General features: G+C 70.9%; 55 protein-coding genes (1 of these 55 only partly in view). 38 read left to right on the top strand and 17 right to left on the bottom strand.

Going from position 1 to position 55,749, the window contains the following annotated elements; all coding sequences use genetic code 11:
• Positions 1-1,014, bottom strand: partial view of an ethanolamine permease gene (gene eat / locus ACZ5U5_RS25000; RefSeq protein WP_469025530.1) — the 5' portion only. It extends 432 nt beyond the left edge of the window; the window shows 1,014 of its 1,446 coding nt (coding positions 1-1,014); the start codon lies at positions 1,012-1,014; its stop codon lies beyond the left edge, outside the window.
• Between the two features lie 141 nt (positions 1,015-1,155).
• Complete coding sequence (locus ACZ5U5_RS24995) at positions 1,156-1,926, bottom strand: FadR/GntR family transcriptional regulator (protein ID WP_469025527.1); 771 nt, start codon at positions 1,924-1,926, stop codon at positions 1,156-1,158.
• 77 nt (positions 1,927-2,003) lie between these two features.
• Here ACZ5U5_RS24995 and ACZ5U5_RS24990 point away from each other — a divergent pair, with 77 nt between their 5' ends.
• The 6 genes from ACZ5U5_RS24990 (at position 2,004) to ACZ5U5_RS24965 (ending at position 9,268) form a co-directional block, all read left to right on the top strand.
• Complete coding sequence (locus tag ACZ5U5_RS24990; RefSeq protein WP_469025525.1) at positions 2,004-3,374, top strand: glutamine synthetase family protein; 1,371 nt, start codon at positions 2,004-2,006, stop codon at positions 3,372-3,374.
• Positions 3,375-3,381: 7 nt separating this feature from the next.
• A complete protein-coding gene (locus ACZ5U5_RS24985; RefSeq protein WP_469025523.1) occupies positions 3,382-4,761 on the top strand; it encodes an aldehyde dehydrogenase family protein in 1,380 nt (459 codons plus the stop codon).
• 5 nt (positions 4,762-4,766) lie between these two features.
• A complete protein-coding gene (locus ACZ5U5_RS24980) occupies positions 4,767-5,549 on the top strand; it encodes a 3-oxoacyl-ACP reductase (protein ID WP_469025520.1) in 783 nt (260 codons plus the stop codon).
• Between the two features lie 78 nt (positions 5,550-5,627).
• The gene (locus ACZ5U5_RS24975; protein WP_469025517.1) at positions 5,628-6,920 is read left to right on the top strand and encodes a haloacid dehalogenase-like hydrolase; all 1,293 of its coding nucleotides are present in this window, start codon (positions 5,628-5,630) and stop codon (positions 6,918-6,920) included.
• A 34-nt stretch (positions 6,921-6,954) separates the two neighbouring features.
• Entirely contained in the window at positions 6,955-8,250 is a 1,296-nt protein-coding gene (locus ACZ5U5_RS24970) for an HAD family hydrolase (RefSeq protein WP_469025514.1), read from the top strand.
• A 55-nt stretch (positions 8,251-8,305) separates the two neighbouring features.
• Positions 8,306-9,268, top strand: coding sequence for a DUF2510 domain-containing protein (locus ACZ5U5_RS24965; protein WP_469025511.1), 963 nt, complete (start codon positions 8,306-8,308; stop codon positions 9,266-9,268).
• 8 nt (positions 9,269-9,276) lie between these two features.
• Here ACZ5U5_RS24965 and ACZ5U5_RS24960 read toward each other — a convergent pair whose 3' ends face one another.
• A complete protein-coding gene (locus ACZ5U5_RS24960) occupies positions 9,277-10,479 on the bottom strand; it encodes an amino acid deaminase/aldolase (protein WP_469025509.1) in 1,203 nt (400 codons plus the stop codon).
• Positions 10,480-10,617: 138 nt separating this feature from the next.
• Here ACZ5U5_RS24960 and ACZ5U5_RS24955 point away from each other — a divergent pair, with 138 nt between their 5' ends.
• From ACZ5U5_RS24955 to ACZ5U5_RS24945, 3 genes are all read left to right on the top strand, one after another.
• Positions 10,618-12,777 (top strand): hypothetical protein, encoded by a 2,160-nt coding sequence (locus tag ACZ5U5_RS24955; protein WP_469025507.1) that lies wholly within the window; start codon positions 10,618-10,620, stop codon positions 12,775-12,777.
• Positions 12,774-13,943, top strand: coding sequence for a type VII secretion-associated serine protease mycosin (gene mycP / locus ACZ5U5_RS24950; RefSeq protein ID WP_469025504.1), 1,170 nt, complete (start codon positions 12,774-12,776; stop codon positions 13,941-13,943). The genes ACZ5U5_RS24955 and mycP overlap by 4 nt, the downstream gene beginning before the upstream one ends.
• A 196-nt stretch (positions 13,944-14,139) precedes the next feature.
• Positions 14,140-14,871, top strand: a complete 732-nt coding sequence (locus ACZ5U5_RS24945) for an SseB family protein (protein WP_469025502.1) — start codon at positions 14,140-14,142, stop codon at positions 14,869-14,871.
• A gap of 30 nt (positions 14,872-14,901) precedes the next feature.
• On the opposite strand, the gene ACZ5U5_RS24940 is transcribed toward ACZ5U5_RS24945, so the two are convergent.
• Entirely contained in the window at positions 14,902-15,288 is a 387-nt protein-coding gene (locus ACZ5U5_RS24940) for a DUF1844 domain-containing protein (RefSeq protein WP_469025500.1), read from the bottom strand.
• 399 nt (positions 15,289-15,687) lie between these two features.
• Between ACZ5U5_RS24940 and infC the strand changes: the two genes are divergently transcribed.
• From infC to ACZ5U5_RS24890, 10 genes are all read left to right on the top strand, one after another.
• Entirely contained in the window at positions 15,688-16,374 is a 687-nt protein-coding gene (gene infC, locus ACZ5U5_RS24935; RefSeq protein ID WP_469026110.1) for a translation initiation factor IF-3, read from the top strand.
• A gap of 105 nt (positions 16,375-16,479) precedes the next feature.
• Complete coding sequence (gene rpmI / locus ACZ5U5_RS24930; RefSeq protein ID WP_135330421.1) at positions 16,480-16,674, top strand: 50S ribosomal protein L35; 195 nt, start codon at positions 16,480-16,482, stop codon at positions 16,672-16,674.
• Between the two features lie 94 nt (positions 16,675-16,768).
• Positions 16,769-17,152, top strand: a complete 384-nt coding sequence (rplT, locus tag ACZ5U5_RS24925; protein WP_003970214.1) for a 50S ribosomal protein L20 — start codon at positions 16,769-16,771, stop codon at positions 17,150-17,152.
• 179 nt (positions 17,153-17,331) lie between these two features.
• Entirely contained in the window at positions 17,332-18,177 is an 846-nt protein-coding gene (locus ACZ5U5_RS24920) for a TrmH family RNA methyltransferase (protein WP_469025497.1), read from the top strand.
• A gap of 55 nt (positions 18,178-18,232) precedes the next feature.
• Positions 18,233-19,375 (top strand): sensor histidine kinase, encoded by a 1,143-nt coding sequence (locus ACZ5U5_RS24915; protein WP_469025495.1) that lies wholly within the window; start codon positions 18,233-18,235, stop codon positions 19,373-19,375.
• 178 nt (positions 19,376-19,553) lie between these two features.
• A complete protein-coding gene (gene pheS / locus ACZ5U5_RS24910; RefSeq protein WP_365820938.1) occupies positions 19,554-20,684 on the top strand; it encodes a phenylalanine--tRNA ligase subunit alpha in 1,131 nt (376 codons plus the stop codon).
• Positions 20,684-23,194 carry a phenylalanine--tRNA ligase subunit beta gene (pheT, locus tag ACZ5U5_RS24905; protein ID WP_469025491.1) on the top strand — a complete coding sequence of 837 codons (2,511 nt, stop codon included), beginning with the start codon at positions 20,684-20,686 and terminating at the stop codon, positions 23,192-23,194. Before pheS ends, pheT begins: the two co-directional genes overlap by 1 nt.
• A gap of 299 nt (positions 23,195-23,493) precedes the next feature.
• Positions 23,494-24,540, top strand: coding sequence for a PP2C family protein-serine/threonine phosphatase (locus ACZ5U5_RS24900; RefSeq protein ID WP_469025489.1), 1,047 nt, complete (start codon positions 23,494-23,496; stop codon positions 24,538-24,540).
• A gap of 267 nt (positions 24,541-24,807) precedes the next feature.
• Positions 24,808-26,157 (top strand): transcriptional regulator, encoded by a 1,350-nt coding sequence (locus tag ACZ5U5_RS24895; RefSeq protein WP_469025487.1) that lies wholly within the window; start codon positions 24,808-24,810, stop codon positions 26,155-26,157.
• A 76-nt stretch (positions 26,158-26,233) separates the two neighbouring features.
• Positions 26,234-26,776: an NUDIX domain-containing protein gene (locus ACZ5U5_RS24890; protein ID WP_160503895.1), complete on the top strand. Its 543-nt coding sequence runs from the start codon at positions 26,234-26,236 to the stop codon at positions 26,774-26,776.
• On the opposite strand, the gene ACZ5U5_RS24885 is transcribed toward ACZ5U5_RS24890, so the two are convergent.
• Together ACZ5U5_RS24885 and ACZ5U5_RS24880 are read right to left on the bottom strand one after the other, a co-directional pair.
• Complete coding sequence (locus ACZ5U5_RS24885; protein ID WP_469025484.1) at positions 26,773-27,030, bottom strand: hypothetical protein; 258 nt, start codon at positions 27,028-27,030, stop codon at positions 26,773-26,775. The genes ACZ5U5_RS24890 and ACZ5U5_RS24885 overlap by 4 nt on opposite strands.
• 199 nt (positions 27,031-27,229) lie before the next feature.
• A complete protein-coding gene (locus ACZ5U5_RS24880; RefSeq protein WP_469025483.1) occupies positions 27,230-28,090 on the bottom strand; it encodes a 3-hydroxybutyryl-CoA dehydrogenase in 861 nt (286 codons plus the stop codon).
• A 179-nt stretch (positions 28,091-28,269) separates the two neighbouring features.
• Between ACZ5U5_RS24880 and ACZ5U5_RS24875 the strand changes: the two genes are divergently transcribed.
• Positions 28,270-29,502 (top strand): glycoside hydrolase family 10-like protein, encoded by a 1,233-nt coding sequence (locus ACZ5U5_RS24875; protein ID WP_469025480.1) that lies wholly within the window; start codon positions 28,270-28,272, stop codon positions 29,500-29,502.
• Positions 29,503-29,554: 52 nt separating this feature from the next.
• Here ACZ5U5_RS24875 and ACZ5U5_RS24870 read toward each other — a convergent pair whose 3' ends face one another.
• Positions 29,555-29,749, bottom strand: a complete 195-nt coding sequence (locus ACZ5U5_RS24870) for a DUF1918 domain-containing protein (RefSeq protein ID WP_363210929.1) — start codon at positions 29,747-29,749, stop codon at positions 29,555-29,557.
• Positions 29,750-29,851: 102 nt separating this feature from the next.
• Positions 29,852-30,796, bottom strand: a complete 945-nt coding sequence (locus ACZ5U5_RS24865; RefSeq protein ID WP_469025477.1) for a DMT family transporter — start codon at positions 30,794-30,796, stop codon at positions 29,852-29,854.
• Between ACZ5U5_RS24865 and ACZ5U5_RS24860 the strand changes: the two genes are divergently transcribed.
• Positions 30,795-32,240, top strand: coding sequence for an aminotransferase-like domain-containing protein (locus ACZ5U5_RS24860; protein ID WP_469025475.1), 1,446 nt, complete (start codon positions 30,795-30,797; stop codon positions 32,238-32,240). The two genes, ACZ5U5_RS24865 and ACZ5U5_RS24860, sit on opposite strands and share 2 nt — an antisense overlap.
• Positions 32,241-32,275: 35 nt before the next feature.
• On the top strand, positions 32,276-32,716 hold the full coding sequence (locus tag ACZ5U5_RS24855; protein WP_469025472.1) for a GNAT family N-acetyltransferase: 441 nt from the start codon (positions 32,276-32,278) through the stop codon (positions 32,714-32,716).
• Here ACZ5U5_RS24855 and ACZ5U5_RS24850 read toward each other — a convergent pair.
• The 3 genes from ACZ5U5_RS24850 to ACZ5U5_RS24840 all read right to left on the bottom strand — a co-directional run bounded on the left by ACZ5U5_RS24850 (position 32,667) and on the right by ACZ5U5_RS24840 (position 34,818).
• Positions 32,667-33,194 carry a DUF6314 family protein gene (locus ACZ5U5_RS24850; RefSeq protein WP_469025470.1) on the bottom strand — a complete coding sequence of 176 codons (528 nt, stop codon included), beginning with the start codon at positions 33,192-33,194 and terminating at the stop codon, positions 32,667-32,669. The two genes, ACZ5U5_RS24855 and ACZ5U5_RS24850, sit on opposite strands and share 50 nt — an antisense overlap.
• Before the next feature lie 47 nt (positions 33,195-33,241).
• The gene (locus tag ACZ5U5_RS24845) at positions 33,242-34,228 is read right to left on the bottom strand and encodes an aldo/keto reductase (protein ID WP_469025468.1); all 987 of its coding nucleotides are present in this window, start codon (positions 34,226-34,228) and stop codon (positions 33,242-33,244) included.
• A gap of 116 nt (positions 34,229-34,344) precedes the next feature.
• The gene (locus ACZ5U5_RS24840) at positions 34,345-34,818 is read right to left on the bottom strand and encodes a VOC family protein (RefSeq protein WP_469025465.1); all 474 of its coding nucleotides are present in this window, start codon (positions 34,816-34,818) and stop codon (positions 34,345-34,347) included.
• Between the two features lie 193 nt (positions 34,819-35,011).
• On the opposite strand from ACZ5U5_RS24840, the gene argC reads away from it, so the two are divergent.
• The 5 genes from argC to ACZ5U5_RS24815 are packed head-to-tail and all read left to right on the top strand — an operon-like array spanning position 35,012 to position 39,908.
• Positions 35,012-36,040, top strand: a complete 1,029-nt coding sequence (gene argC / locus ACZ5U5_RS24835) for an N-acetyl-gamma-glutamyl-phosphate reductase (protein ID WP_469025463.1) — start codon at positions 35,012-35,014, stop codon at positions 36,038-36,040.
• A complete protein-coding gene (argJ, locus tag ACZ5U5_RS24830; RefSeq protein ID WP_469025460.1) occupies positions 36,037-37,191 on the top strand; it encodes a bifunctional glutamate N-acetyltransferase/amino-acid acetyltransferase ArgJ in 1,155 nt (384 codons plus the stop codon). The genes argC and argJ overlap by 4 nt, the downstream gene beginning before the upstream one ends.
• On the top strand, positions 37,188-38,141 hold the full coding sequence (gene argB, locus ACZ5U5_RS24825) for an acetylglutamate kinase (protein ID WP_469025458.1): 954 nt from the start codon (positions 37,188-37,190) through the stop codon (positions 38,139-38,141). The genes argJ and argB overlap by 4 nt, the downstream gene beginning before the upstream one ends.
• Positions 38,138-39,346 carry an acetylornithine transaminase gene (locus tag ACZ5U5_RS24820; protein ID WP_469025455.1) on the top strand — a complete coding sequence of 403 codons (1,209 nt, stop codon included), beginning with the start codon at positions 38,138-38,140 and terminating at the stop codon, positions 39,344-39,346. The genes argB and ACZ5U5_RS24820 overlap by 4 nt, the downstream gene beginning before the upstream one ends.
• A 7-nt stretch (positions 39,347-39,353) precedes the next feature.
• Positions 39,354-39,908, top strand: coding sequence for an arginine repressor (locus ACZ5U5_RS24815; protein ID WP_363312737.1), 555 nt, complete (start codon positions 39,354-39,356; stop codon positions 39,906-39,908).
• A gap of 36 nt (positions 39,909-39,944) precedes the next feature.
• On the opposite strand, the gene ACZ5U5_RS24810 is transcribed toward ACZ5U5_RS24815, so the two are convergent.
• The 3 genes from ACZ5U5_RS24810 to ACZ5U5_RS24800 all read right to left on the bottom strand — a co-directional run bounded on the left by ACZ5U5_RS24810 (position 39,945) and on the right by ACZ5U5_RS24800 (position 42,349).
• Positions 39,945-40,910 carry a bile acid:sodium symporter family protein gene (locus ACZ5U5_RS24810; RefSeq protein ID WP_469025453.1) on the bottom strand — a complete coding sequence of 322 codons (966 nt, stop codon included), beginning with the start codon at positions 40,908-40,910 and terminating at the stop codon, positions 39,945-39,947.
• Positions 40,911-41,044: 134 nt separating this feature from the next.
• On the bottom strand, positions 41,045-41,758 hold the full coding sequence (locus ACZ5U5_RS24805) for a L,D-transpeptidase family protein (RefSeq protein ID WP_469025450.1): 714 nt from the start codon (positions 41,756-41,758) through the stop codon (positions 41,045-41,047).
• A gap of 3 nt (positions 41,759-41,761) precedes the next feature.
• A complete protein-coding gene (locus ACZ5U5_RS24800; protein ID WP_469025448.1) occupies positions 41,762-42,349 on the bottom strand; it encodes a pyridoxamine 5'-phosphate oxidase family protein in 588 nt (195 codons plus the stop codon).
• Between the two features lie 150 nt (positions 42,350-42,499).
• On the opposite strand from ACZ5U5_RS24800, the gene argH reads away from it, so the two are divergent.
• From argH to ACZ5U5_RS24780, 4 genes are all read left to right on the top strand, one after another.
• On the top strand, positions 42,500-43,930 hold the full coding sequence (argH, locus tag ACZ5U5_RS24795; protein ID WP_469025445.1) for an argininosuccinate lyase: 1,431 nt from the start codon (positions 42,500-42,502) through the stop codon (positions 43,928-43,930).
• Between the two features lie 125 nt (positions 43,931-44,055).
• Positions 44,056-45,030, top strand: a complete 975-nt coding sequence (locus ACZ5U5_RS24790; RefSeq protein WP_469025443.1) for an aldo/keto reductase — start codon at positions 44,056-44,058, stop codon at positions 45,028-45,030.
• Between the two features lie 83 nt (positions 45,031-45,113).
• A complete protein-coding gene (locus ACZ5U5_RS24785; RefSeq protein WP_469025441.1) occupies positions 45,114-45,665 on the top strand; it encodes a TetR/AcrR family transcriptional regulator in 552 nt (183 codons plus the stop codon).
• Positions 45,662-47,200: an MFS transporter gene (locus ACZ5U5_RS24780; RefSeq protein WP_469025438.1), complete on the top strand. Its 1,539-nt coding sequence runs from the start codon at positions 45,662-45,664 to the stop codon at positions 47,198-47,200. The genes ACZ5U5_RS24785 and ACZ5U5_RS24780 overlap by 4 nt, the downstream gene beginning before the upstream one ends.
• A gap of 327 nt (positions 47,201-47,527) precedes the next feature.
• On the opposite strand, the gene ACZ5U5_RS24775 is transcribed toward ACZ5U5_RS24780, so the two are convergent.
• On the bottom strand, positions 47,528-48,148 hold the full coding sequence (locus tag ACZ5U5_RS24775; RefSeq protein WP_469025436.1) for a lysophospholipid acyltransferase family protein: 621 nt from the start codon (positions 48,146-48,148) through the stop codon (positions 47,528-47,530).
• A gap of 455 nt (positions 48,149-48,603) precedes the next feature.
• Between ACZ5U5_RS24775 and ACZ5U5_RS24770 the strand changes: the two genes are divergently transcribed.
• The 3 genes from ACZ5U5_RS24770 (at position 48,604) to ACZ5U5_RS24760 (ending at position 50,916) form a co-directional block, all read left to right on the top strand.
• Positions 48,604-49,770 (top strand): glycerophosphodiester phosphodiesterase, encoded by a 1,167-nt coding sequence (locus tag ACZ5U5_RS24770; RefSeq protein ID WP_469025433.1) that lies wholly within the window; start codon positions 48,604-48,606, stop codon positions 49,768-49,770.
• 89 nt (positions 49,771-49,859) lie between these two features.
• Positions 49,860-50,375 (top strand): RNA polymerase sigma factor, encoded by a 516-nt coding sequence (locus tag ACZ5U5_RS24765; protein WP_469025432.1) that lies wholly within the window; start codon positions 49,860-49,862, stop codon positions 50,373-50,375.
• Positions 50,376-50,412: 37 nt separating this feature from the next.
• Positions 50,413-50,916 carry a GNAT family N-acetyltransferase gene (locus ACZ5U5_RS24760; protein ID WP_469025430.1) on the top strand — a complete coding sequence of 168 codons (504 nt, stop codon included), beginning with the start codon at positions 50,413-50,415 and terminating at the stop codon, positions 50,914-50,916.
• Here ACZ5U5_RS24760 and ACZ5U5_RS24755 read toward each other — a convergent pair.
• Both ACZ5U5_RS24755 and ACZ5U5_RS24750 read right to left on the bottom strand, forming a co-directional pair.
• Positions 50,913-51,335 carry a hypothetical protein gene (locus tag ACZ5U5_RS24755; RefSeq protein ID WP_469025427.1) on the bottom strand — a complete coding sequence of 141 codons (423 nt, stop codon included), beginning with the start codon at positions 51,333-51,335 and terminating at the stop codon, positions 50,913-50,915. The two genes, ACZ5U5_RS24760 and ACZ5U5_RS24755, sit on opposite strands and share 4 nt — an antisense overlap.
• Position 51,336: 1 nt before the next feature.
• Entirely contained in the window at positions 51,337-51,696 is a 360-nt protein-coding gene (locus tag ACZ5U5_RS24750; RefSeq protein ID WP_469025425.1) for a hypothetical protein, read from the bottom strand.
• 92 nt (positions 51,697-51,788) lie between these two features.
• On the opposite strand from ACZ5U5_RS24750, the gene ACZ5U5_RS24745 reads away from it, so the two are divergent.
• The 4 genes from ACZ5U5_RS24745 to ACZ5U5_RS24730 all read left to right on the top strand — a co-directional run bounded on the left by ACZ5U5_RS24745 (position 51,789) and on the right by ACZ5U5_RS24730 (position 55,529).
• Complete coding sequence (locus tag ACZ5U5_RS24745) at positions 51,789-52,436, top strand: HAD-IA family hydrolase (protein ID WP_469025423.1); 648 nt, start codon at positions 51,789-51,791, stop codon at positions 52,434-52,436.
• 406 nt (positions 52,437-52,842) lie between these two features.
• A complete protein-coding gene (locus tag ACZ5U5_RS24740) occupies positions 52,843-53,901 on the top strand; it encodes a methionine ABC transporter ATP-binding protein (RefSeq protein ID WP_469025420.1) in 1,059 nt (352 codons plus the stop codon).
• Positions 53,898-54,617, top strand: coding sequence for a methionine ABC transporter permease (locus ACZ5U5_RS24735; RefSeq protein ID WP_365820970.1), 720 nt, complete (start codon positions 53,898-53,900; stop codon positions 54,615-54,617). Before ACZ5U5_RS24740 ends, ACZ5U5_RS24735 begins: the two co-directional genes overlap by 4 nt.
• 75 nt (positions 54,618-54,692) lie before the next feature.
• Complete coding sequence (locus ACZ5U5_RS24730) at positions 54,693-55,529, top strand: MetQ/NlpA family ABC transporter substrate-binding protein (protein ID WP_469025417.1); 837 nt, start codon at positions 54,693-54,695, stop codon at positions 55,527-55,529.
• Positions 55,530-55,749 lie beyond the last annotated feature (220 nt).

The raw sequence follows: 55,749 nt of genomic DNA, 5'->3' as shown, positions 1-55,749 counted from the left end.
CCTCGGCAGGTAACCCGCCCGCGACAGGGCGAACAGCTGGCGCGAGCCCGCGTAGATCAGGGAGAAGAAGGAGGCCACCAGGCCCGCCAGGCCCGCGTAGTTCACGATCCGGCTCAGCGCCGTCGCCTCACCGCCCGGCTGCAACGCCTCCACCAGCGGATTGCCCGCCTCCTGGATCGCGTTCGCGCCGCGCGCCCCCGCCGACGCGAAGAACGTGAGGAGCGCGAGCACGATGAGGATGGCCATCGACCAGCGGATCGCGCGCGGCAGGGTGCGGGCCGGGTCCTTCGTCTCCTCTGCCGCCAGGGGGACGCCTTCCACCCCCAGGAAGAACCACATGCCGAACGGGAACGCCGCCCAGATGCCCAACAACCCCATCGGCAACCAGGAGTTGGAGCCGAACGCGTCCGCCTCCACGGGGATGTCGTTCAGCTTCGACGCGTCGAAGTCCATGAACGCGCCGACCGCGAAGACGAGCAGCGCCGCCACCGCGATGCCCGTGACGACGAAGCTGAACCGCAGCGCCTCGCCGACACCCCACAGGTGGATGCCGATGAAGATCACGAAGCAGGCCAGGTACACCGGCCAGCCGGAGGTGAGTCCGAAGAGGCCGAGCGACTCGACGTAGTCGCCGATGAAGATGGAGATCGCGGCGGGCGCCAGGATGTACTCGATGAGGATCGCCGTGCCGGTGAGGAAACCTCCCAACGGGCCGAGCGCCCGGCGCGCGAAGCCGTAGCCGCCGCCCGCCGTCGGCAGGACCGACGACAGTTCCGCCAGCGAGAACACCATGCACGCGTACATGACGCCCATCAGCGCCATGGCGATCCCGAGGCCGCCGAAGCCGCCCTCCGCCAGGCCGAAGTTCCAGCCCGAGTAGTCGCCGGAGACCACGTACGCGACACCGAGGCCGGTGAGCAGCAGCCAGCCCGCGCTGCCCCGGCGCAGCGTTCTGCGCTCCAGATAGTCGTCCGCCGGCTCGGCGGCACTCGACTTGGGGGACTCCATGGTCATGGCACGGCTCCTATGTGACTACGCGGCGGCGGCACTGCGGCGGGGTGACTCAATGGAACGGATGCATACCTTTGTCGTGCGACCCCCGAGAAAGCAAGACCCCTGCGTTACACCGCCGTAAATCCCCCTTCACCCCGCCCCTTATGTCAGGAAGCCCCGCAGCAAGGCGGCCGTACCGGCGCAGTGCTCGCGCATCATCTCCCGCGCCCCGTCCGCGTCCCCGTCGAGCACCGCCTCCACCAGCGCGGTGTGCTGGCGCTGCGAATGCTCCAGGTTCCGCACCAGGAGCGGGATGCAGTCCAGGAGGTCGTTGACGGTCGCGCGGACCGCGGCGTACTGCGCGGTGAGCGAAGGGGAGCCGCACAGCTCGGCGAGCGTCAGGTGCAGCAGCGTGTCCAGGCGGCGGTATTCGGAGAGGGGCGCATCGTGCGTCTGTGCGAGCGCCGCGCGCAGCCGCTCGCGCTGCTCCTCGCTCAGGCCGTGCGCCGCGCAGAGCCCGGCCGCACCGACCTCGAGGACCTCGCGGAACCGCAGCGCGTCCTCGACGTCGACATCCGCCACGCGCCGCCGAAGCTCGTCCTCTCCGGCAGCCTCGGGGCGCGGACGCACGAACGTGCCGCCGTACCTGCCCCGCCGCGACTCGACCAGGCCCTGGTCCTGGAGCACCTTGAGGACCTCGCGCAACGTGACCCGGCTGATGCCGAGCCGGTCGGCCAGCTCCCTCTCGGACGGCAGGCGTTCACCGCCGGGCACCAGGCCGAGGCGTACGACCTGGAGGATCTGTTCCAGGGCCTCCTCGAAGCCGTTGCCCGCCCGTACGGGGCGCAGTACCGGTGTGAGCCGGTCGTCGGCAGGCGCGGCGGAGCCGTCCGGGCCCGCCTCGGCGGCCGCGCCTGCATCCGTGTGCGACATCTGGCCGTACCCCCTTCCCAATCAATGGTTCTCGGCAATACCTTATGGCTCTCGGCTGACCCAAGGAGGCTTTTCCCGTGGCAGACCGCACACCCCCGCTCGGGATCGAGGAGCTGCGTGCTCTCGTCACGAGCGGCGAGATCGACACTGTCGTCCTGGCCTTCCCCGATATGCAAGGGCGGCTCCAGGGCAAGCGGTTCGCCGCCCGCTTCTTCCTCGACGACGTCCTGGAGCACGGCACGGAGGGCTGCAACTACCTCCTGGCCGTCGACGCGGAGATGAACACCGTCGAGGGCTACGCGATGTCCTCCTGGGACCGCGGCTACGGCGACTTCGCCATGCGTCCCGACCTGAGCACCCTGCGCCGCGTCCCCTGGAACGAAGGCACCGCGATGCTCATCGCGGACCTCGCCTGGAACGACTCCTCGCCCGTCGTGGCCGCGCCGCGCCAGATCCTGCGCCGCCAGCTCGACCGCCTCGCCGAGCTCGGCTACACCGCCAACGTCGGCACCGAGCTCGAGTTCATCGTCTTCAAGGACACCTACGAGCAGGCCTGGGACGCGGGCTACAAGGCCCTGACCCCGGCCAACCAGTACAACATCGACTACTCGGTGCTCGGCACGGGCCGCATCGAGCCGCTCCTGCGCCGCATCCGCAACGAGATGGCGGCCGCCGGGCTCGTCGTCGAGTCGGCCAAGGGCGAGTGCAACCCGGGCCAGCACGAGATCGTGTTCCGCTACGACGACGCCCTCGTCACCTGCGACCAGCACGCCATCTACAAGACCGGCGCCAAGGAGATCGCGTCCCAGGAAGGTGTCTCGCTCACCTTCATGGCCAAGTACAACGAGGCCGAGGGCAACTCCTGTCACATCCACCTCTCGCTCGCCGACGCGGACGGCGCCAACGCCATGGCCGGTTCCCCGGACGATCCCGGTGGCATGTCGCCCGTCATGCGGCACTTCCTGGCCGGGCAGCTCGCGGCGCTCCGGGAGTTCTCCCTGCTCTACGCGCCCAACATCAACTCCTACAAGCGGTTCCGGCCGGGCTCCTTCGCGCCGACCGCCGCCGCCTGGGGGTACGACAACCGCACCTGCGCCCTGCGCGTCGTCGGCCACGGCCGCTCGATGCGCTTCGAGAACCGCCTGCCGGGCGGCGACGTGAACCCGCACCTCGCGGTCGCCGGACTCGTGGCCGCCGGCCTGCACGGCATAGAGCAGAAACTGGAACTGCCCGAGGAGTGCACGGGCAACGCCTACACCGGTGACTACGCGCACGTTCCCACCACTCTGCGCGAGGCCGCCGAACTCTGGGAGAACAGCGCCATCGCCAAGGCCGCCTTCGGCGACGAGGTGGTCGCGCACTACAGCAACATGGCCCGGGTCGAGCTGGACGCCTTCGACTCCGCGGTGACCGACTGGGAGCTCCGCCGCTCCTTCGAACGCATGTGAGGCACCCTTGCTCAAGGTACTGAATCCGGCGACGGAGGAACTGGTCGCGACCGTCCCCGCCGCCACCGCGCAGGAGGTCGACGCAGCTGTCGTACGGGCCACCGCGGCCCAGGCGAAGTGGGCTGCCACAGCCCCCGGCGACCGCGCCCGCCTGCTCCGTCGCTTCGCGGTCGTCGTCGACGAACACCTGGAAGAACTGGCCCAGTTGGAGGTCCGCGAAGCCGGTCACGTCATCGGCAACGCCCGCTGGGAGGCCGGCAACGTACGCGATCTCCTGGACTTCGCGGCCGGAGGAGCCGAGCGGCTGAGCGGCCGTCAGATCCCGGTGTCCGGCGGCCTGAACGTCACGATCCTCGAACCCCTCGGCGTCGTCGGCGTCATCGCTCCCTGGAACTTCCCGATGCCGATCGCGGCCTGGGGCACCGCCCCGGCGCTCGCGGCCGGCAACGCGGTCATCCTGAAGCCCGCCGAGACGACTCCCCTCACCGCCCTGCGCCTCGCCGAACTCGCCCTGGAGGCAGGCCTCCCCGAGGGCCTCTTCCAGGTCCTGCCCGGCGTCGGCGGTGTCGCGGGCAACGCCCTGGTCGAACATCCCGGCGTCGCCAAGATCGTATTCACCGGATCCACGGGTGTCGGCAAGCAGATCATGACCAAGTGCGCCGACCGCGTGAAGCGCCTGACGCTCGAACTCGGCGGCAAGAGCCCGAACATCGTCTTCGCCGACGCGGACGTGGAGGCAGCCGCCCTCGCCACCCCCATGTCGTACCTCGACAACTCCGGCCAGGACTGCTGCGCCCGCACCCGCATCCTCGTCCAGCGCTCGGTCTACGACCGCTTCCTGGAGATCGTGCGGCCCGCGGTCGAGTCGATCGTCGTCGGTGACCCGTCCGACGAGAAGACCCAGATGGGCCCGCTGATCTCCAGGTCCCAGCTGGAGCGCGTGCGCTCGTACGTCCCCTCCGGCACCGGAATCCACGGCACGGCCCCCGAAGGCCCCGGCTTCTGGTTCCCGCCGACACTTCTCACCGATGTCGACCCCACCTCGCCGGTGGCGACGGAGGAGGTCTTCGGCCCGGTCGCCGTGGTTCTCCCCTTCGACGACGAGGCCGACGCGATCCGCCTCGCCAACGCCACCGAGTACGGCCTCTCCGGGTCCATCTGGACGCGGGACGTGGGCCGTGCGCTCCGGGTCTCGGGAGCCGTCCAGGCCGGGAACCTGTCCGTCAACTCGCACTCCAGCGTGCGCTATTGGACCCCGTTCGGGGGTTACAAGCAGTCCGGGCTCGGCCGTGAGCTCGGCCCGGACGCGCTCGCCGCCTTCACGGAAACCAAGAACGTCTTCATCAGTACGGAAAGCACGGCAAGCACAGAAAGCACGGAGGCCTGAGCCCTATGTCGGACCAGAACATCTGCCGCCGCCTGGTAGGCCGCACCGCCGTCATCACCGGCGCCGGCAGCGGCATCGGCCTCGCCACCGCGCGCCGTCTCGCGTCCGAGGGCGCGCACGTCGTCTGCGGCGACATCGACGAGACCGCGGGCAAGGCCGCCGCCGACGAGGTCGGCGGGACCTTCGTGAAGGTCGACGTGACCGACCCCGAGGAGGTCGAGGCGCTCTTCAAGACCGCGTACGACACCTATGGCTCGGTCGACATCGCCTTCAACAACGCGGGCATCTCGCCGCCCGACGACGACTCCATCCTGGATACGGGCCTCGAAGCCTGGAAGCGCGTCCAGGAGGTCAACCTCACCTCCGTCTTCCTGTGCTGCAAGGCCGCCATCCCCTACATGCGGCGCCAGGGCAAGGGCTCGATCATCAACACCGCCTCCTTCGTGGCGAAGATGGGCGCTGCGACGTCGCAGATCTCGTACACGGCCTCCAAGGGCGGCGTCCTCGCCATGTCCCGCGAGCTCGGCGTGCAGTTCGCCCGCGAAGGCATCCGCGTCAACGCGCTCTGCCCGGGACCCGTCAACACCCCGCTCCTCCAGGAGCTGTTCGCCAAAGACCCCGAGCGGGCCGCGCGCCGCCTCGTCCACATCCCCGTGGGCCGCTTCGCCGAGGCCGACGAGCTCGCCGCGGCCGTGGCGTTCCTCGCCAGTGACGACTCCTCCTTCGTGAACGCCACCGACTTCCTCGTGGACGGCGGCATCGCCGGGGCGTACGTCACGCCCATGTAGTTCATCCGCCAGCAACCACCCCGTCAGCCGGGCGTCGCACGACGCCCGGCTGACCTGCGTAAACACGGGAGTGTGTTCGTGAACTTCAAGCGCCGCGCCGCCGCGGCAGCAGCAGTGATCGCCGTCGCCGGAGCCGGTCTCGTCACCGTCCAGGCCACCGCGGAAGCCACCCAGCCGGTGCGGGCCAAGGCGAAGGACTGCCCCTCGCTCACCCTCTCGAAGGGTTGGTACGGCGAGAACAGAGCACGACTCCAGAAGATGATCGACACGTACGGGACCTGCGACGAGCACCGAGGGACAGGCGCCGCCAAGCCCGTCGCCACCTTCGACTGGGACAACACGGTCATCAAGAACGACGTCGGCGACGCCACCATGTTCTGGCTCCTGCGCAACAGCAAGATACGTACGCCGCAGCACGCCGACTGGCACACCACCAGCCGCTATCTCACCGACCCCGCGGCCAAGGCCCTCGCCAAAGCCTGCCCCGCCGGCGGCGCCACCCTCCCCACGCGCCGCGACACTGACTGCGCCGACGAGATCGCCTCCGTCTACAGCGAGGGCACCACCACCGGCGGCGACGCGGCCTTCGCCGGCTTCGACCACCGGCGCATGGAACCGCAGTACGCCTGGCTCGCCCAGCTCACCCGCGGCTGGTCCACCCAGCAGGTAAAGGGTTTCGCCGCCGCGGCCCGCAAGGAGAACCTCGCCGCGCCCGTCGGCACCGAACAGCGCGTCGGCACCGGCAAGTTCACCGGCTGGGTCCGCTACTACGACCAGCAGCGAGACCTGATCCGTACGCTCAAGAAGGCCGGATTCGACGTCTACGTGGTCTCCGCGTCACCCGAGCCGGTCGCCGAGGTATGGGCCAAGAGCGTCGGCGTCGACGCCCGGCACACCATCGGCATCCGCAACGTCGCCGCACACGGGAAGCTGACGGCCCATCTGAAAGGGTGCGGCACCGTCAAGGACGGCGGCGACTCGATGATCACGTATATCGACGGCAAACGCTGCTGGATCAACCAGGAGATCCACGGAGTCCGGGGAGCGGCCGCCGAGAAGGTCCAACCGGCAGCCAGGCGCCAGGTGTTCGCGGCCGGAGACTCCGACACCGACATCTCCTTCCTGCGCGACGCCACGGCCCTGCGCCTCGTCCTGAACCGCAACAAAACCGAGCTGATGTGCCGCGCCTACGACAACGGCGACGGCCGCTGGCTGGTGAACCCCATGTTCATCGAGCCCAAGGGCAGGCTCGCCGAGCCGTACCCGTGCGCGAGCACCGGCTACACCGAACGTAACGGCGAGGCAGGCCCCGTGCGCCGCGCCGACGGGTCCGTCATCCCCGACCAGAAGGACACGGTGCACGGGGCCTGACCTGGCCCTGAAGATTGATGTACGGTCCATGCGCATGCGCAACAGACATGCCTTGGCGTTGACGTTGGCCACGGCCGCCACTCTGGCCGCCGTGCCCGCGTCGCTCCCCGCGGCCGCCGCCACGCCCGCGAACTCCCCCACTGCGAAGGCCCATTGCCCGCAGCTGTCCGAGAAGCTGACCTGGTTCGGCGACAACCGCGACCGGCTCCAGCAGATGATCGACGAGCGCGGACGCTGCGGCTCCCACCGGGGTCACGACGAGAAGCGTCCCGTCGCCGCCTTCGACTGGGACAACACCGTCGTCAAGAACGACATCACCGACGCGACGATCGCCTGGTCCCTCCACCACGACAAGATCCTGCGCCCCGCCTCTTGGAAGTCCACCAGCAAGTGGATGACGGACGAGGCCGACAAGGCGCTCACCCGGGCCTGCGGCACGAAGGTGCCGGTCGGCAAGCCGCTGCCCACCTCCACGGACACCGACTGCGCCGACGAGATCTTCGAGGTCCGCGAGGACGGGAAGACGATGAGCGGCGCCGCGGCCTTCGCGGGGGAGTGGGACCACCGGCACACCGTCCCGCAGTACGCCTGGGTGCCCCAGCTCTTCGCGGGACACACCGTCCCCGAACTGAAGTCGTACGCCGCGAAGGCCCGCAAGCAGGTGCTCGCCGCCCCCGTGGGCGCCACCCAGACCGTCGGCACGCACGAGATCCCCGGCTACGCCCGCTACTACGACCAGCAGCGTGACCTCATCCGCACGCTCAAGCAGGCCGGGTTCGACGTCTACATCGTCTCGGCGGGCTCGGAACCGGTGACCGAGGTCTGGTCGAAGGGCGTGGGCATCGACCGGAAGCACACCATCGCCATCCGCTCCGTCCTCGACCGCAAGGGGCGGATCACCACCTGGAACCAGGGCTGCGGCGACGTACCGGTGAACAAGGGCGAGGCCATCCCCTACATCGACGGCAAGCGCTGCTGGATCAACCAGGAGATCTTCGGCGTCAAGGGCAAGTCGGCCTGGGACAAGCAGGATCCGTCCCACCGCATCGCGCTCGGCGGCGGTGACGCCGACACGGACGTGACGTTCGTCGGCGACGCCACCGGCGCCCATCTCGTCCTGAACCGCAACAAGAACGAGTTCATGTGCCGTGCGTACGACAACGCCGACGGCCGCTGGGTCGTGAACCCCATGTTCATCGAGCCGATGAAGCAGAAGCCCGGCCTCTACCCGTGCGCGACGGCCGCGTACAACGTGCCCGACGGAAGCAAGGGCCCGGTCCTGCGCGAGGACGGCTCGGTGGTGCCCGACCAGGCGGACGCGGTGTTCTGACCGTCGCGACCGTTCCGACTGTCCTGACCTTCACGGCACGTCCTAGAGTGCCGGGATGAGCATGTCGCCCCCTCCCGGCTGGTACACGGACCCATCGGCGCCGCCGGCACAGCACGTCGAGCGCTGGTGGGACGGGTCGGCGTGGACCGAGCACCGGCGTGTGCCCGAAACGCCCCACATGGGCCAGGCGCAGCCGGGGTTCGGCCCGGCGCAGCCGGTGCGGCCGGCCGGTTCCGGCGGAGGCGGCCGGGCCAAGGTGGTGGCGCTGACGACCGCCGGAATCGTCCTGGTGGCGTCGATCGTCACCGGCGTGGTGCTCCTGGGCGAGGACGACGGAGGCGACCCGCAGGTCGAAGGACCCGTGCCGGGCGCGTCGGAGCCGGTGGACCCGCCGTCGCCGACCTCGCCCTCGCCGACCACATCGGCGCCGGACCCCGATCCCTCCACCCTCGTCGACCAGCTCAACGGCATCACGATCCCTGTCCCCGACGGCTGGGAGAAGGCCGACAGCACGGTCGGCGGCGACCCGACCGTCCGCACCCCGGACGTCTACGACTGCCCGGGCGAGGGCAGCCTCTGCCGCCACGGCACGGTCTACTCGCGCACGTCGACGGCGACCGACGAACGCTCGCCCAAGGTCCTCGCGCTGGGGGACATCAAGGACGCGGCGGACCGGGCGTACGACGAGGACAAGGTCGGCATGCGGCCCTTCGGCGGCATCGCGAGCCACGAGAAGGTCAGGGAGGGGACCGTCGCGGTCGCGGGCCGCTCCGGATACCTCGTGCGCTGGCGGGTCCGCACCGAGAAGGGCCCCGGCGGGTACGTCCAGTCGCTGGCGTTCCCTTCCAGCCTCGGGTCCGAGGCGATGGTGATCATCCGCTTCGCGATCGACGCGCGGACCGACGGAGGCGCGCCGCCCCTCTCCGACATGGACGAGATCACGAAGGGGATCCGTCCGGTCGGCGACTCGGGGACGAGTGGCGGCGTGGGCAACAGCGTGGGCACGACGCCGCCCTGACGAGCCCCTCAGAGGAAGGTGTGGCCCTCGCCGCGATACGTCGGGACGGTGGCCGTCACGCGGTCGCCCTCGACCAGATGCAGGGCGTCGAACCGCTCGCACATCTCCCCGGCCTTGGCGTGCCGGAACCACACCTTGTCGCCGAGTCGCAGATCGTCGGCGGGCGCGCCGAGCAGCGGGGTCTGCACCTCGCCCGCGCCCTCCTGCGGGTCGTAGCGCAGCCCCTCCGGGAGGTACGGCACGGGGGAGCGGTCGGGGCCCGCGGCGCCCGACGCGGGGTAGCCGCCGCCGAGCACGGTCACGGTGCCGACGCCGGGGCGGCGCACGACGGGCTGGGCGAAGAGTGCGGCCGGACGCCCGCTGAACGACGTGTAGTTGTCGAAGAGCCGCGGCACGTAAAGCCCTGACCCCGCCGCGATCTCCGTCACCGCCCGCTCGGCCGCGGTGTGTTGCACGCTGCCCGTGCCGCCGCCGTTGACGAACTCCAGGTCCGGCGCGACCGAGCGCACCGCGCGGATGGTCTCGGCCCTGCGCGCCGCCAGCTCCTTGCGGGCGGCGGTCTGCATCACCCGGATCGCCCGCGAGCGCGCGGGACGGCCGGCGATCGAGTCACCGACCCCCGCCACATGTCCCTCGTACGCCATCACGCCCACGAGCCTGAAGCCCGGCCGGCGGACCACGGCGCGGGCCAGCGCGGCGACTTGGGCGGGGGAGTGCAGCGGCGAGCGCAGCGCACCGATCCGCACCCGTCCGCCGAGGATCTTGTAGGCGGTGTCCAACTCCAGGCAGACCCGCACCTCTTCGCGCCCGCCGTCCCTGGCCTCGTCGATGAGCCGCAGCTGCGCGGGGTCGTCGATCATCACGGTCACCGAGGAGGCGAGCTTCGGGTCGGCGGCGAGCTCGGCGAAGGCGGCACGGTCGGCCGAGGGGTAGGCAAGCAGGACGTCCTCGAACCCCGACCGCGCGAGCCACAGCGACTCGGCGAGCGTGTAGGACATGATCCCGGCGAAGCCGTCGCGGGCCAGGACGCGTTCGAGCAGCGACCGGCAGCGAACGGACTTGCTCGCGACCCGGATCGGCTTGCCGCCGGCCCGGCGCACGAGGTCGTCGGCATTGGCGTCGAATGCCTCCAGATCGACGATCGCGACGGGGGCGTCGAGGTGTGCGGTGGCCCGGTCGTAGCGGGCCCGGTCTGCTGCACGGGAGGTCATGGCCGAAGCCTGCCAGACGGGATTACCCGAGGGTAGGGGGATGATCCGGGCAGATCGCCCGGGGCCGCGGACTGGTTCCCGCACGACCGGAATCTGCCCTTAGAGTTACGCGCAGAAGAGCGAGGAAACGGGGGGTGCATGAGCACGGAAGCGCGACGGGCCCCAGTCCCGCCACGTCCCACGACTCCGCCCCCGCCGCCGGGCCCGCCCTCGTCGATGCCGCCGCCCGCCCCTTCGGCCCGCTTCCCCGACACAAGCCCGCCCCCGTCGGACCCCGAGCCGTCCGACGAAGACCAGGACTCCCTCCTCGGCGACCTGCTCGCGCCCTTCGACCGGGTACGGCTGCCACGGCCGTCGGCGTCATCGGATGACGCGCGGGGCGCGGGTGACGTGCGGGCCGTGAACGACGTGAGGGGCGTGGGTGACGCGTGGGCCGAGGGTGACGTGCGAGCCGTGGACGACGTGCGGGGCGTGGGTGACGCGTGGGCCGAGGGTGACGTGCTGGCTGCTGGCGACGTGCGGGGCGGGGGTGACGTGCGCGCCGTGGACGACGTGCGGGGCGGGGGTGACGTGCGGACCGTGGACGACGTGCGGGGCGCGGGTGACGCGTGGGCCGAGGGGGACATGCTGGCGGCCGGCGACGCGCGGGGCGTGGGTGACGTGCGGATTGCGGACGACGTGCTGGCTGCCGGCGACGCGCGGGGCGCGGATGACGTGCGGGCCGCCGGCGACGCGCGGGGCGTGGGTGACGTGCGGATTGCGGACGACATGGGTGATCCGGGCCACCTGGCAGCGCGTGACGCCGCGAGAGGTCGGCTTGCCTGCTCGACGGGATCGTTCCCGCGCCCCCCGGGGCCCGACAGTGCGGACGACGCCGCTGACGAGATACAGCGAGGCGCCTGCGAGGTGGAGACACAGGATTCTCCGCCCCCGCCGCCCGCGTCGGCGCGCTTCCCCGACGCACCGCCCCCGGCGGCGGCGACGCGGACAGCCGCGCACACCGCCGACCCTGCCCCGGCCCCCGCCAAGCCCCCGCCGCTCCCTGCCGACCCGCCGCACACCGCCGACCCTGCCCCCGCCAAGCCCCCGCCGCTCCCTGCCGACCCGCCGCGCATCGGCGCCCCGGACACGGAGGAGGAGCGGCACACCGCGGAGTACCGGCTCCGTCCGCCGATGCCTCCGGTGCCCCCGCCGCCGGATGCGGCGACTGCGGGCATACCCGGGCAACCGCCGCGGCCCGCAAGCGATCCCGTGGCCGACCCCGCGGACGTCACCGCCGCAGCACTCCCTTCAGAACCCCCGCCCGTCCGCGAGGCAAGGAGCCCCGTGGCCCCGCCCGCCCCCGCACACCCCCACGCACCCGAACCCATATCCCCACCCCCACCATCACCCCCACCCACTCCCTCCCCCCGAACGGCCGCCGCCCGCCGCGCGGTCGGTGCCGTTGACCTGACGCCCGGCCCCGGAGCGGGGCGGCCCTTCGTGTCGTTCGCCCGGCCCGCGCTGTACGACGACAGCACCACGCGACTGCGTCCCGTCCGCACCTGGGCCCAGCCCCGCGTGACCGCCGCCGCTGCCTGTGTCGTGCTCGGCCTCGGCCTCATCGGGGGCGCGGCGACCGGGAGTTGGCTGACCGGGGGCTCCGAGGGAACGGCCACCACGCCCTACACGTACGCCGCGGCGGGCGAGCTCTGGCACAGCGTGCCCGTCGACCAGCTCTTCCCGGCCACCCTCAAGGGAGAGGGCGCGGGCCCCGGCGGAGCCGACCGCACCTGGACCCGCGTCGCCGTGGCCCCCGACTCGCACTGCAAGAGCGCCTTCGACCCGCTCCTGCGCAAGGCCCTGGCCCCGGCGGGCTGCCTGAGGCTGCTGCGCGCCACGTACACGGACGCGACCCGCAGCCATGTCACCACCGTGGGACTGCTGTTCACCAAGGCCGACGCAGACGCGATGCGCTCGCTGCGCACCCGCTTCACGGAGGAAGGCCTCGACCGGCGCCCCGACCTGATGCCACGGCCGTACGCCGCCAAGGGCACCCCGGCCGCTGGTTTCGGCGACGCCCAGCGCGCCTCCTGGACCGTCTCCGTGCTTCCGGACGCCCCCGTGGTCGCCTTCTCCGTCTCCGGTTTCGCCGACGGCCGCACCGTCACCGAACCCGAACCCGCCGAAGAGGCCATGAAGACCTCAGCCACCTCCGCCCCCGCCCAGGCCGGCCTCGGGCAGGAGGCGCAGGGCATCGCCGACCGCGTGGAGCGGCGCCTGCGCAAGACCATCGCGGCCACGGAGAAAGCCTCATGAGAATCCGTCGGCCGGTCGTCGCCGCCCTCGCCGCCTCGCTCGCCCTGCTGCCCGCCACCGCCCACGCCGACGACGGCATACGAGCGCAACAGTGGGCCCTCGACGCCATGCACACCAGCCAGGCCTGGCAGACCACCAAGGGGAAGGGCATCACCGTCGCGGTCCTTGACACCGGCATAGACGGCGGCCATCCCGACCTGGCAGGCAGCGTCCTCGAAGGAAAGGACATGGTCGGCTTCGGGGCGAAGAAGGGCGACCGCCCCTGGGCCCGGCACGGCACCGCCATGGCCGGCATCATCGCGGGCCACGGACACGGCGCGGGCCGCGCGGACGGCGTGGTCGGCATCGCGCCGGAGGCCAAGATCCTGCCGATCCGCGTGATCCTCGAGGACGGCGACCCGGACCGCTCGAAGGCCCGCAACACCCGGGGCAACGCCCTCGCCGACGGCATCCGCTGGGCCACCGACCACGGCGCCGACGTCATCAACCTCTCCCTGGGCGACGACTCCAAGTCCGCGCACCCGGAGCCCGCCGAGGACGCCGCCGTCCAGTACGCCCTGAAGAAGGGCATCGTCGTCGTCGCGTCGGCGGGCAACGGCGGCGAGCGCGGCGACCACATCTCGTACCCCGCGGCCTACCCCGGCGTCATCGCCGCCACCGCCGTCGACGAGGGCGGCGACCGCGCCTCCTTCTCCACCCGCCGCTGGTACGCCACGGTCAGCGCCCCCGGCAAGGACATCGTCATCGCCGACCCGGACCGGGAGTACTACGAGGGCTGGGGCACCAGTGCCGCTTCGGCGTTCGTGTCCGGCGCCGTCGCCCTCATCCGCGCAGCCCACCCCGGCCTGACACCGCCCCAGATCAAGAAGCTCCTTCAGGACACCGCCCGCGACGTGCCGAGCGGCGGCCGCGACGACTCCCGCGGCTTCGGCTTCATCGACCCGGCGGCCGCGATCGCCGAGGGCGGCAAGATGAAGCCGGACGGACTGAAATCGGCGGCGTACGGCAAGAAGTACTTCGGCCCGGGCCCGGACACCGACCAGGGCGATGACGGGCCCGCCGGCTGGGTGGGCCCGGCCGCGGGTGGCCTGGGCGCGGCGCTTCTGGCGGCGGCGGTCTATCTCTGGCGAGGGCGCCGGGGGAGCGGTCGGGGCGCTGCTCGGTAGGGCTGCGGTGGCGGAGTCGGCTCCGTGGCGAACGGCGGTCCTGCGGGCTGGCGAGGCGTGGCGCTTCTGGCGGCGGCGGTCTACCTCTGGCGAGGGCGGCGCGGGAGCGGTCGTGGCACGGCTCGGAAGGGCTGCGGGGAGCCCGCCCCCGGCACCGCCCGACAGGGCCAGGACCGCGGTCGATAGGCTCGTGACCGTGGCGAACAAGAACATCCCGGACCCCGGCTTCTCCGACGACGACGGCTCCGCGGACCCCCGGCTCACCGCGGCCCTGACCGCGTGGGCCGAGGACCGCACGGCCCACGGCCCCGTCCTGGAGGCGCTCACCGGTGCCCGGCTGCTCGTCCCCGTGGTCGCCGTCCTCGGCGAGGTCGAGGAGGACGAGAACGGGCTGCGCCGCGAGAAGACCAGCGACATGGCGGTCCCCACCCTGAAGGCGGGCGACCGCAAGGCGCTGCCCGCGTTCACCTCCACCCAGGCCCTCGCCCTGTGGGACCCGGAGGCCAGGCCCGTCGCGGTCCCGCTGCACCAAGCGCTCCAGGCCGCCGCGCACGAGCAGGCCGACACCATCGTCCTCGACCTCGCGGGACCCGTCCCCTACGAGATCAACCGGCACGCCCTGATCGCCCTCTCCGAAGGCCGCCACACCCAGGACCCGCTCTTGGACCCCGCCGTCACGGCCGCCGTGCGCGCGTCCGTCGCCGCCGAGCCCGCCGTCCTGCGCGCCTACCTCGGCGAGGGCTCTGCGGACGGCACCCTCGCGCTCGTCCTGGACCCGTCGGCGGACCCCGCCGAAGCCGCCCAGCGCGTCGCCCGGCACATCGCGGCCGACGAAACGCTGAGGGCCCGCCTGGTGAGCGGCCTCGACCTGGCACTGCTGCCGGCCGAGGCGACGCCACCGGGCGAGCCCTTCTACGTACGTACGTGACTCACGTGCGTCGGTGATTCACGTGACCGCTCAGCCGAAGACCGGGCCCGTGTACTTCTCGCCCGGACCCTGACCCGGCTCGTCCGGGACCTCGGACGCCTCGCGGAAGGCCAGCTGCAGCGACTTCAGGCCGTCGCGCAGCGGGGCCGCGTGGAAGGAGGAGATCTCCGTGGCGCTCGCGTCCATCAGGCCGGCGAGCGAGTGGATCAGCTTGCGGGCCTCGTCGAGGTCCTTGTGGTCCTCGCCGCCCTCGGCGAGACCGAGGTTCACGGCCGCCGCGCTCATCAGGTGGACGGCGACCGTGGTGATCACCTCGACCGCGGGGACGTCCGCGATGTCGCGGGTCAGGGTGTCGAAGTCGGGGGAGTCGGAGGCCGGGCCGGTGCCGGACTCGGGGGTGGGGGTCGCGTCGCTCATGTCCCACACGATAAGCGGAGCCCCGCCCGGAGCGGTCCGCGGGAGTCCGCGGCAGCCCACGGGCGCCGTTGGTTAGCCCCACCCCCGCGGAGCTGCTAACCTTGTGTAACGACCGGCCGGATACTCGCGTGCCACGCAGAGACCCGGCCCACAAGTGGAGGCTCCGCTTCCCACCTTGCTGCTCTAGAGCGGCGGGTCACCGGTCAGGCGGCCGCAGTCCCCGAGACTACGGCAGGCCCGAGATGCGCCCCGCGATCATCGCGGAGGTGCTCCGGTAGTAATGGAGCCCCTTCCTGTGATCGGTTGGGGCATTTTTTGTGTACTCACTCGGTTGGTCGAGATAACAGACGTAACGCGGCTGTCCGCCAGACCGCCGCGTGGTGCTACCGAGGAGGATCCATCAGCGCCGAGCCCCGCATCAACGACCGGATTCGCGTTCCCGAGGTGCGACTTGTCGGTCCCAGCGGCGAGCAGGTCGGGATTGTTCCGCTTGCCAAGGCCCTTGAGCTCGCACAGGAGTACGACCTCGACCTGGTCGAGGTGGCGGCGACCGCCCGTCCGCCCGTGTGCAAGCTCATGGACTACGGGAAGTTCAAGTACGAGTCGGCCATGAAGGCCCGTGAGGCGCGCAAGAACCAGGCGCACACGGTCATCAAGGAGATGAAGCTCCGGCCGAAGATCGACCCGCACGACTATGACACCAAGAAGGGTCACGTCGTCCGGTTCCTCAAGCAGGGCGACAAGGTCAAGATCACGATCATGTTCCGTGGTCGCGAGCAGTCCAGGCCGGAACTCGGCTACCGACTGCTGCAGCGTCTCGCGAACGACGTCGAAGACCTCGGGTTCATCGAGTCGAACCCGAAGCAGGACGGCCGAAACATGATCATGGTCCTCGGTCCGCACAAGAAGAAGACCGAAGCCATGGCCGAGGCTCGCGAGGCCCAGGCGGTCCGCAAGGCGGACGCGAAGGCCAACCCGGGCCGCTCGCAGAACTCCGCCGAGGGGGAGGAGTCTGCAGAGGCTCCTGCCGAGGCTGCCGCCGAAGCTCCTGCCGAGGCCCCTGCCGAGGCTCCTGCCGAGGCCTGATCCCAGGACGCAAGTCCGGGGATCGCCAACTGACACATACGGTTCCCGGATGCCCGGTTTCACGACCGGGCATCCGAGTGCCACTGACGAGGAGAGAACGGCGCTATGCCGAAGAACAAGACGCACAGCGGTGCCAGCAAGCGCTTCAAGATCACCGGCTCCGGCAAGGTGCTCCGCGAGCGCGCCGGCAAGCGCCACCTGCTCGAGCACAAGTCGTCCCGTCTGACGCGTCGCCTCTCCGGCAACGCCGAGATGGCCCCGGGCGACGCCAAGAAGATCAAGAAGCTTCTCGGCAAGTGAGTTCCGGCGCACACCGCGCCTGAACTCTGACCGGGACCCAATCGATACCGGGTCGTGTGAGTCCAACCACGGCCCCGCTACAAGGAGTTAACAAGTGGCACGCGTCAAGCGGGCAGTCAACGCCCACAAGAAGCGTCGGGCAATCCTCGAAGCGGCCAGCGGCTACCGCGGCCAGCGTTCGCGCCTGTACCGCAAGGCCAAGGAGCAGGTCACCCACTCCCTGGTCTACAACTACAACGACCGCAAGAAGCGCAAGGGCGACTTCCGTCAGCTGTGGATCCAGCGCATCAACGCCGCTGCCCGCCAGAACGGCATGACGTACAACCGCCTCATCCAGGGTCTGAAGGCCGCCAACATCGAGGTGGACCGCAAGATCCTCGCGGAGCTCGCCGTCAACGACGCGAACGCCTTCGCGGCGCTTGTCGAGGTTGCGCAGAAGGCTCTGCCGTCGGACGTCAACGCCCCGAAGGCTGCCTGAGCCTTGCTCTGAGCTGCACGTGACCGGACCCGCAAGCCTGCAGGCTTGCGGGTCCGCTTGCGTCCGTTGTCCGTCGACTGCCGGCCGCACTCGGCTGGTCGCGCCCACGCGGCGGAGGCGCAAATCGACACAGCCCCGCGCCCCTTATGGGGCGCCCCCTGCTTCACGAAAGTGACTTGATGCCCGCCAGCCCCGAGTTGATCTCCCCCAAGTCCCCCCGCGTCAGCGCCGCACGGCGGCTCGGCAAGCGGAACTTTCGGGGCAAGGAGCGGCTGTTTCTCGCCGAGGGGCCGCAGGCCGTGCGGGAGGGTGCCGCGCATCCGGACACGCTCGTCGAGCTGTTCGTCACCGTCGAGGCCGCCGAGCGTTACGCCGACATCGTGGGGGAAGCCCGTGCCGCCGGGGCGCGGGTGCACCTCGCCGACGAGGACGTCATCGCCGACATCTCGACGACCGTCACGCCGCAGGGGCTCGTCGGTGTCTGCCGGTTCATCGACACCTCCTTCGACGGCATCCTCGCCGCCCGGCCCAAGCTGGTCGCTGTCCTCGCGCACGTCCGTGACCCCGGGAACGCCGGCACCGTACTGCGGTGTGCCGACGCGGCGGGGGCCGACGCCGTCGTCCTGACGGACGCCTCCGTGGATCTCTACAACCCCAAGTGCGTGCGTGCGTCGGTCGGTTCGCTGTTCCATCTGCCCGTCGCCGTCGGCGTACCCGTCGAGCGGGCCGTGCAGGGGCTGAAGGACGCGGGCGTACGCATCCTCGCCGCCGATGGAGCGGGCCAGGACGACCTCGACGACGAGCTCGACAAGGGCACCATGGGCACGCCGTCCGCCTGGGTCTTCGGCAACGAGGCCTGGGGGCTCCCGGAGGAGACCCGCGCACTCGCCGACGCCGTGGTGCGCGTTCCGATCCACGGCAGAGCCGAAAGCCTCAACCTCGCGACGGCCGCGGCCGTGTGCCTCTATGCCTCCGCCCGTGCACAGCGTGCGGCTGGAGGGTGCCGTTCCGTCACTCCCAGCTAGTAGGGTGACGGGCTCGGAGGCCTCCTGCGCCGGTCCGAGAGGTGGGGTACGGGGAATGAGCATCGGCACGAGCAGATCACCGGGGGTACAGGACATCCTGTCCACTCGCGCGGACCATGGCGCCCTCGGTGACCTCGGCGGCCTCGGTGTCGACCCGGACGACCTGCCCGACGGCCTCGTGGTCGCGGACGAGACCGGCCACGTCATCTGCTTCAACGCCGCGGCCGTGCGGATCACCGCGGTGGACGCCGACGACGCCCTGGGCGCGCCCCTGGAACGCGCCCTTCCTTTAGAGGACCTCGAAGGCCGCCGCTGGTGGCAGCTGACCGATCCCTACGGCGGCCTCGCCACCCGCTTCGCCCAGCCCGAGCGCAATCTGCTGCTTCCCGGCGGGCGCGAGGTCCTCGTCTCCGCGCGCTATGTGCGCACCGCGCCCACCGGCCCCGTCCGCCGCGTCGTCGTCGCCATCCGCGACACCGAGGCCCGCCGCCGCACCGAGCGCAGCCACGCGGAGCTGATCGCCACCGTCGCCCACGAGCTCCGCTCGCCCCTCACCTCCGTGAAGGGCTTCACCGCGACGCTGCTGGCCAAATGGGAGCGCTTCACCGACGACCAGAAGAAGCTGATGCTGGAGACGGTGGACGCCGACGCCAACCGCGTCACACGGCTCATCGCCGAACTTCTCGACATCTCCCGCATCGACTCCGGACGCCTTGAACTGCGCCGTCAGCCCGTCGACATCGGTGCCGCCGTGGGCCGCCACATCCAGGCCCACGTCGCCTCCGGCCAGGACGCGGACCGCTTCCTCGTACGGATCCAGCAGCCGCTGCCCGACTGCTGGGCCGACCCCGACAAGATCGACCAGGTACTCAGCAACCTGCTGGAAAATGCCGTGCGGCACGGCGAAGGAACCGTCACCATCGACGTGGCACCTTCGTCGTCCCCGCGCGAGCGGGGCGGGGCCGAGACGGCCGTGACCGTGAGCGACGAGGGAACCGGCATTCCGGAGGAATCGATGGGCCGCGTCTTCACCCGCTTCTGGCGGGGCAGCAAGCGCGGCGGGACGGGACTGGGCTTGTACATCGTGAAGGGCATCGTGGAAGCGCACGGCGGGACGATCACCGTCGGCCGCGCGCCCGGCGGCGGCGCCCAGTTCCGATTTACGTTGCCCGTGGGCACTCCGGCGTATCTCCTGTGACCTTCTCCGGTCACCACTGATCACTTCTGATCCGCCTGAGCACCGCCCGCGGGCTCATTCACCCGCGTCACCCCCGTTAGACTCGATCCTTGGCACGTTTGCGTCCCTGATCTGTGGACGATTCGTCTCCGAGTCGTAGACGGGGACCATCACCAGCCAACCGGAAGCACGGGAAGAGATGTCGGCACCGAACAAGTCGTACGACCCTGTTGAGGTCGAGGCACTGAAACCTGAAGAGATCGAGCGCATGCGGGACGAGGCGCTCGCCGCCTTCGCCGCCGCCGGCGACCTCGAAAAGCTCCAGGAGGCCAAGGTCGCGCACACCGGCGGCACCTCACCGCTGGCCCTCGCCAACCGCGAGATCGGCGCGCTCCCCCCGCAGGCCAAGGCCGAGGCCGGCAAGCGCGTCGGCATGGCGCGCGGCGCGGTCAGCAAGGCGCTCGCCGCCCGCCAGACCGAGCTGGAGGCCGAGCGCGACGCCCGGGTGCTCGTCGAGGAGGCAGTGGACGTCACGCTGCCGTACGACCGCGTCCCGGCCGGTGCCAGGCACCCGCTGACCACGTTCATGGAGCGTGTCGCCGACGTCTTCGTCGCGATGGGCTACGAGATCGCGGAGGGCCCCGAGGTCGAGGCGGAGTGGTTCAACTTCGACGCCCTGAACTTCACCCCGGACCACCCGGCCCGGCAGATGCAGGACACGTTCTTCGTCCAGGGCCCCGAGGGTGCCGTGGGCGACGAGTCCGGTGTCGTCCTGCGCACGCACACCTCGCCCGTGCAGGCCCGCGCGCTGCTCGAACGCCGTGAGCCGCCCGTCTACATCGTCTGCCCCGGCCGCGTGTACCGCACGGACGAGCTGGACGCGACGCACACCCCGGTCTTCCACCAGATCGAGCTGCTCGCCGTGGACGAGGGCCTGACCATGGCCGACCTCAAGGGCACCCTGGACCACATGGTCCAGTCGCTCTTCGGCGCGGACATGAAGACCCGCCTGCGTCCGAACTACTTCCCGTTCACCGAGCCGTCCGCCGAGATGGACATGGTCTGCTACGTCTGCCGTGGCGAGTCCGTGGGCAACCCCGACCGCCCCTGCCGCACCTGCGGCAGCGAGGGCTGGATCGAGCTGGGCGGCTGCGGCATGGTCAACCCGAAGGTGCTCACCGCCTGCGGTGTCGACCCCCAGAAGTACAGCGGATTCGCCTTCGGGTTCGGCATCGAACGGATGCTGATGTTCCGCCACAACGTCGAAGACATGCGAGACATGGTCGAGGGTGACGTCCGGTTCACCCGGCCCTTCGGGATGGAGATCTGATGCGGGTCCCGCTTTCCTGGCTGCGGGAGTACGTCGATCTCCCCGTTTCCGAGACCGGCCGTGACGTACAGGCCAAGCTGATCGAGGTCGGCCTCGAGGTCGAGACCGTCGAGCAGACCGGCGCCGGCCTCACCGGCCCGCTCGTCGTCGGCAAGGTCCTCACCATCGAGGAGCTGGAGGGCTTCAAGAAGCCCATCCGCTTCTGCACGGTCGACGTCGGCCAGGCCAACGGCACCGGCGAGCCGCAGGAGATCGTCTGCGGCGCGCGGAACTTCGCCGTCGGCGACAAGGTCGTCGTCGTGCTTCCGGGCGCCGTCCTGCCCGGCGACTTCAAGATCGCCGCGCGCAAGACGTACGGCAAGACCTCGCACGGCATGATCTGCTCCGGCGACGAGCTGGGCATGGGCGACGACGGAAGCGGCGGCATCATCGTCCTTCCGCCCGAGCACGAGGCCGGCACCGACGCGATCAAGCTGCTCGAACTGGTCGACGAGGTCCTGGACATCGCCGTCACGCCCGACCGCGGCTATGCCCTGTCGATGCGTGGCGTCGCCCGCGAGGCCGCCATCGCGTACGGCCTGCCGCTGCGCGACCCGGCGCTCCTGGACGTGCCCGCGCCGAACGCCCACGGCTACCCCGTCAAGATTTCCGACCCGATGGGCTGCGACCGCTTCACCGCGCGCACGGTCACGGGCCTGAAGCCCGAGTCCCGCTCGCCGATCTGGCTGCAGCGCCGCCTGCAGAAGGCGGGCATGCGCCCGATCTCGCTCGCCGTCGACATCACGAACTACGTGATGCTGGAGCTCGGCCAGCCCCTGCACGCCTACGACCGCTCCCGCATCGAGGGCACGATCGGTGTGCGCCGTGCCGAGCAGGGCGAGAAGTTCACGACGCTCGACGGCGCCAAGCGCGTCCTCGACGCCGGGGACCTGGTCATCACCGACGACCGTGGCCCGATCGGCCTCGCGGGCGTCATGGGCGGCGCCAACACCGAGATCGCGGACCACGAAGAGGCCGCCGGTACGACCGACGTCGTCATCGAGGCCGCGCACTTCGACGCGATCTCCATCGCCCGCACGGCCCGGCGCCACAAGCTGCCCTCCGAGGCGGCCAAGCGCTTCGAGCGCGGCGTGGACCCGCAGGCCGCGTCCGCCGCCGCGCAGCGCACCGTGGATCTCCTCGTGCTGCTCGCGGGCGGCACCGCCGAGGCCGGCGTCACCGAGGTCATCGCGCCCTCCGCGCCGCACACGATCGCGATGCCTGCCGATCACCCGGACAAGGTCGCCGGTGTGGAGTACGGCCGCGAGACCGTCGTTCGCCGCCTCCAGGAGGTCGGCTGTGACGTCTACGGCCAGGATGCCCTGACGGTCACCGTGCCGTCCTGGCGTCCCGACCTCGCCGAGCCGAACGACCTCGCCGAAGAGGTCATCCGGCTCGAGGGGTACGAGAACCTCCCCTCGACGCTGCCCAAGCCCCCCGCGGGCCGCGGCCTGACCGACAGGCAGCGGCTGCACCGCCGCGTCGGCCGTGCCCTGGCCGGCAGCGGCTACGTCGAGGCGCCGAACTACCCCTTCATCGGCGAGCAGGTCTTCGACCAGCTGGGTCTTGAGCCCGGCGACCCCAAGCGCCGGGTCGTGAAGCTGGTCAACCCGCTCTCCGACGAGGAGCCCGCTCTTCGTACGACGCTGCTGCCGGGGCTGCTCGGCGCGCTGCGCCGCAACGAAGGCCGCGGCAGCCACGACCTGGCGCTCTTCGAGACGGGCCTGGTGTTCCAGCCTCGCGACGAAGCCCGCGTCGCGGTGCGACTGCCCGTCGACCGCCGTCCCACGGACGAGGAGATCGCGTCCCTGACCGAGGCGCTCCCGGTCCAGCCGCGGCACGCCGCCGTCGTCCTCGCGGGCGCACGCGAGCAGGCCGGCTGGTGGGGCAAGGGTCGTCCGTCCGAGTGGGCCGACGCGGTCCAGGCCGCGCGCGCCCTGGCCGCCGAGTCGGGCACCGAACTGCTCGTGCGCCAGGGCCAGTACGGGCCGTGGCACCCGGGCCGGTGTGCCGAGCTCGCCGTCGTGGTCGACGGAGCGGAGCAGGTCATCGGGCACGCGGGCGAGTTGCACCCGCGCGTCGTCAAGGCGCTCTCGCTGCCCGCGCGCACCTGCGCGATGGAGCTGGACCTGGACCGTCTGGAGGAGGCGAGCACCGGCGTCCCGCAGGGCCCGAAGATCTCCACCTTCCCGGTCGCCACGCAGGATGTCGCGCTCGTCGTCGACGGGGGTGTGCCCGCCGCCGACGTGGAGAAGGTGCTGCGCGAGGGCGCGGGTGAACTCCTGGAGTCCATCCGGTTGTTCGACGTCTTCGAGGGCGAGCAGATCGGCGAGGGCAAGAAGTCCCTGGCGTACGCGCTGCGTTTCCGCGCGGCCGACCGCACGCTGACCGTCGACGAGGCCTCCGCGGCCCGGGACGCGGCCGTCGCCCTGGCGACCGAGCGGACCGGCGCGGTGCTGCGCGGAGCGTAGTCACCGCCAGTAGTCGCCGCCAGGCGCACAAGGGGCGCAAAGAAGGGCGTATCCGGGCCTCCGGATACGCCCTTCACTCGTTTGAGTGACAACCAAGCCCTCTCTGGTCCGATCGGCTCAGACGGTCGACAGAATCGGTGCGGCCGCAGGGCCTTGATCTGTACGGCCTGTGCGGTCCGCACGCTGGACAGGGCCGTTGGGGGGCCGTCGGCATGATCCGTATCAGGGCTGGAGATCCCCGCCGGGCGCTGCTCCGGGCGAGGAACCGGGCCGGGCTCCGGGTGAAGGACGGGACGAGGGTGTCCCGGGTGGATCCGCCGCGCATCCGGCGCGTCCTCACGCTCGGTCTTCCCACGGTGTGGGGCGCGGCCGCCGTCACATACAAACTCGTGTGCCCGCTCGCCCAGCAGGACGGCCTGGGCGCCCGGATCGTCACCAGCGCGGTCTTCTTCGCGGTCGGCACCGGTCTGATATTGCAGGTCCGCGGCCCACTGCTGAGGGAGCTGCGCCAGCTACGGGAGGTCGCGGGCGCCGCACAGAACGTCCTGCTCCGCCCGCTGCCGCCGCGCGTCGAGGGCCTCACGGTCGCGGCCGGGCGGGTGTCCGCGTCACGCGGCGCCTCCGTCGGCGGGGATCTGTACGAGGTGGTGGCCACCGAGCACGGCGTGCGGGTGGTCATGGGCGATGTGCGCGGGCACGGCCTGACCGCCGTCAGCACGGCCGCCGCGGTGCTCGGCAGCTTCCGCGAGGCGGCGCACGAGGAAGCTGAACTGGCGCACGTACTCCGTAAGTTGGAGCGTTCCCTGGGGCGGCATCTGCGGGAGCGGTCGCGGGCCGAGCACCCGGCGAACGGCGCTCCGGCGCCGGAGAGTCCGTCGGCCGAGGAGTTCGTCACCGTACTGCTGATGGAGATCGGTCCCGAAGGCGAGCTGACCGCGCTCAACTGCGGTCACCCCTGGCCGTACCGCCTGAGCGGGCACGCCGAGCCGGTCGCCGACGGGGATCCGTTGCCGCCGCTCGGACCCTTCCCGCTCCCCGCCGAACTGCCCCTGCTGCACTGCGGACCGCTCCTTCCCGGGGAGGCGCTCGCCCTGCACACCGACGGCATGGAGGACGCGCGGGACGCGACCGGACGGTTCTTCCCGCTCCAGGCGGCGCTCACCGAAGCGGTGCGGGTCCCGCCGGTCGCGCCCCAGACGGTGATCCGCGCGGTGTACGCACAACTCGCGCGCCACACCGGGCGGTTACCCACGGACGACGCCGCGCTCCTGGTCCTGCGGAACGACCGACGACGCGTGCCGGTACAACAGGGGGAGACGGTGCGTCGGCAAAGCACCATGACATGACGCACCGTCAACCTCCGCCGGCCTTGCGCCGCCCGACCCCGCCTGTAGGTGTCGGGCAGACGGCGGGGCGGGCGGCGCCGGTGTGGGCCGCCGTACTTTTCGAGGGGGAGCCGGCGGCCCGGCCGGCCTCCTTGTGAGGAATCTCAGTCAAGCGTGACGGGAGTGGCGACGGCAGAGCGCACACCCCCCGGATTCGGGCGTTCCGTTCACACCCCGTGTGAAGCCACCTCTACTACGCTGGCCACACCGAGCCACCGGAGGGCCTCCATGCAGCCCAATACCCTGCTCGACGCGATCCTCGACGAGGCGGGAATCTCTCACGCGGGCCTGGCTGCCCACGTCAACCAGGCGGGGAAGAGGCGAGGCCTCGCCCTGCGGTACGAACACACCGCCGTGTCACGGTGGTTGAAGGGCCAGCGCCCCCGCGGCCAGGTGCCCGACCTGATTTGCGAGGTACTGGCGGGGCGACTCCAGCGCACCGTCACCCTCGACGACATCGGGCTCGGCGTGCCGGGCCTGCCGGCCGTCGGGCACAACTCCATGGCCTCGACGCTCTCCGGCTTCGTGGAGCGCGCCACGGCCTTGTGGCGCTCGGACGAACAGCAGCGCCCGCACCTCCTCGGCGCACCCGCGGTCACGGGCACCCCCGCGGTGATGCCGGTCTGGGAGTGGGAGAACCCGCCCGAGGACGTGGACGTCTCGCGTGGCGGCAGGCACCAGGTGAGCACGGCCGACATCGACATGATGCGCGCGGCCCGCGCCCACTACGAGCAGATGTACCGCAAGACCGGCGGCATCGCGACCCGCACCCGCATCGTCGGCTTCCTCAACGCCGAGGCCGCGCCACTGCTGCGCGGCAGTTACACGGACGAGACGGGACGCCAACTGCACAGATCCACCGGGGGGTTGGTGGCCATCGCCGGCATCTGCGCCTATGACTCGGACGCGCACGGCCTGGCCCAGCGCTACTTCCACCAGGCCCTGCGCCTGGCAAAGGCCAGCGGCGACAGAGGACTTGGCGCCTACGTCATCGCGTTGCTCGTCAACCAGTCCCTGTTCATGCGCGAGTACCGCCAGGCGGTGGCCTTCGCGGAGGCGGCGCTGCGCGCAGCGGGGCGCGAGCTGACCCCGGCACTCGCCTCCGATCTCTACGCCATGCAGGCCAAGTCGTACGCACACCTGGGCGACGGCAGCAGTGCCCTGTCCTGCATCCGGCGTGCGGAAGGCGCGGCGGAGCGCATCCGGCGTGGGCGCGAGCCGGACGAGACGGGCTATGTCCAGCCCGGACTCGTCAACGTACAAGTGGCGGAGGCGCTGCTCAGCCTCGGCGACCTCGCGGGAGCGTACGAACATGCGGCGGCGGCGGTGGACACGCCGGCTCACGACCGGGGCCGGGTCCATCGGCTCGCCATGCTCAGCCAGATCGAACTGCGCCAGGGGAACACCGACGAGGCGGTGGCCACGGCGGTGGAAATGGCAGAACAGGCACGGGGGATGGAGTCCCAACGCCTGCGCGACCGGCTGCGGGCCGTGCGGGAACATCTGGTGCGCAGCGACTGCGCGGGCACGGCCGAGGCGGCCGAACTCATCGACGGGGCGCTGCGCGTACCGCTGTGACCTGAAGCGCGCACCACTGCTCTGAACCCCCTCCTGCTGCGATATTGCCATCTACTCGGCGGAAGGTGGCAGAACCGTGCAGTGGACGAAACAAAGCGAACAAACTGTGTATGGAAATCGATGGTTCACGGTCAATCTGGCAGACGTGGAGCTGCCCGACGGCCGACACCTCGATCACTTCCTGATACGGCTGCGGCCCGTCGCCGTGGCCACCGTCGTCAATGAGGCCAACGAGGTGCTGCTGCTCTGGCGGCACCGCTTCATCACCGACAGCTGGGGCTGGGAACTCGCGGCCGGCGTCGTCGAGGACGGGGAGGATCTCGCGTATGCGGCCGCCCGGGAAATGGAGGAGGAGACCGGCTGGCGGCCGGGCCCGTTACGACACCTGATGAGTGTCGAGCCGTCCAATGGGCTCACCGATGCAAGGCATCACATCTACTGGTCCGACGAGTGCACCTACATCGGTCATCCCGAGGACGACTTCGAGTCCGACCGCCGTGAGTGGGTCCCACTCAAACTCGTCCCTGACATGGTGGCCCGCGGAGAAGTGCCCGCCGCCAACATGGCGGCGGCGCTACTCCTCCTGCACCACCTGCGTCTGGGCCAGGACGCGCACTAACGGCCGATGGCCTGCCAGATCGCCACGGCGAGCGCACCGATCGCCGTCAGGGCGAGCAGGGCGGGCAGCGGCCATCGAGTGTGCTCGAGTGCGGTGATCCTTACGGTCAATTCATCCTGGTTCTTGACGCTTTGCTCGTCGTGTTGGGTGAGCAACGCCAGCTGTCCGTCGACGCGGGTCAGTCCCACGTCCAAGCTGCGGCGTAACTCGGCGAGTTCGTGCGGGACCACGCGATGCTCGGGGTCGGCGGTCACTGGTCCGCTCCTCTCTGTAGCTGTCGATCCCCCTGCTGCGCACAGAAAGTCAACTCGCCCGGTGGCCAGGACGGGAGAGTGTGCGAAGGGCATATGCGAGCCCATGGCGCACACGGTGTGTGAACGCCGCGGGCCCGGCACTCGGTCGAGTGCCGGGCCCGCGTGCGGTGCGAAGTTCCGGGTGCAGGTGTGCGCCGCGTCAGCCGTACGGGTAGAAGCCCGAACCGGACTTGCGGCCGAGCCTCCCTGCGTCCACCATCCGCTGGAGCAGCGGGGGAGCGGCGTACAGCGGCTCCTTGTACTCGGCGTACATGCTGTCCGCGACCGAGGCGACGGTGTCGAGGCCGATCAGGTCGGCGAGCTTGAGCGGACCCATCGGGTGGGCGCAGCCCATCTCCATGCCGTTGTCGATGTCCTCGCGGCTCGCGATGCCCGACTCGAACATCCGGATCGCGGAGAGGAGGTACGGAATGAGCAGGGCGTTGACCACGAAGCCCGAGCGGTCCTGGGCGCGGATCGCGTGTTTGCCAAGGATCTTCTCGACCATGGACTGCGCGCGGCTGATCGTCCCCTCGGACGTCGTGAGCGCGGGAATCAGCTCGACGAGCTGCTGCACCGGGGCCGGGTTGAAGAAGTGGATGCCGATCACCGCGTCGGGGCGGGACGTCGCGACGGCCAGCTTGACCAGCGGGATGGACGAGGTGTTGGAGGCGAGGATCGCGTCCTGCCGGGTCACCACCTGGTCGAGCACCTGGAAGATCTCGGTCTTGACCGCCTCGTTCTCGACGACCGCCTCGATGACGAGGTCGCGGTCGGAGAACTCCCCGAGGTCGGTCGTGAAGCTGAGCCGGGCGAGCGTCTCGTCCCGCTCCTCCTCCGAGATCTTGCCGCGCTCGGCGGCCTTGGAGAGTGAGTTGTAGAGCCGGGTGCGGCCGATCTCCAGGGCCTCGCCGGTGGTCTCCGCGACCATCACGTCCAGTCCGGAGCGGGCGCAGACCTCCGCGATCCCGGCGCCCATCTGGCCACAGCCCACTACTCCGACGCGTGCGATGTCGGGCATAGAGTCGGTCACCTCGTGCCTTTCGCTGATCAACGGGCGGGCAGTCCCCCGTATGGATGCGGTGTCTGCCCCAGCGGTGAACGTTACCGCCGAACCTCAGGTGCATGACGTGCCGGGTCGGGCATGCTGTCCGGTACAAGCAGCGGTTCCGGCGGATATACAGGCCAGGGGGCGAGCGGATGAGGCGTATGTCACGCCGAGGTTTCACGATTGCGGCAGCCGCGATGGTGGCGGGGCTCACAGCCGCGGGGGACGCGGCGGCGGTGCCCGGGAAGGCCCCCTCGCGCCGGGAACTGCGGGGCATGTGGCTGGCGACCATCGTCAACCGCGACTGGCCGTCGAAGCCCGGACTTCCGGCGGCCGAGCAGCGTGCCGAACTGATCGCCCATCTCGACACGGCCGTACGGCGCCGGCTGAACGCCGTGATCTTCCAAGTGCGGCCCACCGCCGACGCGTTGTGGCCCTCGCCGTACGAACCGTGGGCGGAGTGCCTCACCGGCGTGCAGGGCAAGCACCCCGGCTGGGACCCGCTGGGCACCGCTGTGGCCGAGGCACACCGCAGGGGCCTGGAACTGCACGCGTGGTTCAACCCCTTCCGCATCGCCAACCACACGGACCCCTCGCGGCTCGTTCCGACACACCCCGCGCGACTGCACCCCGACTGGGTCGTGCCGTACGGCGGGAAGCTCTACTACAACCCCGGACTGCCCGAGGTGCGCCGGTTCGTCCAGGACGCGATGCTCGACGCCGTGCGCCATTACGCGGTCGACGCGGTGCACTGGGACGACTACTTCTACCCGTACCCGGTCGCCGGGCAGGTCTTCGACGACGACGAGGCCTTCGCGCTCCACGGTGGCGGCTTTCCGGACCGTGCCGCTTGGCGGCGCGACAACATCGACCGCCTGGTGCGCGAGATGGGGACGCGGATCAAGAAGGCACGCAAGCACGTGCAGTTCGGCGTCAGCCCGTTCGGGGTCTGGCGCAACGCCTCGACCGATCCGCTCGGTTCGGACACCCGGGCGGGCGTGCAGACCTACGACGATCTGCACGCCGACACCCGCGGCTGGGTCAAGAAGGGCTGGCTCGACTACATCTGCCCGCAGCTCTACTGGAACATCGGCTTCGCCGCCGCGGACTACGGCAAGCTGCTGCCCTGGTGGGCCGATGTCGTCGAGGGCACGGGCGTGCGCCTGTACGTGGGGGAGGCCCTCTACAAGGCGGGCGACCCCGCGCAGGCCGCCCCCTGGCAGGACCCCGCCGAGCTGTCCCGCCACCTCACGTACGCCAAGGGGTTCCCGCAGGCCCGTGGCCATGTGTACTTCTCGGCGAAGGAAGTGGGCGTGGACAAGATCGGCGCGATGGCGCGCGTGGTGGCCGACCACTACCAAAAGCCGGCCAAGCCACCCCGCTGACCACAGACGGCCAGGCCACCCCGCTGACGCCGATCGGGTCCCTCGCCGGACGTTACGAGGCCGGGTCCTGGTGCCGTACGACGGTGTCGGGGCCCGGTGACAGCAGTGTCTCGTGGCCGTCGTCGAAGCGGACGCGATACGGCGGGCCGCCGTCCGCGCCGAGCACCTCGACGACCTGTGCGATCCGGTCGTGCTGCCCGACGGTCCTGCCGTGCAGCACCAGCTCGTCGCCTACGGTTGCACGCATCTGGAGCGACCTCCTTGTCCCACCCTGCGGTTGCTTTCCGTGGCCGCAAGTCTACGTCCGGTGGCGGGACCTTGGGCCTGGCCGTCGGCGGCAGAAAGGGACCTAGCCGCGCGCCCGTTGGGTCACCGCGATGCACACGAGGACGGCCGCGGCGGTCAGCGGCGCCGCCGGGGTGAGGTGCTCGCCGAGCAGGAACACCGACCAGACCAGCGTGAGCAGCGGCTGCGCCAGCTGGAGCTGGCTGGCCTTGGGCACGCCGATCGCGGCCATGCCCCGGTACCAGACGACCAGGCCGAGGAACTGCGAGCCGATGGCGGCGTAGAGCAGGCCCGCGGTGCTGTGCCCGGTGAGCTGGAAGGGCTCGTGCTGGAGGGCGAGGGCGGCGCCGATCACGGCGAGCGGCAGGCATCCGACCAGGGCCCAGCCGATGACCTGCCAGCCCGGCATCTCGCGGGCGAGCCGACCGCCCTCGGTGTAGCCGGCGGCGCAGATGAGGAGCGAGGCGAAGAGGTACAGGTCGGCGGTCGACAGGGCGCCGCCGCTCTGCTGGACCGTGAACGCGATCACCGCCGCCGCGCCGGCGAGGGCCGCGGCCCAGAACGTCCGCGAGGGACGGGCCCCCGTGCGCAGCGCCGAGAACACGGCGGTGGTCAGCGGGAGCAGGCCGACGACGACGGCCGCGTGGGCGGTGGTGGACGTCTGCAGGGCGAGCGTGGTGAGCAGCGGGAAGCCGACGACGACCCCGGCGGCGACGACCGCGAGCCCGGCCCAGTGGCGGCGGTCGGGCAGCGGAACGCGCAGGGCGAGCAGGGCGCCGCCCGCGATGACCGCGCTCAGTACGACGCGCAGGGCCACGAACGACCAGGGGCCGATGCCTTCGAGGCCCCAGGCCGTTGAGGGGAAGGTGAGCGAGAAGGCGGTGACACCGAGCGCGGCCATGACGGTGCCCGCTCGGCGGGAGCTGCGCTGTGGGATCTCTGCGGCTGTGCCTGTGGCCGCGGTGACCGCTATCCGGGTCGGGCGAGTAGCGCTATCCTGTGCTGTCATGCATGAGAGTAGCAGTGTCGCTGAGTTGGCCAAACGGTTGCGGGACGAGTTGGACCGCTACTCTCCAGGTGGAAAGCTGCCGTCGAGCCGGGCGCTGGTCGACCGGTTCAGGGTGAGCCCGGTGACCGTGTCGCGGGCCCTGGGACAACTGGCCGCCGAGGGTCTCGTCGTCTCCCGGCCCGGCGCCGGTGTCTTCCGCGCCGAACCGCAGGCCGCCGCGTCACCGGTGGGAGACACCTCGTGGCAGGAGGTGTCGCTGAGCGCCGACGCGGCGACGGAGCTGGTGCCGCGCGCGGTGGACGCCTCCGGGGTCCTGGTCACGCTCGCGGCGCCCTCGCCCGGCGTCATCGAGTTCAACGGCGGCTATCTGCATCCCTCGCTGCAGCCGGAGCGCGCCATGGCGGCGGCCCTCGCGCGGGCGGGGCGGCGGCCCGGGGCGTGGGGGAGGCCGCCGATCGACGGGCTCCCCGAGCTGCGGGAGTGGTTCGCACGGGGCATCGGCGGCGCGATCACGGCCGCCGAGGTGCTGATCACCGCGGGCGGCCAGAGCGGGCTCACCACGGCGCTGCGGGCGCTCGCGCCGCCGGGCGCGCCCGTCCTGGTCGAGTCGCCGACGTATCCCGGCATGCTGGCCATCGCCCGCGCAGCGGGGCTGCGGCCCGTTCCGGTGCCGGTGGACGTGGACGGCGTACGGCCCCAGCTGCTCGCCGCGGCGTTCAAGGCCACGGGGGCGCGGGTGTTCGTCTGTCAGCCGCTGTTCCAGAACCCGACGGGGGCGGTGCTCTCGGCGGAGCGCCGCCCGGAGGTGCTGCGGATCGCGCGTGAGGCCGGGGCCTTCGTCATCGAGGACGACTTCGTGCGCCGTCTCGTCCACGAGGACGCGGGGCCGCTGCCCAGGCCCCTGCAGTCCGACGACCCCGACGGGGTCGTCGTGCACGTCTGCTCGCTCACCAAGGCCACGTCGCCGAGCTTCCGGGTGAGCGCGCTCGCCGCGCGCGGGCCGGTCCTCGAACGGCTGCGCGCGATCCAGGTCGTCGACCACTTCTTCGTGCCGCGCCCGCTCCAGGAGGCGGCGCTCGAACTGGTCGGTTCCCCGGCCTGGCCGCGCCATCTGCGCAACGTGGCAGGGGAGTTGAAGGACCGCAGGGACGCGATGGCCGCCGCCCTGCGCCTTCACCTGCCCGAACTCGCCCTGCCGCACATCCCCGCGGGCGGCTACCTCCTGTGGCTGCGCCTGCCCGACGGCACCGACGAGGCGGCCCTGGCGGGCGCGGCCCTCCGCGCAGGCGTCGCGGTGGCCCCCGGCCGCCCGTACTTCGCGGCCGAACCCCCGGCGGCACACCTGAGGATGAGCTTCGCCGCGGTCGCCGGGGCCGGGGAGATCGCCGAGGGGGTACGCAGGCTGCGAGGGGCCTGCGACGAGGCATGGGGCAACACCCGCTGAGGCTGCCTGCCGGGGCGGCTGCGAGGCTTGCGGCCATGACCGACGCACACCACAGGCTCCCCGCCGGGTACGAGATGTCCACCGACGCGGCCCGGCTCGATGCCGCCCGCGTACACCAGTGGCTCTCCACGGACGCGTACTGGGCGATGGGGCGCTCCCGCGAGAAGCAGGACCGGGCGATCGCCGCATCGCTCAACTTCGGGGTCTACGAAGCGGCTTCCGGCGAGCAGGTCGCGTACGCCCGTGTGGTCACGGACCACGCGACCTTCGCCTGGCTCTGCGACGTGTACGTCGACCGGACGGCGCGCGGCAAGGGCATGGGGAGCGCGCTCGTGACCGCGGTCAGGGACCATCTGGAGCCGAGCGGTCTGCGCCGCATCCTGCTGGCCACGGCCGATGCGCACGGGGTGTACGAGAAGGCGGGATTCAGCGCCCTCGAGGCCCCGGAGAACTGGATGGCGCTCGGCCTGCAGTGATGGATTCGCGGGGTCGCGTGTACGTCGTCGTGAGGATCAGGTCCTTGGCGGGGCCCGCGACCCGCCAGCGCATGCGCCAGCAGTGCTCGTCGTAGACCTCGAACTCGCCGCGGTATAGGTCGAGTCCGCACGGGTGGTCGGCGGTGTGTCTGCCGGTGCGCAGGTCCAGGTCGTGGAAGGGGCGGCCGTCGGCGAACAGGACGTGCGCGGTGGCCGGGTCGTCACCCGGCACGAAGCGAAGGGTGCGTTCGGCGGGGCGGGGAGTGCCGCGCCAGGTGAAGGTGCCGGACTCGTGGCTCAGGAGGCCGCCGCCGTCGGACGGGGTGAACACCGTCGTGCCCGAGAAGCGCCCCTCCGCCTTGCCCGCCAGATCCCGCGCCGTCCGTTCCACCTGCCAGGTCCCGGCCAGGTACGCAAGCACGTCCGGCACGCCATGTCGCGTGCCGTCGTGCGTGGCTGCTTCATCCGGAAAGCGCATGCCCGCAGGCTACGCGGCCACCGTCCCCGGCCTGCGCCCCGGGATGTCTACTTGTCGATGAATCCGAGGCTGCTCTCGTCGTACCGCGTCCCGGCGACCGCCCCCGCCGGTGCCGCCGCGTCGATGGCGGCGAGCTCCTCGGCGGAGAGCTCGACGGCGAGCGCGCCCAGGTTCTCCGTGAGGTACTTCTCCCGGCGCGTGCCCGGGATCGGCACCACGTCGTCGCCGCGGTGCTGCACCCAGGCGAGGGCGAGCTGCCCCGCGGTGACACCCTTCTCCTCGGCCAGCTTGTTGAGGGCGGTGACGATGGGCAGGTTGCGCTCCAGGTTCCCGTCGGCGAACCGCGGCTGGCTGCGCCGCATGTCCCCTTCCTGGAGACCGGCGACGGAGGTGTAGCGCCCGGTCAGGAAACCGCGGCCGAGCGGCGAGAACGGCACGATGCCGACGCCGAGCTCGCGGCAGACCGGCGTGATCTCCGCCTCCAGGTCCCGCGTCCACAGCGACCACTCGCTCTGCAGCGCTGCGATCGGATGCACCGCGTGGGCCCGCCGGATCGTCTGCGCGCTCGCCTCGGAGAGCCCGAGGTGACGTACCTTCCCGGCCTCGACGAGCTCGGCCATCGCGCCGACGGTCTCCTCGATGGGCACGTCCTGGTCGACGCGGTGCAGGTAGTACAGGTCGATGTGGTCGACCCCGAGCCGCCGCAGCGAGGCGTCGCACGCCTGGTGTACGTAGGCGGCGTCACCCCTGATCCGCGTCGGCTCGCCGAGGCGGTTGGCGAAGCCGAACTTCGTGGCGAGGACAGCCTGCTCGCGGCGGCCGGCCAGCGCGCGGCCGATCAGCTCTTCGTTGTGCCCCTCGCCGTAGAAGTCGGACGTGTCGAGCAGGGTGACGCCGAGGTCGAGGGCGCGGTGGAGCGTCGCGATCGACTGCGCGTCGTCCGAGGCGCCGTACGCGTGGCTCATCCCCATGCAGCCGAGCCCCTGCGCCGAGACGGTCAGTGCACCGAGACGGCGGGCGGGAATGCTGGTCATGCCGGTACCTCCAGGTGGAGCCGTGTGCCCGTGTAAGGGCGGACGGCTCCGACCCTAGGAGCTGGAGTCAGCTCCAAGTCAAACCATTTGCGCGGACGTTGGGACGTTCACTGCCGTCACTTCCGGTCCGCCGCCGCGTACAGCGCCGCCACGTCGATCTTCTTCATGCCGAGCATGGCCGCCATGGCGCGCTGCGCCCGTGCCTCGTCGGGGTCGGACACGAGCTCGCCCAGGGCGGCGGGGACGACCTGCCAGGAGAGACCGAACTTGTCCTTGAGCCAGCCGCAGGGGCCTTCCTCGCCGCCCTCGGAGAGCTTCGTCCAGTAGTGGTCGACCTCTTCCTGGTCGGCGCACTCAATCGTGAAGGAGACCGCCTCGTTGAAGGTGAACTGGGGGCCGCCGTTGAGCGCCAGGTACGGCAGACCGTCCAGCTCGAAGTCGACGGTCATCACGGTCCCGGCCGGCCGCGGCCCGGCCTCGCCGTAGTGGGCGACGTTCGTGATCTTCGAGTTCGGGAAGACCGACACGTAGAACCTGGCGGCGTCCTCGCCCTGCGTGTCGAACCAGAGGGTGGGCGTGATGCGGGGCATGACTCTCTCCTGTCGTCGGCGTGGCGTGCGTATGCGGTGGGCGTCTGCGCTGTGCGTCTGCGTCTGCGTCTGCTGTGCGTCTGCCTGTAGTGACCCTCGCTCCCGCGGGAACTCATCGCCCGCGCGCACTCCGGCTTTCGTTGCATAAAACTGCGGCCACGCGTATAGTCATGCCATCCAAGAGGAGGGTTCCATGGCGGTACGTGCAGCAGTGGCAGGAGCGAGTGGGTACGCGGGCGGTGAATTGCTGCGTCTGCTGCTCGTCCACCCCGAGGTGGAGATCGGCGCCCTCACCGGCAACTCGAACGCGGGCCAGCGTCTGGGTGCGCTGCAGCCGCATCTGATGCCGCTCGCCGACCGTGTCCTGGAGCCGACCACCGCCGAGGTGCTCGCCGGTCACGATGTCGTCTTCCTCGCCCTGCCCCACGGCCAGTCCGCCGCCGTCGCCGAGCAGCTCGGCCCGGACGTCCTCGTCGTCGACATGGGCGCCGACTTCCGGCTCACGGACGCCGCCGACTGGGAGAAGTTCTACGGCAGTGAGCATGCCGGGACCTGGCCCTACGGCCTGCCCGAGCTGCCCGGTGCCCGCGCGGCCCTCGAAGGGGCCAAGCGCATCGCGGTGCCCGGCTGCTATCCCACCGCCGTCTCGCTCGCGCTCTTTCCCGCGTACGCCGCCGGGCTCGCCGAGGCCGAAGCGGTCGTCGTCGCCGCTTCCGGGACCTCGGGCGCGGGCAAGGCCGCCAAGCCGCATCTGCTCGGCTCCGAGGTCATGGGCTCCATGTCGCCGTACGGCGTCGGCGGAGTCCACCGGCACACCCCCGAGATGATCCAGAACCTCTCCGCCGCCGCGGGCACCCCCGTCACGGTCTCCTTCACGCCCACGCTGGCCCCGATGCCCCGCGGCATCCTCGCCACGTGCAGCGCGAAGGCGAAGGCGGGAGTCACCGCCGAGAGCGTGCGGGCCGCGTACGAGAAGGCCTTCGCCGACGAGCCCTTCGTCCGGCTGCTCCCCGAGGGGCAGTGGCCCGCGACCGCCGCCGTGTACGGCTCGAACGCCGTGCAGATCCAGGTCGCGTACGACGAGGCGGCTGGGCGCGTCATCGTGATCAGCGCCATCGACAACCTCACCAAGGGCACCGCGGGCGGCGCCCTGCAGAGCATGAACATCGCCCTCGGCCTCGACGAGGCCACCGGGCTCTCTACGATCGGAGTCGCGCCGTGAGTGTGACGGCAGCTAAGGGATTCACGGCGACGGGCATCGCCGCCGGGATCAAGGAGAACGGCAACCCGGACCTGGCCCTCGTGGTCAACACCGGGCCCCGCCTGGCCGCCGCGGGCGTCTTCACCTCCAACCGCGTCAAGGCCGCCCCCGTCCTCTGGTCGGAGCAGGTCGTCAAGGGCGGACTTGTGTCGGCCGTCGTCCTCAACTCCGGTGGCGCCAACGCCTGTACGGGTCCGCAGGGCTTCCAGGACACGCACGCCACCGCCGAGAAGGTCGCCGAGACCCTCGATCTGAACGCGGGCGAGGTCGCCGTGGCGTCGACCGGACTCATCGGCGTCACCCTCCCCATGGACAAGCTCCTGCCGGGAGTCGAGAGCGCGGCCGGTGAACTCTCCGCGCACGGCGGCGAGAAGGCCGCCATCGCCATCAAGACCACCGACAGCGTGCACAAGACGGCCGTGGTCACCAAGGACAGCTGGACCGTCGGCGGCATGGCCAAGGGCGCGGGCATGCTCGCCCCCGGCCTCGCCACGATGCTCGTCGTCCTCACCACGGACGCCGACCTCGAAGCCGACGTCCTGGACAAGGCCCTGCGGGACGCCACGAAGGTCACCTTCGACCGCGTCGACTCCGACGGCTGCATGTCGACGAACGACACGGTGCTGCTTCTCGCCTCCGGTGCGTCTCAAGTCGCCCCGGAGTATGCCGAGTTCGCCGAGGCCGTCCGTACCGTCTGTGACGACCTCGCACGCCAGCTCATCGGTGACGCCGAGGGCGCGAGCAAGGACATCCGTATCGAGGTGGTCAACGCCGCTTCCGAGGACGACGCCGTCGAGGTGGGCCGTTCCATCGCCCGCAACAACCTCCTCAAGTGCGCCCTCCACGGAGAGGACCCCAACTGGGGCCGCGTGCTCTCCGCCATCGGAACGACGAAGGCCGCCTTCGAGCCCGACCAGCTGAACGTCGCGATCAACGACGTATGGGTCTGCAAGAACGGCAGCGTGGGCGAGGACCGCGACCTCGTCGACATGCGGTACCGGGAAATCAAGATCACCGCGGATCTGGCGGCAGGCACCGCGGAGCCGGTCGTGATCTGGGCCAACGACCTCACCGCCGACTACGTCCACGAGAACAGCGCGTACAGCTCATGAGCGGCGACACGAACAGCAACACGAGCGGCAATCCGACCGCGCGGAAGCACACCGCGCTCCCCAAGGCGCAGATCCTCATCGAGGCGCTGCCCTGGCTGACCCGGCACCGCGGCAAGACCGTCGTCATCAAGTTCGGCGGCAACGCCATGGTCGACGAGGAACTGAAGGCCGCCTTCGCGCAGGACGTCGTCTTCCTGCACCACGCGGGGCTCAGGCCTGTCGTCGTGCACGGCGGCGGCCCGCAGATCAGCAAGGCCCTCGACCGGCACGGCATCGTCAGCGAGTTCAAGGCGGGCCTGCGCGTCACCACCGAGGAGGCCATGGACGTCGTACGGATGGTGCTCGCGGGACAGGTCCAGCGCGAGCTGGTCGGCCTGCTCAACCAGCACGGTCCGCTCGCCGTCGGCCTCACCGGCGAGGACGCGCACACCATCACCGCCACCAAGCACCAGCCCCGCATCGAGGGCGAGTTGGTAGACATCGGCCGCGTCGGCGAGATCACCGAGATCGACACCGGCGCCATCGAGGCGCTGCTCGCGGACGGCCGTATCCCGGTCGTCTCCTCGATCGCCCGCTCCCAGGACGACGGACATGTCTACAACGTCAATGCTGATACGGCGGCTGCGGCACTTGCGGCTGCGCTGGACGCCGAGACCCTCATGGTCCTCACGGACGTCGAGGGCCTCTATGAGGACTGGCCGAACAGCGACGAGGTGATCAGCCGCCTGACCGCCAAGGAGCTGGAGAAGCTCCTGCCCGAGCTGGCCAGCGGCATGGTCCCGAAGATGGAGGGCTGTCTGCACGCCGTGCGCAACGGCGTCGAGACGGCCCGCGTGATCGACGGCCGGGTCCAGCACTCGATCCTGCTGGAGATCTTCACCGACGAGGGCATCGGCACGATGGTCGTGCCGGACGCGCCCGACGAAGCGACCGAGGGGGAAGCGGCATGACCGGCAACGAGGAGCTGACCAAGCGCTGGCAGGACGCGCTGATGGACAACTACGGCACCCCCAGGCTGCCCCTCGTCCGCGGCGCGGGCAGCAAGCTCTGGGACGCCGACGGCAAGGAGTACGTCGACTTCGTCGGCGGCATCGCGGTCAACGCGCTCGGCCACGCGCACCCGGCGATCGTCGAGGCCGTCAGCACCCAGATCGCCTCCCTCGGCCACGTCTCGAACCTCTTCGTCGCCGAGCCGCCGGTCGCGCTCGCGGAGCGGCTGCTCCAGCTCTTCGGGCGCGAAGGCCGGGTGTACTTCTGCAACTCCGGCGCCGAGGCCAACGAAGGCGCCTTCAAGATCGGCCGCCTGACCGGGCGTTCGCACATGGTCGCCACGGACGGCGGCTTCCACGGCCGGACCATGGGCGCGCTCGCGCTCACCGGCCAGCCCGGCAAGCAGGAGCCGTTCCTGCCGCTCCCCGGCGACGTCACCCACGTCCCGTACGGCGATGTCGAGGCCCTGCGGGCAGCGGTCACCGAAGAGACGGCTCTCGTCGTCATCGAACCCATCCAGGGCGAGAACGGCGTGGTCGTGCCGTCCGCGGGCTACCTCAAGGGCGCCCGCGACATCACCAAGGCCACCGGAACCCTCCTCGTCCTCGACGAGGTGCAGACCGGAATCGGCCGTACGGGCCACTGGTTCGAGTACCTCGCACACGAGGGCGTGCAGCCCGATGTCGTCACGCTCGCAAAGGGTCTGGGCGGTGGCTTGCCGCTCGGCGCGACGGTCGCGTTCGGCGCGGCGGCTGAGCTCCTCAAGCCCGGTCACCACGGAACGACGTTCGGCGGAAACCCGGTGGCGTGCGCCGCGGGACTCGCGGTGCTCGACACGATCGAGGCCGACGGACTCCTGGAGAACGTGAAGCGGGCGAGCGAGAAGCTGCGCGACGGAATCGAGTCACTCGGGCACCCGCTGGTGGGCCATGTCCGGGGCGCGGGCCTGCTGCTGGGTATCGTGCTCACCGAGCCGCTCGCGCCCCAGGTGCAGCAGGCGGCTCAGGACGCCGGCTTCCTGGTGAACGCGCCCGCCCCTGACGTCGTACGGCTGATGCCGCCGCTGAACGTGCGCGACGACGAGGTGGACGCGCTCATCGGGGCCCTGCCAGGCGTGCTTGACCAGGCCACCACGGCCGACGGGGACGGACGATCCGGAGAATGAGACGACGATGAGCCAGGCGCAAGGCAACGAGCACGCGGAACACCCGGATCACGCCGGGCCCGCCGTGCCGCAGACCCGCACCGCACGCCACCGCCGGATCGTGGACATCCTCAACCGGCAGCCGGTGCGCTCCCAGAGCCAGCTGGCGAAGCTGCTGGCGGACGACGGGCTGACGGTCACCCAGGCGACGCTCTCGCGGGACCTGGACGAGTTGAACGCCGTGAAGATCCGCAACGCCGAGGGCGACCTCATCTACGCGGTGCCGAGCGAGGGCGGCTTCCGCACGCCGCGCGCGCCGCTGGGCGAGTCCGCCAAGGAGGAGCGGATGCGCCGCCTCTCGGCGGAGCTGCTCATCTCCGCCGAGGCCTCGGCCAATCTGGTCGTCCTGCGGACGCCGCCGGGCGCCGCCCAGTTCCTCGCCTCGGCGATCGACCAGGCGGAACTGCACGACATCCTGGGCACGATCGCGGGCGACGACACCCTGATGCTGATCAGCAGGGAGGCCATGGGGGGCCAGGCGCTGGCCGATCACTTGCTGCGGCTGGCTTCGAACGAACACTAGCCGGGCCCTGGCCTTGGGCCGGACGGGCTGAGGGCCTCAGCCCGTCCGCCGCGCCCGATGCGACATCCACGCGGCGACCAGCGCCCCCGAGACGTTGTGCCACACGGAGAACACGGCGGCCGGCAGTGCGGCGAGCGGGCTGAAGTGGGCGGTGGCGAGCGACGCCGCGAGCCCCGAGTTCTGCATGCCGACCTCGAAGGCCATGGCCCGCGACGCGGGCGGGCCGAGCCGGGCCAGCTTGCCCGCGCCGTAACCGAGCGCGAGGCCGAGGCCGTTGTGCAGGACGACGGCGACGAACACCAGCAGGGCGGCGGACTTGATGGCTGTCGCGCTGCCCGCGACCACCACGGCCACGATGACGGCGATGGTCAGCGCGGACAGCCACGGAAGCGCGCTGAGCACCCGCCCGATGTAGCGGCCGAACAGCAGGCGCACGACGAGACCGGCGAGGACCGGAAGGAGCACGGTCTTGAGGATGTCGGTGACCATCGACCCCGCGTCCACGGGCAGGTACTCGCCCGCGAGGAGCAGTGTCAGCGGCGGAGTGATGAGCGGGGCGAGCACGGTCGAGACGGTGGCCACCGAGACGGACAGGGCCACATCGCCGCGCGCCAGGTAGGTCACGACGTTGGACGCGGTCCCGCTCGGCGCACAGCCCACGAGGATCACACCGGCCGCCAGCTGGGGCGAGAGCCCGAGCGCGTGGGCGATCAGCCAGCCGAGCCCCGGCATGATCACGTAGTGCGCGACCAGGCCGAGCGCGACGGCCCAGGGCCGCTTGACGACGCCCTGGAAGTCGAGCGGGGTCATGGTGAGCCCCATGCAGAACATCACGAGCCCCAGGAGGTACGGGACGTTCGTGCCCCAGCCCTTGAAGGTGTCCGGCGTCATCAGGCCGAGCGCGCCCGCGGCGAGCACGAGGACGGGGAAGACCGTGACGGCGAGGCGGGCCGCCCTGTCGCCGCTCTCCGTTGAACTGGGGATCGTCTGTTCGGTTTGCACCCGGCGATGCAACGCCGCCGCGCGGCACGGACGCAAACCCGTCTCGATATGTGGTCGCTACACGGAGCTGGCGCGGGCGGGCAGTCCGGCACGGCCTGGCGGTCCTGAGTGATCGAGCAGTCCGGCGCGGCCGCTCAGTACCGAGTGATGTCGGTCGCCCCCGACGCCGTCCCGATCGCCATGTGCGGCCGTCGTTCCGGCTCGGCCCAGCTCAGGATGCGGGCCATGGCCCCGCCCGGCACGGACACGCAACCCGCCGTCGCCCCGCGGCCGTTGACGTGCAGGAAGATCCCGGCGCCGCGGCCGCGCACCGGGCGGTCGTAGTTGAAGCCGATCACGAGGGCGTGCGTGTACTGGGGGTCGTACGTGATGAGGTGCTCGGACTCGGCGGCGCGGCAGTCGGCGGGGCGCGGCTGGGTCCAGCGGTTGTAGGAACGGGAGTCGTTGTCCTGGCACCACCAGGAGTTCTTCGCGACCCGGCGGTACGGATAGGTCGTGCCCGACGGCTCGGCCATGATCCCGAAGGCGTACGGGAGGCGGAAGAGCCCGGTGGGGGTCGTGTTCGTCCCCTGCTTGCGGGAGCCGCCCTCCGCAAGGCCGTTCGCACCGAACCGTGCCGCCACTGACCCGGTCTTCGTCCAGCGCCCGCCGCTCCGGTCCCACCAGGTGACGGTGCCGGTGGTGGAGCCGGTGCGTGCGGCCTCGGCGGTGATGAGCTGGCTGCCGCCGCCCGTGTCGGCCATCCGGTCCGGCAGCGGTGGGGCCGTGCCCGGGGCGGCCCCGAGGGTTCCGGTGACGGCGAGCACGAGGGCGGCTGCGGAGGCGAGAACGGCGGCACGGGGGCGCATGGCTCAGACCGTAGTGGGGGGCAAGGGCAGCGGCAGCCCGGGCAGGCCGTCGATGCTCTGTGCGATGTACTCCTTCTTGGTGAAGTAGGCGTTCAGCGACGCGTCGTCCTCGCGGGCGAAGCGCTTGGCGTGCAGGTCGCGGTCCTCGTCGTACGACATGAAGGGCACCGCGTATCCGCAGGTGTCGCGGATGAGTTCGGCCCGCACGACGATGATGGCGCGCAGGCCGTGCGGGGTCGGGTCTATGTCGGGGAAGTGCCCGAGCAGCTCCGCCCAGCGCGGATCGTCGCGGAAGACGGGTTCGCCGCGCCCGTGCACCCGAACGATGTTCGGCGGCCCCTGGAAGGCGGTCCACATCAGCGTGATGCGGCCGTTCTCCCGCAGATGCGCGACCGTCTCCGCGTTGCTGCCCGCGAAGTCCAGATAGGCGAGGGTGAGATCGTCGATGACCGCGAGGGAGCCGGTGAGGCCTTTGGGGGAGAGATTGATCGTGCCGTCGTCGGCCAGCGGTGCGGTGGCGGTGAAGAAGACGGGTTGAGCCTCGATGAAGGAGCGGAGTCTGCCGTCGATGCGTGCGTGAGTCTTTCCCATGGGCAGGGATTATTCGCCGGGATACTTCGCCTGTCTAATGACTTCGCTCACGGCCCCACGCACCGCCGCACGCCACAGCTGGATTGACGAAACATACGGAGTTCTGCATACTCATGCATGACGGCGATTGCAGGCTAAGGAGTACGTGAAGTGAGCAGCAAGAACGGCGGTGACGTCCGGCTCTGGGGCGGCCGGTTCGCGGACGGCCCGGCCGAGGCCCTGGCCAAGCTGTCGGCGTCGGTCCACTTCGACTGGCGCCTCGCGCCGTACGACATCGCCGGGTCCCGCGCCCACGCGCGCGTGCTCCACAAGGCGGGGCTGCTCACCGAGGACGAACTGACCCGCATGCTGGACGGCCTCGACCGGCTCGAGGCCGATGTGGCCGACGGCTCCTTCGTGGGCACCATCGCCGACGAGGACGTCCACACCGCCCTGGAGCGTGGCCTCCTCGAGCGCCTCGGTGCGGACCTCGGCGGCAAGCTGCGCGCGGGACGCTCGCGGAACGACCAGGTGGCGACGCTCTTCCGGATGTATCTGCGGGACCACGCCCGCGTCATCGGCGGCCTGATCGCCGACCTCCAGGGCGCGCTCGTCGGCCTCGCCGAGGCGCACCCGGACGTCGCCATGCCCGGTCGTACGCACCTCCAGCACGCCCAGCCCGTGCTCTTCGCGCACCATGTCCTCGCGCACGTCCAGTCACTCTCCCGGGACGCGGAACGCCTGCGGCAGTGGGACGAGCGGACGGCCGTGTCGCCGTACGGCTCGGGCGCGCTCGCGGGATCCTCGCTCGGTCTCGACCCGGAGGCCGTCGCCGCGGACCTCGGCTTCGAGCGCGGCTCGGCCGCCAACTCCATCGACGGGACGGCGTCCCGGGACTTCGCGGCGGAGTTCGCCTTCATCACCGCGATGATCGGCGTGAACCTCTCCCGGATCGCCGAGGAGATCATCCTCTGGAACACGAAGGAATTCTCCTTCGTCACGCTCCACGACGCCTTCTCGACCGGCTCGTCGATCATGCCGCAGAAGAAGAACCCGGACATCGCCGAGCTGGCGCGCGGCAAGTCCGGGCGGCTCATCGGCAATCTGACCGGCCTCATGGCCACGCTCAAGGCGCTCCCGCTCGCGTACAACCGCGACCTCCAGGAGGACAAGGAGCCGGTCTTCGACTCCTGCGACCAGCTCGAAGTCCTGCTGCCCGCCTTCACCGGCATGATGGCGACACTCACCGTGCACCGCGAGCGCATGGCGGAGCTGGCCCCGGCCGGCTTCTCGCTCGCCACGGACATCGCCGAGTGGCTGGTCAAGCAGGGTGTGCCGTTCCGTGTGGCGCACGAGGTCGCGGGCGAGTGCGTCAAGGAGTGCGAGGCGCACGGCATCGAGCTCGACCAGCTCACGGACGAGCAGTTCGCCAAGATCTCCGAGCACCTGACCCCCGAGGTCCGCACCGTCCTGAACGTCCCCGGCGCCCTGGCGTCCCGCGACGGCCGCGGCGGCACCGCCCCCTCGGCCGTCGCCGCCCAGCTCGCCGAGGTCAAGGCAGACCTGACGGTCCAGCAGGAGTGGGCAGCGGCGCGCAAGTGACGCAGGAGCGGTGTCGCGGCGCGCAAGTGCCGCAGGGGCAGCGCGTGCCGCGTTGACGTGGGCATCGCGGGTTACGTTGGTCGTCTTCGCAAGGAGCCGAAGGAGTCGACCGAACGGAGCCCGCGATGCCTTTCGCACGTCTGGCCGCAGCGACCACCCCCACCGCCCACATCGGCTTCGGCCTGGCCGCCGTCGGCAGGCCCGGCTACATCACGCTCGGCCGCGAGGCCGACCTGCCGCCCTCCCGCAGCGTCGAGGCCCTGCGCGAACGCACCCTCGAACTCCTGGACGCCGCCTACGCGTTGGGCGTGCGGTACATCGACGTGGCGCGCTCCTACGGCCGCTCCGAGGAGTTCCTCGCCGACTGGCTGCACGCCAGGCCCGACATCCACGACGTCGTGATCGGCAGCAAGTGGGGCTACACGTACACGGCCGCGTGGAACGCCGACGCCGCGGGCCCGCACGAGGTCAAGGACCACAGCCTCGCCGCGTACGTCCGCCAGCGCGAGGAGAGCGCCCAGCTGCTCGGCGAACGGCTCGACCTCTACCAGATCCACTCCGTGACTCCGGAGAGCCCCGCCCTCACCGACAAGGAACTGCAGTCCAGGCTGGCCGAGTTGGCGTCCACGGGCGTGACGGTCGGACTCTCCGTCAGTGGCCCTCAGCAGGCGGCCGCGATCCGCGCCGCGCTCGAAGTGACCGTCGACGGCGAGCCGCTCTTCCGTACGGTCCAGGCGACGTACAACGTCCTGGAGACGTCGGCGGGCCCCGCGCTCGCCGAGGCCCACGACGCGGGGCTCACCGTGCTCGTCAAGGAGGCCATGGCCAACGGCCGCCTCGCCGGCCCGCAGGCTCCCGCCGCCCTGCGCGAGACCGCCGAAGCCACCGGGCTCGGCTGCGACGCCGTCGCCCTGGCCCTAGTGCTCCGGCAGCCGTGGGCGGGCGTGGTCCTCTCCGGCGCCGCCACCTCGGTCCAGCTCGTCTCCAACCTGCACGCGGCGGCGGTGGATCTCGACGCCGGGCAGCTGGAGCGGCTCGGGGGTCTGGTGGAGGAGCCCGCCGCGTACTGGGAGCGGCGCGGGCAACTGCCCTGGAACTGAGAAAACCCCGGAGGTCGCCCCTCCGCTGAGAGGCGCACGTATCTCGTGAGACAAATTTGTCTCACATGGCTTATGGTTGTCTCATGTCAGTCGATCGCGATCAGGTGCTGCGCAGCGCCGCGGCGCTCCTCACCCGCAAGGGCTCGGCCACGATGGACGAAGTGGCGCGCGCGGCGGGGATCAGCCGTGCCACCCTGCACCGCCACTTCGCCGGGCGCGACGCTCTCGTACGCGCCCTGGAGGAGCTCGGCATCCAGGAGTGCGAGGTCGCCCTCGAAGCGGCCAGGGTCGGCGAGGACAGCGCCCAGGAGGCGCTGCGCCGCCTGGTGAAGGAGATCCAGCCGGCCGCGGGCCTGCTCGCGTTCCTCGTCACCGAGAACCAGCTGTTCGAGGACGACGCCCAGTACGAGGGCTGGTCCCGGCTCGACGACAGCATCGGCGCGCTCTTCCGGCGCGGCCAGGAGAGCGGCGAGTTCCGCATCGACCTGAGCCCCGTCTGGCTCACGGAGGCGCTGTACGGCCTCATCGGCGCGGGCGCCTGGGCCGTACTGGACGGCCGCGTGGCCGCCAAGGACTTCACACACATGATCGCCGAGCTGCTGATCGGCGGCGCGCAACGGAGAGTGGAACCATGACCAGCATCGAACAGCGGACCGCGTCGGCGGAGGTCGAGCGCAGCCCCGGCCGCTGGCTCGCGCTCGCCGTGCTGGTCCTGGCCGTACTGCTCGTCGCCGTGGACGCGACGGTGCTCGGCCTCGCCACGCCATACATCAGCGAGGACCTCAAGCCGACCGGCACGCAGCTGCTGTGGATCGGCGACATCTACTCGTTCGTCATCGCGGGTCTGCTGGTCTCGATGGGCAGCCTCGGTGACCGCATCGGCCGCAAGAAGCTCCTGCTGATCGGCGCCGTCGCCTTCGGCGCGGTCTCGGTCCTGAACGCCTACGCGACCACGCCCGAGCTGCTCATGCTGGCCCGCGCGCTGCTCGGTGTCGCGGGTGCGACGCTGATGCCGTCCACGCTGGCGCTGATCCGCAACATCTTCCACGACCCCCGCGAGCGCAGCCTCGCGGTCGGCATCTGGGGCGCGATGGCGTCGGCCGGCGCGGCCGTCGGTCCTGTCGTCGGCGGTTTCCTGCTCGAACACTTCTGGTGGGGCTCGGTCTTTCTGATCAACCTGCCGGTGATGGCGGTCCTGGTCGTCGTCGGCATCAAGTTCCTGCCCGAGTCGAAGAACCCGGCGCCGGGCCCGTGGGACCTGGTCAGCGTCGTGCTCTCGCTCATCGGCATGATCGCCGTCGTGTACGCCATCAAGGAGGCGGCGGCGCACGGCATCCGCTGGGACATCGGGGCGTCGGCCGTGCTCGGCGTGGCGGCGCTCACTTGGTTCGTGCGGCGCCAGCTCACCCTGACGGCGCCTCTCCTGGACATGCGTCTCTTCCGCAACCGGGGGTTCTCCGGGGCGGTACTCGCCGACCTCCTCACCGTGCTCGGGCTCTCGGGCCTGGTCTTCTTCCTCTCCCAGTTCCTGCAACTGGTCCAGGGGCGGCGGCCGTTCGAGGCGGGCCTTGCCGAACTGCCTGCCGCGGTGGGCGCGGTGGCGGCCGGTCTGATCGCGGGCATGGTCGCGCGGCGGTTCTCCGTGCGCGTGGTGGTGGCCGGCGGACTCGCGGCGGTGGGCATCGCGTTGGCGGCGCTCACCACGCTGGAACAGAGCACCGGATATCCGCTGCTCGGGGCCTCGCTCCTGGTCGTCGGCATCGGCGCGGGCTTCTCGTTCACGGTGACCGCCGACGTCATCCTCTCCAGCGTGCCCAAGGAGCAGGCGGGTGCCGCGTCCGCGGTCTCCGAGACGGCGTACGAACTGGGCGCCGCCCTGGGCATCGCCCTGCTCGGCTCCATCGTCACCGGCGTCTACCGCGACTTCACCGCCCCGGCGGGCACCCCACCCGAGGTGGCATCGGCCGCCCACGAGTCACTGGGCGGCGCGGTGGAATCCTCCGCGAGCCTGCCCGCCCACGAGGCGCAGGCCATGCTGCATTCGGCCCAGGACGCCTTCGTCGACGGCCTGCGCCTGGCGGCGGGCGTGGGCGCAGGAGTACTCATCGCCACCGCCGTGGCGGCCTGGTTCCTCCTGAAGGGCTCAAAGCTGGAGGACGGCGCCCCGTAAGGGGCGCGGGTCTGTGACATCGTGCGGCTCCGCCACAGGCGGGCCCCGTAAGGGGCGCGGGGAACTGCGCGCTCAGCCACAGGCGGCCCGCAGGCGACGAACGACGGGAGGGTGGACGCCCGCCCAGCGCCGGGGCGAGCCATCGACGTGGCCAGTAAGGGGCGCGGGGAACTGCGCGACGGCCCGCAGGCGGCCCGCAGGCGGCCCGCAGGCGGCCCGCAGGCGGCCCGCAGGCGACGAACGACGGGGAAAGCGGAACGCCCGCCCTGGCACCGGGAGAGAACCCCGGTGCCAGGGCGGGCGCACTGCCAAAGACCGTGCCCCGGGCTACGCCGCCTTCGCCTTCGTGGCGTACATGTCCACGTACTCCTGACCGGAGAGCTGCATGACCTCCGTCATCACGGAGTCCGTCACGGCGCGCAGCACATAGCGGTCGCGGTCCATGCCCTCATAGCGCGAGAACTCCATCGGCTCACCGAAGCGCACCGTCACGCGGCCCGGACGCGGCAGGCCCTTGCCGCCCGGCTGCAGCTTGTCCGTGCCGATCATCGCGAAGGGGACGACGGGCGCACCGGTCATGAGGGTCAGCCGGGCGATCCCCGTACGGCCGCGGTACAGGCGGCCGTCGGGGGAGCGGGTGCCCTCGGGGTAGATGCCGAAGAGCTTGCCCTCCTCCAGGACGCGCCGCCCGGTCATCAGCGCGGCGACACCGCCGTGGCCGCCGTCGCGGTCCACGGGGATCATGCCGGAGCCGGTGAAGAACCAGGCCATCAGGCGGCCCTTGAACCCCTTGCCCGTGACGTACTCGTCCTTGCCGATGAAGTACACCGGACGCGGGCACACGAGGGGCATGATCATCGAGTCGATGAACGTGAGGTGATTTCCGGCCATGATGACCGGGCCGGTGCCCGGAATGTTCTCGGCGCCTTCCACCCGAGGGCGGAACATCAGACGCAAGATCGGTCCGAGCACAGCCTTGATGAGCGCGAGACGGGACAACGGGCCCTCCGGTGTCAACGGGTCGACGACGAGTATGTGCAGGTGAGGACGATACTCGCGGGTCCCCGCTCACCGCACATCGGGTTCACGCACTGGATACGCAGAGTTGACATGCAGGTGCGTGGTGTAGCCCTCGGACCGCTCTCCCTGTGACGACGTTATCCCCGTGTGCCCCATGTGGCGCGTCCTAGTGGCCCTTGTCACGCAGCGAAGTCACGCGCTGCCACGGAGTTCCGAGCGGTACGCGCCGTACCGATGCCCACCGAAAGGACCCCACCCCGCACACCAGTCGCCATCCGGCGTCACCCTTACGTTCGGTCCAGGGTCTCCCGTCCGTCACGTGGGGCCACCTACGATCGTGCCGCTTTGTCAGGTGCAAGGCAGTACATCGGGAGGAGCGCTCAATGGCCACACAGAAGTCGGGTCGGTCGGGGTCGGGGGAGCGGAGCCCGGGGCGACGCGCGGTACTGGGAGCGGCGGTCCTCGGGGCGGGCACGGCCGTCGTGGGACTGCCCGGCGTGGCGAGAGCCGACGCCAGGCACGGGCACGGGCACAGAGACCTGCCGGTGCCCACGGTCGTCGCGCACCGCGGCGCCAGCGGCTACCGGCCCGAGCACACGCTCGGCGCCTACCAGCTGGCCCTCGACATGGGCGCGCACGTCATCGAGCAGGACATCGTGCCCACCAAGGACGGCCATCTCGTGTGCCGTCACGAGAACGACATCACCGCGACGACGGACGTCGCCGCGCACCCCGAGTTCGCGTCCCGCAAGACCACCAAGTCCGTGGACGGCACCTCGTACACCGGCTGGTTCACCGAGGACTTCACGCTCGCCGAGCTGAAGACGCTGCGCGCCAAGGAGCGCATCCCCGGCACCCGCCAGCGCAACACCCTCTACGACGGCCGCTGGGAGGTGCCCACCCTGGAGGAGGTCTTCCGGTGGGCCGACAAGCAGGGACGTGAGCGCGGCAAGCGCATCTGGCTGCACATCGAGACCAAGCACCCCACGTACTTCCGCAAGCTGGGCCTCGGCCTGGAGGAGCCGCTCGCCAAGCTCCTGCGCAAGTACGGCCGGCACAAGAAGAGCTCGCCCAACTTCCTGCAGTCCTTCGAGCCCAGCAGCATCCAGCGCCTGAACAAGCTGGTCGACCCGCCGCTCGTGGTGCTCCTGTCCTCCGCGGCCTCGCGCCCCTGGGACTTCGTCGAGGCGGGCGACCCGCGGACCGTCGCCGACCTCATCAAGCCCGAGGGCCTGAAGTGGATGGCGTCGTTCGCCCAGGGCATCGGCCCCACGCTCGACCTGATCATCCCGAGGAAGCCGGACGGCAGCCTCGGCACCCCGACCACCCTGGTCGAGGACGCGCACAAGGCGGGCCTGATCCTGCACCCGTACACGATGCGCAACGAGAACACCTTCCTGCCCGCGAACTTCAGGAAGGGCACCGACCCGGCGGCATACGGCGACGCCTTCGGGGCCTTCAAGGCGTACTTCGAGACGGGCATCGACGGGATCTTCTCCGACAACTGCGACACCGCGCTGCTCGCCCGCGAGGACTTCGTCAACGGCTGACCACCCGGCCCCGGTTGGGGTGACAGACGCCCGCCCCGGCAACCTCCTGCCGGGGCGGCCGCGTCACGCCTTGCATGACTCCGCCCTGCATGACTCACTCGCTCATCCCCACGCTGCGCCCGCTCCTCGCCGCCGAGGCCTCCGCCGCGGCGTACGGCTCCGGCGCCGACCCCGGTGATCTGGAACAGGCCGTCTGGCTGCGCCTGCTGGAACGCATGGACGCCGCCGACCCACCCGCCGACCCGGCCACCTGGCTGCGCGCCGCAGTCGCCTCCGAGGCGCGCCGCAGCCGGCGTACACAGGAGCGAGAGGTGGCGTACGCGGCCGAGCCCGCCGACGACTCCGAGTGCGGGCCCGAGCAGCGCGCCCTGCGGGCCGACCGCGACCGCACCCTGCACGCGGCGGTGCGCAAGCTGCCCGGCCGCTGCCCCGGTCTCATGGCGGCGCTCCTGTCCCCCAAGGACCTCACCTACCGGGAGATCGCAGGTGAGTTGGGAATGTCACAGGGCAGCCTGGGGCCTGAACGTTCCCGTTGCCTGGGATGCCTGCGCAGAATGCTCGCGGCGGAGGTTGCAGCTCCTGACCCGTGGGGAATGGAGCGATAGACAACCGGCGGAGCAGGTGAGCGGGAGGCATGCACACATGGGCATGAGCGTGACCATCTCGGAGGCGGGCGGGCAGGACGCCGAGAAGATCCTCAAACTGCAGTACCTGTGCTACCAGAGCGAGGCCGAGCTGTACGGCGACTACTCCATCGAGCCGCTCACGCAGTCCCTCGACTCCATCAAGGCCGAACTGACCACCGGGAACGTGCTGGTGGCCCGCCTCGGGGACGAGGTGGTCGCGTCGGTGCGCGGCACGGTCGACGCCGACGGAACGGCGCGGATCGAGAAACTCATCGTCCACCCCAGGATGCAGCGCCACGGCCTGGGCGGCCGGCTCCTGAACGCGATAGAGGGGCGCCTGGGCGCGGGCGGCACCGCCAAGTGCTTCCAGCTCTGCAGCGGCCACCGCAGCGAACAGAACCTCCAGCTCTACCGCAAGCATGGCTATGCGGCCGTGAACACCCGGCACGTGAACGACCGGCTCACGCTGGTCACGCTCGCCAAGGAGTCCGCCGCGCAGGCGTATGTGGCCAGGGCCTAGCGCCCCGCCCTCCGCGCCTTGTTCAGCCAGAAGATCGCCGTGATCGGGAGGATCACCGGGATGAACAGATAGCCCATTCCGAAGTCCGACCACACCGTGGCGTCGGGGAAGGCGGACGGCTCGACGAGCGTCCACGTCCCCACCGCCAGGACGCCCACCAGCTCGGCGGCGCAGCACACCAGCGCCGCCTTGCGGGCCTTCTCGCCGCCGCGCACGAGCGAGTACGTGATGAAGCCGTAGACGAGACCCGCGAGCGCGGACAGCGTGTACGCGAGCGGGGCCTTGTGGAAGTCCGCCGAGATCTGCACGGCCGAGCGCGAAACGGCACCGACCACCATCACCCCGTACAGCCACACGAGGAGAATGCCCGGCCCGGTGATGAGCCTCTGCTTTTGCCGCTCGGGTTCGGTCACCGTCACCTCAGCCTCCCCAGATGTCGTAGAGCCGCACCTGGAGCACGGCCAGGACCACGCCACCCGCGGCGACCGTGATGGAGCCCCAGCGGGTGCGCTCGGCAAGGGACATGAAGCCCGCCGCCGGGATGCAGGCGAAGGAACCGATCAGATACGCGATGAAGATCGTCATGCCCTGATCGGGCTTCTCGCCACGGGCCAGCTGGACGATGCCGACGATCAGCTGGACCGTGGCCAGGAAGGTCACCACGCCCATGCCGATGAAGTGCCAGTCCTTGGTCGGCTGGTCCCGGTAGGCGGCGAAGCCGCACCACGCGGCGAGCGCGAGCGCAGCCACGGCGGTCGCGATCGTCAGGGCAACAAGCATGCCGTGACTTTATTACGGGCCCTATGACCCGATGCGCGCACCCCTAAGGCCCCGTGCGCGCACCCCCGGGGTGCCCCGTACGCTCGGACATCATGAAGATCCACGCTGAAGCGCTCCTGTTCGACAACGACGGCACCCTCATCTCCTCGATGGAGTCGGTGTACCGCTGCTGGACGCGTCTGGCGCAGGAGTACGGGATCAGCGCACAGGAATTCGCCCGGGTCGAGCTGCACGGCCGCCCCGCCGCCGAGATCGTCGCCGACATGCTGCCCGCCGAGCGCGTGGCCGAGGCCGTCGCCCGCATCGAGGAGCTCGAGGTCTCGGACGTCGCGGGCGGCGTCGTGCTCCTTCCCGGCACCCGGGAGCTGCTGGAATCCCTGCCGCCCGAGCGCTGGGCCGTCGTCACCTCGGCCGGGCGGCGCCTCGCGGAGGCCCGGCTCGCGGAGGTCGGCATCGACGCCGAGATGGTGATCGCCGCCGACGACATCACGCGCGGCAAGCCCGACCCGGAGCCCTTCCTGCTCGCGGCCGCGAAGCTGGGCGTCGACCCGGCGCGCTGCGTGGTCTTCGAGGACGCGCCCGCGGGTCTCACGGCGGGACGCGCGGCCGGGATGACCACCGTGGCGTTGACCACAACACACACTGCCGCCGAGCTCAGCGCCGATGTCGTCGTGAAAGACCTCTCGGCCGTGTCCGCACAGGCCACCGAGGGCGGCGTGGAGATCACCGCCGCGGGCTGAGCGGTCACCCCCGACGCCCGCACCTGTCCACCGGCTGTCCGTATACCGGACAGCCGTGGCGGTGCGTGACCGCACGCGTGTTTTACTGGTCCACATGACCACGACGAGCAGCCGCACCCCTGCGACCGAGGCGATCACGACGCCCGGTGCTCGTTGTATGTGTCGAATGTGCGCCTTCTGAGGGCCCCCGCACCACTCCTGAGCATCGCGCCCCGAAGCGAAGCCGCTGTGCCGCGCCCCTGTGCCACGTACGCCTTACCGGCGGACGAGACGTAGGACGCGAGCCTGCCCCGCGCACACCTCCTCCGGTTCTTTTCGCCACCGCGAGAAACCGTGCCGCGTTCCCCACGAATGCCCCGTGCCCGGCGAGAACCGCGCCGCGCACTCGACAGTGACGGAAACCCCTGTGATCACCACTTCCGGCCTGACCAAGGTCTACCGCTCACGCGGTCGTGAAGTAACTGCCCTCGACGGCGTCGATCTGCATGTCCGCGAAGGCGAGGTGTACGGCGTCATCGGCCAGTCCGGCGCCGGTAAATCCTCGCTGATCCGCTGCGTGAACCTCCTGGAGCGCCCCACCGCCGGTACCGTCAGCGTCGGCGGCCAGGACCTCACCGCCCTCGCGGGGCGCGGCAGCCGTGCGAGCAAGGACCTGCGCCGGGCGCGCAGCCGCATCGGCATGGTCTTCCAGCACTTCAACCTGCTGTCCTCGCGCACCGTCAAGGACAACATCGAGCTGCCCCTGGAGATCCTCGGCCTCAGCGGCGCCGAGCGCTCCCGCAAGGCCCTGGAACTGCTCGACCTGGTCGGCCTCGCCGACAAGGCGAAGTCCTACCCGGCGCAGCTCTCCGGAGGCCAGAAGCAGCGCGTCGGCATCGCCCGCGCGCTCGCCGGCGACCCGAAGGTGCTGCTCTCGGACGAGGCGACCAGCGCCCTCGACCCGGAGACCACCCGCTCCATCCTGGGGCTCCTGCGCGACCTCAACCAGCAGCTCGGCCTGACCGTCCTGCTGATCACGCACGAGATGGACGTCGTCAAGAGCGTCTGCGACTCGGCCGCCCTCATGGAGAACGGGCGGATCGTCGAGTCCGGCACCGTCACCGAGCTGCTCGCGACGCCCGGCTCCGAGCTGGCCGCCGCGCTCTTCCCGGTCAGCGGCGACACCACGGGCGACAACCGCACCGTCGTCGACGTGACCTTCCACGGCGAGGCCGCGACCCAGCCCGTCATCTCCCAGCTGTCGCGCACGTACAACATCGACATCTCGATCCTCGGCGCCGCGATGGACACCGTCGCGGGCAAGCAGGTCGGCCGCATGCGCATCGAGCTGCCCGGACGCTTCGAGGAGAACGTCGTGCCGATCGGTTTCCTGCGCGAGCAGGGACTGCAGGTGGATATCGCGGGCGAAGACCCCGTGAGCACGCCGAAGGACGCCACGCTGCTGGTCAAGGAAGGTGCCAAGTGACCTGGTCGGAGATGCAGCCCCTGCTGGAGCAGGCCTGTTGGGACACCCTCTACATGGTCGGCTGGTCGACGCTGATAGCCGTCGTCGCCGGACTTCCGCTCGGCATCCTGCTTGTCCTCACCGACCGCGGCGGGCTGCTGCAGAACACGGTCGTGAACAAGCTCATCGGGCAGATCGTGAACATCGCGCGCTCGATGCCCTTCATCATCCTCATGGTCGCGCTGATGGGCCTCACGCGCTGGATCACGGGCACGACGATCGGCCGCGAGGCCGCCATCGTGCCGCTCGCGATCGGCGCCATCCCGTTCTTCGCGCGCCTCGTGGAGACCTCGGTGCGCGAGGTCGACGGCGGCCTCGTCGAGGCCGTGCAGTCGATGGGCGGCAACACCTGGACCGTCGTACGCAAGGTGCTCGTGCCGGAGTCGCTGCCGTCGCTGATCTCCAGCACGACCACGACGATCGTCACGATCCTCGGCTACTCGGCCATCACCGGCGCCGTCGGCGCGGGCGGCCTCGGCGACATCGCGATCCGCTACGGCTACCAGCGCTTCGAGACCGAGCTGATGTGGATCACCGTCGGCGTCCTCGCCGTCGTCATCTCGATCATCCAGTTCGCGGGCGACTACGCGGCCCGCAGGCTGCACCGGCGCGGCGGCCACTCGGGCGCCGCACCGCGCCTGCGCTTCCTCAAGCTCGCGCCGTCGAAGGCTTCCTGACCACCGAAGGCTTCCCGAAACTCACCCCGCACATCCCATCGCGGGGCGTACCACCCATGGAGAAAGGCACTTTTCGTGCGTAACACCGCCAAGATCACCACCGCTGTCCTCGCCGCCGGAGCCCTCGCCCTCGGGCTCTCGGCCTGCGGCTCCGACAAGGGCTCCGCCGCCGGGGACAAGGACGGCCCGCTCATCGTCGCCGCCACCCCCACGCCGCAGGGCGAGATCCTCGACTACGTCAAGAAGAACCTGGCGAAGAAGGCCGGTCTCGACCTCGACGTGCGGGAGTTCACCGACTACGTCACGCCGAACACCGCCGTGGAGCAGGGCGAGGTCTTCGCCAACTACTTCCAGCACAAGCCGTACCTGGACGACTTCAACAAGAAGAACGGCACGGACATCGTGCCCGTCCCGAAGGCGACGGTGCACCTGGAGCCGCTCGGCGTGTACTCCAAGAGCGTCAAGAAGCTCGACGACCTCAAGAAGGGCGCCACGGTCGCGCTCCCGAACGACACCACGAACGAGGCCCGAGCGCTCAAGCTCCTGGCCGACAACGGCCTGATCGAGCTCAAGAAGGGCGTCGGTTACGAGGCGACCCCCAAGGACGTCTCGAAGAACCCGAAGAACCTCAAGTTCAAGGAGATCGAGGCCGCCCAGGTGCCCCGCTCCCTCGGTGACGTCGACGCCGCGGTGATCAACGGCAACTACGCCCTTGAGGCCAAGCTCAGCCCGGCCAAGGACGCCCTCGTCGCCGAGCCCGCCAAGGGCAACCCCTACGGCAACTTCCTCGCCGTGAAGAAGGGCGACGAGAACGACCCGCGCGTGAAGAAGCTCGCCAAGCTCCTCACCTCGCCCGAGGTCAAGAAGTTCATCGACGACAAGTACGACGGCGCCGTCGTCGCGGCGTTCTGATCATGCGTACGCCCGTCATCGCGGCCGCGGGAGCACTCGCCCTCACGCTCGGCCTGACCGCGTGCGGCAACGGATCCGGCTCGGGCAGCGGGGGGGGGGGGGGGGGCCCCCCCCCCCCCCCCCCCCACCCCCCCCCCCCCACCCCCCCCCCCCCCCCCCCACAACCCCCCCCCCCCCCCCCCCCCCCCCCCCCCCCCCCCCCCCCCCCCCCCCCCCCCCG

The sequence above is a fragment of the Streptomyces sp. NPDC033177 genome (assembly GCF_055577715.1).
This window is presented reverse-complemented; position numbering and strand designations above follow the sequence as displayed.

Excerpts from the sequence above, each read along its gene's own strand:
- ACZ5U5_RS24995 (WP_469025527.1), bottom strand. The coding sequence starts at position 1,926 with ATGTCGCACACGGATGCAGGCGCGGCCGCCGAGGCGGGCCCGGACGGC.
- ACZ5U5_RS24980 (WP_469025520.1), top strand. The coding sequence starts at position 4,767 with ATGTCGGACCAGAACATCTGCCGCCGCCTGGTAGGCCGCACCGCCGTC.
- ACZ5U5_RS24970 (WP_469025514.1), top strand. The coding sequence starts at position 6,955 with ATGCGCAACAGACATGCCTTGGCGTTGACGTTGGCCACGGCCGCCACT.
- ACZ5U5_RS24965 (WP_469025511.1), top strand. The coding sequence starts at position 8,306 with ATGAGCATGTCGCCCCCTCCCGGCTGGTACACGGACCCATCGGCGCCG.
- ACZ5U5_RS24960 (WP_469025509.1), bottom strand. The coding sequence starts at position 10,479 with ATGACCTCCCGTGCAGCAGACCGGGCCCGCTACGACCGGGCCACCGCA.
- ACZ5U5_RS24955 (WP_469025507.1), top strand. The coding sequence starts at position 10,618 with ATGAGCACGGAAGCGCGACGGGCCCCAGTCCCGCCACGTCCCACGACT.
- mycP (WP_469025504.1), top strand. The coding sequence starts at position 12,774 with ATGAGAATCCGTCGGCCGGTCGTCGCCGCCCTCGCCGCCTCGCTCGCC.
- ACZ5U5_RS24940 (WP_469025500.1), bottom strand. The coding sequence starts at position 15,288 with ATGAGCGACGCGACCCCCACCCCCGAGTCCGGCACCGGCCCGGCCTCC.
- rpmI (WP_135330421.1), top strand. The coding sequence starts at position 16,480 with ATGCCGAAGAACAAGACGCACAGCGGTGCCAGCAAGCGCTTCAAGATC.
- ACZ5U5_RS24920 (WP_469025497.1), top strand. The coding sequence starts at position 17,332 with ATGCCCGCCAGCCCCGAGTTGATCTCCCCCAAGTCCCCCCGCGTCAGC.
- ACZ5U5_RS24915 (WP_469025495.1), top strand. The coding sequence starts at position 18,233 with ATGAGCATCGGCACGAGCAGATCACCGGGGGTACAGGACATCCTGTCC.
- pheS (WP_365820938.1), top strand. The coding sequence starts at position 19,554 with ATGTCGGCACCGAACAAGTCGTACGACCCTGTTGAGGTCGAGGCACTG.
- pheT (WP_469025491.1), top strand. The coding sequence starts at position 20,684 with ATGCGGGTCCCGCTTTCCTGGCTGCGGGAGTACGTCGATCTCCCCGTT.
- ACZ5U5_RS24895 (WP_469025487.1), top strand. The coding sequence starts at position 24,808 with ATGCAGCCCAATACCCTGCTCGACGCGATCCTCGACGAGGCGGGAATC.
- ACZ5U5_RS24880 (WP_469025483.1), bottom strand. The coding sequence starts at position 28,090 with ATGCCCGACATCGCACGCGTCGGAGTAGTGGGCTGTGGCCAGATGGGC.
- ACZ5U5_RS24875 (WP_469025480.1), top strand. The coding sequence starts at position 28,270 with ATGAGGCGTATGTCACGCCGAGGTTTCACGATTGCGGCAGCCGCGATG.
- ACZ5U5_RS24870 (WP_363210929.1), bottom strand. The coding sequence starts at position 29,749 with ATGCGTGCAACCGTAGGCGACGAGCTGGTGCTGCACGGCAGGACCGTC.
- ACZ5U5_RS24860 (WP_469025475.1), top strand. The coding sequence starts at position 30,795 with ATGCATGAGAGTAGCAGTGTCGCTGAGTTGGCCAAACGGTTGCGGGAC.
- ACZ5U5_RS24865 (WP_469025477.1), bottom strand. The coding sequence starts at position 30,796 with ATGACAGCACAGGATAGCGCTACTCGCCCGACCCGGATAGCGGTCACC.
- ACZ5U5_RS24855 (WP_469025472.1), top strand. The coding sequence starts at position 32,276 with ATGACCGACGCACACCACAGGCTCCCCGCCGGGTACGAGATGTCCACC.
- ACZ5U5_RS24850 (WP_469025470.1), bottom strand. The coding sequence starts at position 33,194 with ATGCGCTTTCCGGATGAAGCAGCCACGCACGACGGCACGCGACATGGC.
- ACZ5U5_RS24845 (WP_469025468.1), bottom strand. The coding sequence starts at position 34,228 with ATGACCAGCATTCCCGCCCGCCGTCTCGGTGCACTGACCGTCTCGGCG.
- ACZ5U5_RS24840 (WP_469025465.1), bottom strand. The coding sequence starts at position 34,818 with ATGCCCCGCATCACGCCCACCCTCTGGTTCGACACGCAGGGCGAGGAC.
- argC (WP_469025463.1), top strand. The coding sequence starts at position 35,012 with ATGGCGGTACGTGCAGCAGTGGCAGGAGCGAGTGGGTACGCGGGCGGT.
- argB (WP_469025458.1), top strand. The coding sequence starts at position 37,188 with ATGAGCGGCGACACGAACAGCAACACGAGCGGCAATCCGACCGCGCGG.
- ACZ5U5_RS24820 (WP_469025455.1), top strand. The coding sequence starts at position 38,138 with ATGACCGGCAACGAGGAGCTGACCAAGCGCTGGCAGGACGCGCTGATG.
- ACZ5U5_RS24815 (WP_363312737.1), top strand. The coding sequence starts at position 39,354 with ATGAGCCAGGCGCAAGGCAACGAGCACGCGGAACACCCGGATCACGCC.
- ACZ5U5_RS24805 (WP_469025450.1), bottom strand. The coding sequence starts at position 41,758 with ATGCGCCCCCGTGCCGCCGTTCTCGCCTCCGCAGCCGCCCTCGTGCTC.
- ACZ5U5_RS24800 (WP_469025448.1), bottom strand. The coding sequence starts at position 42,349 with ATGGGAAAGACTCACGCACGCATCGACGGCAGACTCCGCTCCTTCATC.
- ACZ5U5_RS24790 (WP_469025443.1), top strand. The coding sequence starts at position 44,056 with ATGCCTTTCGCACGTCTGGCCGCAGCGACCACCCCCACCGCCCACATC.
- ACZ5U5_RS24785 (WP_469025441.1), top strand. The coding sequence starts at position 45,114 with ATGTCAGTCGATCGCGATCAGGTGCTGCGCAGCGCCGCGGCGCTCCTC.
- ACZ5U5_RS24780 (WP_469025438.1), top strand. The coding sequence starts at position 45,662 with ATGACCAGCATCGAACAGCGGACCGCGTCGGCGGAGGTCGAGCGCAGC.
- ACZ5U5_RS24775 (WP_469025436.1), bottom strand. The coding sequence starts at position 48,148 with ATGTTCCGCCCTCGGGTGGAAGGCGCCGAGAACATTCCGGGCACCGGC.
- ACZ5U5_RS24770 (WP_469025433.1), top strand. The coding sequence starts at position 48,604 with ATGGCCACACAGAAGTCGGGTCGGTCGGGGTCGGGGGAGCGGAGCCCG.
- ACZ5U5_RS24765 (WP_469025432.1), top strand. The coding sequence starts at position 49,860 with ATGACTCACTCGCTCATCCCCACGCTGCGCCCGCTCCTCGCCGCCGAG.
- ACZ5U5_RS24760 (WP_469025430.1), top strand. The coding sequence starts at position 50,413 with ATGGGCATGAGCGTGACCATCTCGGAGGCGGGCGGGCAGGACGCCGAG.
- ACZ5U5_RS24750 (WP_469025425.1), bottom strand. The coding sequence starts at position 51,696 with ATGCTTGTTGCCCTGACGATCGCGACCGCCGTGGCTGCGCTCGCGCTC.
- ACZ5U5_RS24745 (WP_469025423.1), top strand. The coding sequence starts at position 51,789 with ATGAAGATCCACGCTGAAGCGCTCCTGTTCGACAACGACGGCACCCTC.